Origin of the sequence: Vibrio sp. A1-1 (genome assembly GCF_021728175.1) — a bacterium.
Classification (GTDB): Bacteria; Pseudomonadota; Gammaproteobacteria; order Enterobacterales; family Vibrionaceae; genus Vibrio; species Vibrio diabolicus.
The window spans coordinates 51,700-96,568 of record NZ_JAKKCL010000019.1; the positions used below are offsets into that span (position 1 = coordinate 51,700).

Annotated in this window: 36 protein-coding genes and 2 pseudogenes (1 of these 38 cut by a window edge); 8 read left to right on the forward strand and 30 right to left on the reverse strand. The window is 46.8% G+C overall.

Translation table 11 applies throughout. The annotated features are described in order from the left end of the window. The 5 genes in view from L3V30_RS20980 to L3V30_RS21000 are tightly spaced (at most 55 nt apart) and all read right to left on the reverse strand, a layout consistent with a single transcriptional unit that may run on beyond the window. Positions 1-293, reverse strand: partial view of a hypothetical protein gene (locus tag L3V30_RS20980; RefSeq protein WP_237309778.1) — the 5' portion only. It extends 1,111 nt beyond the left edge of the window; the window shows 293 of its 1,404 coding nt (coding positions 1-293); its start codon is at positions 291-293; its stop codon lies off the left edge, out of view. A 55-nt stretch (positions 294-348) separates the two neighbouring features. Then, on the reverse strand, positions 349-648 hold the full coding sequence (locus tag L3V30_RS20985) for a hypothetical protein (protein ID WP_170897583.1): 300 nt from the start codon (positions 646-648) through the stop codon (positions 349-351). Positions 649-651: 3 nt separating this feature from the next. Then, the gene (locus L3V30_RS20990) at positions 652-1,191 is read right to left on the reverse strand and encodes a single-stranded DNA-binding protein (RefSeq protein ID WP_237309779.1); all 540 of its coding nucleotides are present in this window, start codon (positions 1,189-1,191) and stop codon (positions 652-654) included. Positions 1,192-1,194: 3 nt separating this feature from the next. Next, entirely contained in the window at positions 1,195-1,497 is a 303-nt protein-coding gene (locus L3V30_RS20995; RefSeq protein WP_017634072.1) for a helix-turn-helix transcriptional regulator, read from the reverse strand. Beyond that, positions 1,472-1,903, reverse strand: a complete 432-nt coding sequence (locus L3V30_RS21000) for a hypothetical protein (protein ID WP_176311790.1) — start codon at positions 1,901-1,903, stop codon at positions 1,472-1,474. Before L3V30_RS21000 ends, L3V30_RS20995 begins: the two co-directional genes overlap by 26 nt. A 139-nt stretch (positions 1,904-2,042) precedes the next feature. Between L3V30_RS21000 and L3V30_RS21005 the strand changes: the two genes are divergently transcribed. After that, a complete protein-coding gene (locus L3V30_RS21005; RefSeq protein ID WP_237309780.1) occupies positions 2,043-2,276 on the forward strand; it encodes a hypothetical protein in 234 nt (77 codons plus the stop codon). A 1,733-nt stretch (positions 2,277-4,009) separates the two neighbouring features. Here L3V30_RS21005 and L3V30_RS21010 read toward each other — a convergent pair. Both L3V30_RS21010 and L3V30_RS21015 read right to left on the reverse strand, forming a co-directional pair. Further along, positions 4,010-5,086: a replication initiation protein gene (locus L3V30_RS21010; protein WP_140203117.1), complete on the reverse strand. Its 1,077-nt coding sequence runs from the start codon at positions 5,084-5,086 to the stop codon at positions 4,010-4,012. 89 nt (positions 5,087-5,175) lie between these two features. After that, complete coding sequence (locus tag L3V30_RS21015) at positions 5,176-6,093, reverse strand: hypothetical protein (protein WP_213967948.1); 918 nt, start codon at positions 6,091-6,093, stop codon at positions 5,176-5,178. 568 nt (positions 6,094-6,661) lie between these two features. Here L3V30_RS21015 and L3V30_RS21020 point away from each other — a divergent pair. Continuing rightward, positions 6,662-7,015, forward strand: a complete 354-nt coding sequence (locus tag L3V30_RS21020; RefSeq protein WP_064369748.1) for a hypothetical protein — start codon at positions 6,662-6,664, stop codon at positions 7,013-7,015. Positions 7,016-7,106: 91 nt separating this feature from the next. Here the strand turns inward: L3V30_RS21020 and L3V30_RS21025 are convergent, their stop codons facing one another. Together L3V30_RS21025 and L3V30_RS21030 are read right to left on the reverse strand one after the other, a co-directional pair. Continuing rightward, entirely contained in the window at positions 7,107-8,060 is a 954-nt protein-coding gene (locus L3V30_RS21025; RefSeq protein ID WP_237309781.1) for a hypothetical protein, read from the reverse strand. A gap of 13 nt (positions 8,061-8,073) precedes the next feature. Continuing rightward, complete coding sequence (locus tag L3V30_RS21030) at positions 8,074-9,747, reverse strand: portal protein (RefSeq protein ID WP_237309782.1); 1,674 nt, start codon at positions 9,745-9,747, stop codon at positions 8,074-8,076. 380 nt (positions 9,748-10,127) lie between these two features. On the opposite strand from L3V30_RS21030, the gene L3V30_RS21035 reads away from it, so the two are divergent. From L3V30_RS21035 to L3V30_RS21055, 5 genes are all read left to right on the forward strand, one after another. Then, entirely contained in the window at positions 10,128-16,847 is a 6,720-nt protein-coding gene (locus L3V30_RS21035; protein WP_237309783.1) for an SNF2-related protein, read from the forward strand. Between the two features lie 56 nt (positions 16,848-16,903). Next, entirely contained in the window at positions 16,904-17,329 is a 426-nt protein-coding gene (locus L3V30_RS21040) for a hypothetical protein (RefSeq protein WP_029860222.1), read from the forward strand. A 458-nt stretch (positions 17,330-17,787) separates the two neighbouring features. Beyond that, complete coding sequence (locus tag L3V30_RS21045) at positions 17,788-18,030, forward strand: hypothetical protein (RefSeq protein WP_069497778.1); 243 nt, start codon at positions 17,788-17,790, stop codon at positions 18,028-18,030. Then, a complete protein-coding gene (locus tag L3V30_RS21050) occupies positions 18,030-18,803 on the forward strand; it encodes a ParA family protein (RefSeq protein WP_213896420.1) in 774 nt (257 codons plus the stop codon). The genes L3V30_RS21045 and L3V30_RS21050 overlap by 1 nt, the downstream gene beginning before the upstream one ends. Next, positions 18,800-19,717, forward strand: coding sequence for a ParB/RepB/Spo0J family partition protein (locus L3V30_RS21055; RefSeq protein ID WP_237309785.1), 918 nt, complete (start codon positions 18,800-18,802; stop codon positions 19,715-19,717). The genes L3V30_RS21050 and L3V30_RS21055 overlap by 4 nt, the downstream gene beginning before the upstream one ends. 21 nt (positions 19,718-19,738) lie before the next feature. Here L3V30_RS21055 and L3V30_RS21060 read toward each other — a convergent pair whose 3' ends face one another. From L3V30_RS21060 to L3V30_RS21150, 20 genes are all read right to left on the reverse strand, one after another. Continuing rightward, complete coding sequence (locus L3V30_RS21060) at positions 19,739-20,071, reverse strand: hypothetical protein (protein ID WP_213986476.1); 333 nt, start codon at positions 20,069-20,071, stop codon at positions 19,739-19,741. Positions 20,072-20,167: 96 nt separating this feature from the next. Continuing rightward, positions 20,168-21,577 carry a hypothetical protein gene (locus L3V30_RS21065; protein WP_237309787.1) on the reverse strand — a complete coding sequence of 470 codons (1,410 nt, stop codon included), beginning with the start codon at positions 21,575-21,577 and terminating at the stop codon, positions 20,168-20,170. Between the two features lie 65 nt (positions 21,578-21,642). Beyond that, positions 21,643-21,765 (reverse strand): hypothetical protein, encoded by a 123-nt coding sequence (locus L3V30_RS23990; protein ID WP_256011401.1) that lies wholly within the window; start codon positions 21,763-21,765, stop codon positions 21,643-21,645. 85 nt (positions 21,766-21,850) lie between these two features. Further along, positions 21,851-22,555 carry a hypothetical protein gene (locus L3V30_RS21070; RefSeq protein WP_237309789.1) on the reverse strand — a complete coding sequence of 235 codons (705 nt, stop codon included), beginning with the start codon at positions 22,553-22,555 and terminating at the stop codon, positions 21,851-21,853. Positions 22,556-22,602: 47 nt separating this feature from the next. Next, the gene (locus L3V30_RS21075) at positions 22,603-27,396 is read right to left on the reverse strand and encodes a hypothetical protein (RefSeq protein WP_237309791.1); all 4,794 of its coding nucleotides are present in this window, start codon (positions 27,394-27,396) and stop codon (positions 22,603-22,605) included. Continuing rightward, complete coding sequence (locus tag L3V30_RS21080; RefSeq protein WP_237309793.1) at positions 27,393-28,019, reverse strand: hypothetical protein; 627 nt, start codon at positions 28,017-28,019, stop codon at positions 27,393-27,395. The genes L3V30_RS21075 and L3V30_RS21080 overlap by 4 nt, the downstream gene beginning before the upstream one ends. Continuing rightward, the gene (locus tag L3V30_RS21085; protein ID WP_069497785.1) at positions 28,012-28,425 is read right to left on the reverse strand and encodes a hypothetical protein; all 414 of its coding nucleotides are present in this window, start codon (positions 28,423-28,425) and stop codon (positions 28,012-28,014) included. Before L3V30_RS21085 ends, L3V30_RS21080 begins: the two co-directional genes overlap by 8 nt. After that, on the reverse strand, positions 28,422-28,745 hold the full coding sequence (locus L3V30_RS21090) for a hypothetical protein (RefSeq protein WP_140051868.1): 324 nt from the start codon (positions 28,743-28,745) through the stop codon (positions 28,422-28,424). Before L3V30_RS21090 ends, L3V30_RS21085 begins: the two co-directional genes overlap by 4 nt. 393 nt (positions 28,746-29,138) lie before the next feature. Next, a complete protein-coding gene (locus L3V30_RS21095) occupies positions 29,139-31,784 on the reverse strand; it encodes a hypothetical protein (RefSeq protein WP_237309795.1) in 2,646 nt (881 codons plus the stop codon). Between the two features lie 97 nt (positions 31,785-31,881). After that, positions 31,882-33,000, reverse strand: a complete 1,119-nt coding sequence (locus L3V30_RS21100) for a hypothetical protein (protein ID WP_237309797.1) — start codon at positions 32,998-33,000, stop codon at positions 31,882-31,884. A gap of 72 nt (positions 33,001-33,072) precedes the next feature. Then, on the reverse strand, positions 33,073-34,332 hold the full coding sequence (locus L3V30_RS21105) for a hypothetical protein (protein WP_237309799.1): 1,260 nt from the start codon (positions 34,330-34,332) through the stop codon (positions 33,073-33,075). Then, on the reverse strand, positions 34,332-34,793 hold the full coding sequence (locus L3V30_RS21110; RefSeq protein WP_158157462.1) for a hypothetical protein: 462 nt from the start codon (positions 34,791-34,793) through the stop codon (positions 34,332-34,334). Before L3V30_RS21110 ends, L3V30_RS21105 begins: the two co-directional genes overlap by 1 nt. Positions 34,794-34,850: 57 nt before the next feature. Then, on the reverse strand, positions 34,851-35,690 hold the full coding sequence (locus L3V30_RS21115) for a hypothetical protein (RefSeq protein WP_237309800.1): 840 nt from the start codon (positions 35,688-35,690) through the stop codon (positions 34,851-34,853). A 133-nt stretch (positions 35,691-35,823) separates the two neighbouring features. After that, the gene (locus tag L3V30_RS21120) at positions 35,824-37,224 is read right to left on the reverse strand and encodes a hypothetical protein (RefSeq protein WP_237309803.1); all 1,401 of its coding nucleotides are present in this window, start codon (positions 37,222-37,224) and stop codon (positions 35,824-35,826) included. Continuing rightward, entirely contained in the window at positions 37,221-37,568 is a 348-nt protein-coding gene (locus tag L3V30_RS21125; RefSeq protein WP_025505259.1) for a hypothetical protein, read from the reverse strand. The genes L3V30_RS21120 and L3V30_RS21125 overlap by 4 nt, the downstream gene beginning before the upstream one ends. A 4-nt stretch (positions 37,569-37,572) precedes the next feature. Continuing rightward, positions 37,573-40,281, reverse strand: a complete 2,709-nt coding sequence (locus tag L3V30_RS21130; protein WP_237309805.1) for a hypothetical protein — start codon at positions 40,279-40,281, stop codon at positions 37,573-37,575. After that, positions 40,238-40,471 carry a hypothetical protein gene (locus L3V30_RS21135; protein ID WP_029831672.1) on the reverse strand — a complete coding sequence of 78 codons (234 nt, stop codon included), beginning with the start codon at positions 40,469-40,471 and terminating at the stop codon, positions 40,238-40,240. Before L3V30_RS21135 ends, L3V30_RS21130 begins: the two co-directional genes overlap by 44 nt. Beyond that, positions 40,410-41,222 carry a hypothetical protein gene (locus L3V30_RS21140; RefSeq protein ID WP_086485217.1) on the reverse strand — a complete coding sequence of 271 codons (813 nt, stop codon included), beginning with the start codon at positions 41,220-41,222 and terminating at the stop codon, positions 40,410-40,412. Before L3V30_RS21140 ends, L3V30_RS21135 begins: the two co-directional genes overlap by 62 nt. Beyond that, entirely contained in the window at positions 41,222-41,737 is a 516-nt protein-coding gene (locus L3V30_RS21145) for a hypothetical protein (RefSeq protein ID WP_237309807.1), read from the reverse strand. Before L3V30_RS21145 ends, L3V30_RS21140 begins: the two co-directional genes overlap by 1 nt. An 11-nt stretch (positions 41,738-41,748) precedes the next feature. Continuing rightward, complete coding sequence (locus L3V30_RS21150; RefSeq protein ID WP_237309809.1) at positions 41,749-42,309, reverse strand: hypothetical protein; 561 nt, start codon at positions 42,307-42,309, stop codon at positions 41,749-41,751. Positions 42,310-42,530: 221 nt separating this feature from the next. Between L3V30_RS21150 and L3V30_RS21155 the strand changes: the two are divergent. After that, positions 42,531-43,956, forward strand: a pseudogene (locus tag L3V30_RS21155) (IS66 family transposase). A gap of 50 nt (positions 43,957-44,006) precedes the next feature. Here the strand turns inward: L3V30_RS21155 and L3V30_RS21160 are convergent. Further along, a pseudogene (locus L3V30_RS21160) lies at positions 44,007-44,660 on the reverse strand (IS3 family transposase); the annotation flags it as partial. Positions 44,661-44,869: the final 209 nt, after the last annotated feature.

Sequence of the window (44,869 nt, forward strand, 5' to 3'; positions counted from 1 at the left end):
TCGCGTAGCTCGGTTGCAATCAGCTCGGCCTCGTTACGCTTTTTACGCATAACCTCAGTGCCAGCCATTGCGCGGTCACGCGCTGCAAGGATTTCGGTACGTTCATCAAGCATTGCCTGATATTTTTGCTTTAGCGCCTCGTCGGCCTTGGCCGTGCGTTGGGATAGTTTGAATTGCAAGTCATCAATGATGTGCTGCATCAAACCAACAAGCGGGATCTCAAATTCTTTGATTTCAATTGGCGAATTTTCAGGAAGTCCCCAAGGAAGCTCTACAGTAAAAACATCGCTCATCGGAAAATTTCTCTACTACTCAAAAATTGGGATAAGGGAATAGGGTTAAAGTGTCTTATTCTTGGTTAGCAAAGCGCTCTAGGCGTTCTTCTAGGTCATCCAGCCAAACCAGTATTTCGCTACCTTTGTGAACGTAGTCGAGGTCGCTGTCTTGGATTAGTTCGGCCACATGACGCGAACACCCGTTTACTTCTGCCGCGATCGCACGGTTACTGAAATAAAAAGCACTTGGTGTGTCAGTAAAATCCGTTTCGCCTGTCGCCTCGCGCATTTCCATAAGCGCTTTAATGGTCATTCGACGCAATACAATCAGTAAGTCGCCTTGAGTTGCTAACGCTAAATTTTGTTTACTCATCGCTTAAGCCGCCACGTAACTCAGCATCTTGTAATGACGGAACTCGTTCTGGAACGGTATGTCATCGTCAAAGTCCATTGGTGGCTCGCCGTATTGCTGTTGAGATTGCTCCCAACCACCCTGTTGCTGTGGTGAATGCTGTGGTTGTTGAGGTTGACCCCAACCGCCTTGTTGTTGCTGGCCACCAGCTCGGTTATTGCCAAGCATTTGCATCACGCCATTAAAGCCTTGAACTACTACCTCTGTGCTGTAACGGTCTTGGCCTTGCTGGTCTTTCCATTTGCGAGTCTGCAATTGACCCTCGATGTAAACTTGTGACCCTTTGCGTAGGAACTCCCCCGCCACTTCGGCCAACTTGCCGAACAACACCACTCGATGCCACTCGGTTTTTTCTCGGTTCTCGCCTGACGCTTTATCGCGCCAAGTTTCGGATGTAGCGACCGTGATATTCGCTACTGCGCCGCCATTTGGTAGGTATCGGATTTCGGGATCTGACCCCAAGTTACCAACCAGAATGACCTTGTTAATGCCTCTTGAAGCCATTCGTTATTCTCCGGTATCTCTCTTTACCGCTTCGTCTCTGTTAGAAATCGCATCACCAAAGAACAAATAACCCACGTCTGTACTTGTGTAGACCGCTATCAGTTCTAGGTTTTGCACCCTTGGGTTCACCTCGCCATTCTCGATTTTTCGATAAGTGTCTGGTGATAACCCGATTAACCTGCTCATTTCGAGTATGGTTAAATCTGCATGCCGTCTCGCTCGCTTGATTCGCGCTGCACGTTGCTGTCGATACTCAAGCGATTGGATTCGAGCGGCCTGTTTAGTCTTTGCGTCTCGCATTTTCATAGAAGCTCTCCACTTCACTTGCTAGTCGTTCTTCCTCGGTTGTAGTCGCCTTAATCAATGCAACGCGATATTCATGTAACCGATTCTTTGACCAATCGAGGCAGAGCTTTTGCCACTTGATAACGGCAACCGGATCGGAAAGGTCGTAACCAGTCCCAAAACAGCTACAGCACTCCCACTTGCTAAATAACGACTTGGTGTAACCTGTGCCATTGCAAGTCGGGCAGCGATCCGGTTTGTCGTCCAATGTCACATCGGCATCTTGTAACCGGTTCGCCAGAGCTTCGCGTTCGTCCGTAAGCTCTATGCCCTCGAATGTATCCAGGATTGATGGTGAGCTTTCGTCTCGCTCTCTTTGCCGTTGTTCCAGTTGAGATCGCTTAATTTCAGAAATTTCCTCACTCATCTTTCATTCCGAACACATCAATTTTATGCGGAGTATAAACCCACTTAAAAAACAATGCAAAAAGTATTGATACAAAAACCGAAACGATGTATTTTTGTCTCAGCAAACAGGCAAACAGACTCATATGAGGAATCAGCAAATGTCAGAGAACAACAGCAAAAAAGTTCACGACCAAATCCAAGCAGACGTTAAAGAGTACATGACCAACACCTCGAACAGCGTCTTAGACTTCGCTTTGGCCAATGCAATTAAGAGCGGTCAGAACAACCTATATGACTTGTGTAAAAAGTGGAAAATCCCTGTAGATAAGCTACTTATCAAGATAAACACTTCTCTTTTCAAAGTGGATGATGATAAAATCCACCTCGCATAGACGGATACGTTTAGCTATCGGGATAAGAGTAATGAAAAGCTTCGGGGAAACTCGAAGCTTTTTTTCGCTTCAATAATTAATCCGAACGTTCAAGAATTTAAGGCACAAAAAAAGCGCCTACTCATAGAGCAAGCGCTTACCATTCGGAAACCCATCAAAACATCCACCAGCAACAAAAACAAACAAAAACCAACCAAACTAAACAACAACACTGTCGCTTTACAAAAGCAAAATAGAAATTAGAAAGCATCAATCGCGAAAGATAGTTTGAACTGATTCATCAAGAAACCTCGTCCGTAAGGTTCTGTTAGCACGCATTCCATTTAAAATAGCGGTATAGTGAAAAACAGATGCCTTACGTGACCATGACGCCAGATCGTTTAGCATCTTATCGACGTCAAATAGTTGAGTTTAATGCTGCTAACGGATAACTTGATGAGAGCCCAAGTTGAGTAATTGAATAGATAATGACCAAATTTGTCTTATGGGACGAGATGATTTCCGGTTTAAATTTAAGGTGTTATATAATCGGCCTAGTTTGAGTATGACGGAGCTATATACACAACGTCGAATCTTTATAGACAAACACAAAGACGTTCATTAACCTCGGTGATGTACAGAAAGCAAACAAACACAAAGCCATCTCAGGGCTATTTTTTACGAGATGCAATAGAATGAATCCATTCGCGGCAAAGAAGGTTTTATACCATTTCGCCGTTTGCAAAATGGGCTAAGAGTCTGAAATACTTGGTTCAGCAAGGATTGGAACAAAACGTTCCCCCATAACCATTGCTGGTGTGAAGAATATAAAAAAAGGCTGGATTCGAAGAACCCAACCTTTAATTAATTAGGAGGTAATTATGTAATCACCAACCAAGCTCGAAGCAGCTAGAAAGCTTCACTTCGTGCATACGGGCAATCAATGGTGGCCGCCATTAAAAAACCCTTGTGCGTTGTCTTTAACCATAAGCCTTTGGAGAGGTAGATATGGTCAAGTTAGTTGATCTCTTGATTGCTTTAATCAAGTTAGTCACAGCCATAGTGCAAGCACTATTTGGCTAGACAACGTTGTCGCTCTAGAAGTACATTGTTGCTTCTAGAGCACACTTACAACTATCCAATAATTAATATTTCCTGTCAATTCGTGTTTTTGTCAAGAACTCACACAAATGCGGTCGTTATTCGTTGTAGCATGCCGTTGTCTATAGCTAGGATCATTAACTCATCCAAACAACAAAAACTTGTTGTGTATGTGGGAAACTGTGTAAATCTTTGATTTTCCAGTTATCCACATACGCTATAAAGATCTATATTTAACTATATCAATCTATGAGAACTATAGAACTATAAGATCTATAGAAACCGTAACGTATTGATTTTAATTGATTTTAACTCGTTTAAAGATCTTTTTTTAGGTCTTTAAGTAACAAGATCTAGGTTTAATTGATCATTTATTAGGTGTTTGTGATCTTCTTACAGGCTTTAGTGCTACATAATCTAGGTGAAAGTGATCATATATCAGGTGATTGGATAACAGATTTTAGGTGTTTCTGTTCTTAAATGACATATTTTAGGTGTGTGAGATGGTTGTATAGGAGTCTTGTCCGGTTTTTTCTACTTTCGAGTCAATGATCACGTCGAATTCCCTCCCATATACCTAAAATGTGTCACATAGCTCATTTCAACCTAGAAAATGTCATCTATCGAGCCCATGACCTAAAACTTGTTAGCTATCAGTAATCGTGTGTATCGGTTAGTTCTGAAAGGGTATCTATCTTTTCCATTAACGACTCTAATTCATGCATTCCATCATCATGCTTTTGTTGCTCTTTTTCTAAGTGTCGCTTTGACAAGCTAGCTTCAACTTTAAGAGCGTGGTCTTCTTTACCCACATAGCGGTACGCGATGGCAAGTGATTCTAGTTCAGACTCGGTGAGTCTGACTTGGTTTTGAAGCCTTTTCAATTCAAGTTGTCGAATTGTCTTAAGAGCATCGTGTTGATTTAGTTCATCAATTGAACCTAGTTTAACCCACCGGAAGAGAAACTTGATTCCAGTAATGGTTCTACCTTTCTTTACAACCTCAAAACCCTTATCACCTTGGCTGCTTTCTAAAAATAGAAGCTCTTTGCTAATCTGAGGGTGTTCAGAAAGTTCTTTAATGCTTTCCCTGATACAACGTTTCATAAATACGCTGTTGTTTTTGAAGGAACTTTTATCTTTTTTCAGCTTCCCTGATTCGTCCAAAAGCCCAAATATTCCTTTCAGTTCACTAAGCTTTTGCGCATGCATTTCAAAGCCCTTGTCTTTGAAGCGACTAAGCAGTTCGTACAAGCGCTTAGAATACTCCTTTTTCACCTCAAAGAAATTGCGAGTATTAATCAGAGCAAATCCTTGATTATATTCAATATACTCAGGTTTGAGCATATCGTTAGGAACCATCGTAAGTATGCCGTGTTTATAAGCGATATGTTTAAAAAGAGGTCTATAGTCGAATTCAATATCACCTTTCGGGGTTTCCACCTTTATCCCGATTTTTCGACTAGCTAGGCGGTTCGCTACTGGACTTAAGTTGCTACCGATATGTTTAGACTCAACACCTAACCACTCTGATAATTGATGTGAAGTAAACTCATAGTGTGGTGTTTTCTGTTCCCAATCACTTGGTTTCATATGTGCAATCATCAACGCAAACATATCTGCTTCCCTAGCGGATAGATCTTGACGACTAAAGACCAGTTGGTGGCCTTTTTTGATATGTTTCGGGAGGTTATCGCTTACCGCAGGGTAGAAATATTCTTCATCACTCATGCAAATGCACATCCATAAATAACAAGATTTAGGTAATTATGACACATTTTAGGTCACGCATGTATAGAAATACTCACATCAAGCAGTGATTACAGATACCTGACTTGTACTCGCCCGACTGCGTCACGATAGTATTCAACTAAGCCTTGAGACTCTTTCTCGGAAATGGTGTTCATGTACTCTGCTAACATGGTGGCTGTATCACGAACCTTGCTCACGCTAGCTTTCACGGCGCTTGCAGCCTTGTTGTGCCAGCTAGCAATCACAAACTTAAGGTATGACACGAACTTAGGCGCTAAAGGCTGTTGGTGCTTGTTGTACAGCTTGATAACACGACGAGCTCCACTCGCTGATAGGCGGCCTTGCTTAGCAGCTAGTTGAAGTTGTTTTACTTCGTCAGCGTCACGTTTGAAGATCTTCAAAAACCAAGAATCAGACGGGATACCGTTATTAATTTTATTTTTACTCTCTGTAGAGAGATCCTTTGTATTTATAGTGCAATTTTCGTTTTTGTCTGATTGTTCGCAAGCCTTGTCAGCACTGGCCTCAAGAGGTTTTTCCACAGAAGACCCCCCTAAATGCAATTTTTGTCTATTACAAAACTTCTCTGCCGCTTGTAGAGCGTATTTGTAGACACCAGCGAACATGTTTTTGATGCCATCAACGCATAGAGTGATGTGACGTTGATTCTGACCTGTTTCACGGTTCTGGAACGATTTGCGGTCGATTAAGTGCAAATCAACTGCATCTGAAATGTAAGTATCAACAGTACGCTTTGTGATTGGCTGACAACCGTAACGGTGACAGTTCTCATTGTAGGTACGCATTAAGGTATCGCTTGATGCAAAGCAAGTGTGACCATGCTTAAGGATAAAGCTTGAGATAGTTTCTAGTAGGCAAGCAAGCTTACGTTGTGCCAATGGTTTATTGGCTTTGATATTGGAAGCTTGTGTTCTGAATCCTGACTTCCAGTAACGAGGATTCAGCAAAAGAGGTGTAATTTGCATAAAATTCGCTCAAAAAAAGACGCAAAAATTTGCCACCGATCTCTTTGAACGTTATACTTACACCTGATTCAGTGTTGTGTAAGTTTTACGGTAACGCAAAGTTACGTAAGTTACGTTCGCTGAGATTGATGTTCTAAATCGCTTAAAAACATTCAATCTAAATGAGACTTCTTGGCTGCCAACCTCGTTGTCTCACCTGATTAGGCTTCGGTCTAATTCATTACGGCATACTGACTTTCCTTAAGTTCGTTTGTCGTGACGCTTTAAGTTTGCCGCTTAAAGCTCGATTTCAGTAAGAAAGCCCGCTCGCCAAAGCGGGCTTTTTTATTTTCTGTTGCCCGAAATCGAATCACTTTCTCTCTATCACGGCATCGCCATGATCTAATTACAGAAAAACTCCCCTATTATTGATCGTAAATGGTTGATCAAACAAGTCCCTATATCAAAGTGATTCCGAACAAGGGGCGTTACCATCTGGCGCTAGAGTTTACCAAAAATTTTATCTATTTAAACTCCTTTTGGACGTGTTAATATTCCGAACACGCCAAATTTTGTGGATAACTCTGTGATGAAATTTACTCCCCCACCAAGTGCTGAACAGCAATTAGAAACTCAAGTTAACCAATTAAAACAACAATTTAAGCGCCGACAATTCCCGAAAAAGAACGCACCAGCGCTACCGTTGGATTTGTTAGTAACAATCTCAGGTTGCACCTTTGGTTTGCATAGCCAAAAAGACGGTAGACTCGTTCTAAAGGCCGATAAGGCGATTAACTTTGATAAGGGTGTCAATGTGTTGCGCTCAGTGTCGTATATTGCTGGCGCGCGAGATAGCGTATCTATCGCTGGTTGGGACTGGCGACCAACGCACTTCAAGAAAGATAAACTCTATTTGCGTCCTGTCGCGCCTAGTGATTTATAAAATTCCGAATTGGCCACCAGCATTTTCGATTTAATTGAGTGTTTTTTGTACTTAATTACTAAGCGCTGGTGGCGCTTTTTAATTGATCAACTTATTGGAATTTTCGTAATGAAGATCCGAAGTTGACGAATTGCTGTTTAATTTGAGGCGCAACACTCACTTTTTGCTCTACTGGAACGTAGCTATTTGTCGGTAAAGTCGCCATTTTTCGGGAACCTAGCGACTCAAACATAGCTCGCACCACTTGATGATCTTCCTTGCTGGCCATGTTGGCGATCGCTTTGCGCTGCGCATCGGTCACATAGATAGGTAAAGAGTCCACAACATCAAGCAGCATCGAGGTTGCCTTAGCGTTTTGCTCTACCTTTTCACGCAACTCTGCGTTCACGCTTTCTAGGTACATAAGCTGGTTAGTAAGATCACCGACAAGCTCAACATTGCTCTGTTGAGTCATGTTCGCGTAGATATTACGCGCGGATTCCTCATCAAAACCTTGTTCCTGTAGCGATTCGAGGATCATTTGCTCGCTGTTCGCGCTTTCCATCATCATGGCCGGATGGTCTAGGCTGATATAGTTCGGCTGCAATACGTAGTCCATACCGTGATATGAAGTAGTGATCGATGCCTCGCGTGTATCTTGGCCACCAGTCGCCCAACTCCAACCACCAGCACGGCTATTGTGCAAACCTAAAGCGATACGGCCTGTATCGGTATCTAAAAACTCTTGAGTGTGTTCAACAATACCGTCATCTGAACAGGTGATAGAGATTGTGCGGTTAGATGGCACGTTTTCTACCACAACCGGACGACCATTAATCATGATCACCTCAGTTTCACCAATTGAGAGCTTATTAGCGCGTTGGCGGGATTGATGGCCATAGTAACCATACGCCTCGCCTAGTCGTAGTAGCTCTTGAGTTCGTGGGCTGTTGATCATCGCTTGCACGGCTTTGATGATGTAGTTGCGCTTGTTGGCGCTAAGCTTGCGACCGTCATTGAATAGGCTGAAACGGTCGGATACTTGTTTAAGTGCTTTTGCTGTCACTTTCGTTTCTCCATTAATGGCTTTGGATTTCAGTTAGTAAGTCGAGAACTACGTCTCTAACGAATCGTTCCGCTTCGCTTTGGTCTGTCATGCCAATGGATTCCATCATCTTGTCGTTTTTAGAGACTTGAGCGGCCAGCTCGGAAATGACTTCCTTGGCCAACTCGGAATCGAGGCCAATAACAGACGTGTAAAGGTGATTTTTGAGTTTTTCGGATTTGCCGATTGGGGATTGCTCGATAAGGTCAAGCACGGTGGCCAGCATGGTTGCGTAGTTCGCTTGAGATTCCATTGCATCGGCTTTCTCTTGCTCAATAGCGGTATTGAGAGAGTTAAAGCGGATCTCGAATGGCATATCGTTATCGCTCCACACCTTGCCGTCTCGGTAGATGGTGTGAATATCGATGGCGCGTTTAACGAACTTCACCACGGCTGCGCGGATTTGGTTGGCGCGTAGTGCAGATTGAATGGAAGCGCGGAAGAAACCACCCTCACCTAGTCCACCAGATAGCAGATCACCAAAACCAAGCATGGACGGGTCTACGCCAAGCGTTCCCGCCAAGCGTTTAAGGTGAAACATAATATCTTCGATGTGAGAGATATTCGGGTCAGTGGTAAAGGTATCGATCTGCAAGCCACCTTTAGCGCCGCCCATAAATGGCAATAGCGTGTTGATGACGGTTGGGATGAAACCTAGCTTGCGGGAACGGTCTACCACCTCTTGACGGTCTTGTTTCATCTGGTCAGCGACCATGTTGATGTATTCCGCAGCTCCCGCCGCATCCAAGCCGTCAGTGTTTACCGCCACCATGCGATCGATAAGCGAAGCGTTCACACGACTCGCGCCTAGTGCTGCAATGGACTGGCGAAGCATCGACCAAGCCTCAAAACAGGTAAGCAGAATCGATGTGCCGTAGTTCTGCGTCTCGATTGGCATGCGTGAATACGCATCGTCATAGAGTGAGTAGCGCTGGCCAGTGTAGTTCACTGGTGGCACGTCCATATCTGGTCGCCAGATTGGCATTTTGAGCGGGATAAGCGCCCAAGGTTCGGCAAGGCGTACCTGTTCGCCGTTCGCTCGGGTTTGGAGATATTCCGCAGTAAAGCCAGCCAGCTCGCCCGAACGTTCGTACTCACGTATTTGGTTAGGCAAGGTGTAATAGTTGGCCTCAAAGTGAGTGATACCAACACCCTCTTGCGTGTACGGACGAACGTAGTTAACCCCATAAACCAGCGTTGAATACGTCCAGTTCATTAGGTTGTCGTTGATTGGCGCTAGTAATTCTCGATTAAGACGGCCTACATACTCTGCGTATTTCTCATCGGTGGGATGAAGATACACGGCCATGCCATGATCGTTTGATACCGAAAGAGCGTGACCAAGGTGCAGATTGAGCGCGGCATCAATCGTGCTGTCCTCGGCCATCTCCTTGAGTATCGGATATAGCATGAAGCGATCTTTTGGCAGCTTATGAAGAAAAAAACGGTCTGAGCTCTTTCGACCGTCATTGGTCAGAGCGCCGTTGCTTTCATCTAATTGGTTATCGCGATCGTGGAATGGCGATCCCGTGTATCCAGCGCCAGATTCAAAACTAATCCCACTCTCTTTATCGTCATTCTCGTTAAAGAAAGGGAACGCTTGTTTTAAAGCTGCCGCCAGTCCAATTGATGCCTTATTTTGCGACATGTGCGACCTCAGTTAGTTGAGGCGCTTTTTACAGAGATGGGGATGATCTTGGATGATAGCGCATTGCGTCAATGTGACCAATACGAGAATAAATCATTGATTTTTGTTGGAATAAATTTTTTTAGTCAAAGTTCAATTGCTTGCCTTTTAATGATGGTTACTCACTAAAAACACTAATTTTTCGCCTTGATAGCGCTCAGTGTGTTCGGAATAATTGCCTCGTCCCTAAAAATCTACTTCCTTAGATATTTTAGATTATTCATTAACTTAAATTGATATTGATAGTGGCGTTTTTTTGGGATGGGGAATAGGAAAGGAAAAAGTCGGGCGAAAGCTCGACTTTTTTTTTGGCTTTTATCCAATGAATAAAAGGCAAGTTCATGAACACTGATTTAACCCGCAGTATTGAACAGGCGACAACAATCGATGAACTGGTACGCCAGTTTGAAGCCTTGCTCGCTGTCGATATTAGCGATACTCCAAAAGGCCACCAGCGCCTTAAGGCTAACCAACTAGCCAAAGACATTCTCGCCAAGTACAACGGCGACTACTCCAACGTTTCACCCGAAGATAAAGCAGCTCTGCGCGACTACACAGGTTTTGGCGGTATCGGTGGCTCCACCAACGAATACTACACGCCTAAATGGCTGGCGAGCGCGACTTGGGATGCAGTTCGTTCCTATGGCTTTACTGGCGGCAGCGTACTTGAACCAAGTTCGGGCGTGGGCGTATTTAGCGAAACCAAACCTAAAGGCACCCTGACTACATCCGTAGAAATGGATCAGACCTCGGCGGCCATTAACCAGATTCTTCACCCCGAAGATCATGTAATTCAATCGGCATTCGAAGCCGTGGCCAGCAATCCCGATATTGGCGATTTCGACCTAGTGATCGGCAACCCGCCTTATGGTGTTCGTGATGCTAGTGCGATGAAAGACAAAGCGTACAAAGACATTAAGTACGCCGATCAGTATTTCGTTTCTCGTTCTATCGATAAAGCGAAAGCTGGTGGCTTGATTGCCCTAGTGCTTCCAACTCGTATTTGTGATGCGAAAAACCTTGAGAAGTGGCGTACACAACTCGCACTTAAAGCGGAGTTCTTGGGCGCGCACCGACTACCAACGGGCACGTTCGCTGATACTGGCGTAGTGACTGACCTCGTTATCTGGCGCAAACACAGCGACCAAGCGAAAGCACTGATTGATAGTGCCGACCGTGACACGCTGATTGAATCTAACGTGCTTTGGGATACTTGGCTTAAAGGTAAGTGGTTCGAGCGCGAGGGTAAGAAATTCATCAACGGCGAACAGACTGTTGAGGGCGTAGGTAAGTTTGCGCGCAAAGTCGTGAAGCGTGGCAACCGTTCTAACGAGGACATTAAACAGTCCCTAATGCGCCGCTTTAACAGCCGTATCGACTGGATGTTGCTTGATGAATCGGTAAGCGAGCCAGTGAGCGCGAAATACTCCGAGGGCGACACGATTTTCCGCAATGGCCAGCAATACGAAATGATTGATGGCGAATGGGAAGTGTCCGAAAGCAACGCGAAAACAGGCGTTATCAGCAAGGCGACCTATGGCGTAGATAACACCGATGAGATCGGTTCTATCACCTACTCTACTGAATCGATGCTTAAGCTATCGGCCAGCCAAGCGCTACAGATTTTCGAAGATTACGGCTACTTGTGTCATGACGACTTTAAAGCCCTAATGCGCGAGATTGCCAAGCTGCCAAAAGCGAGCCAAGAACACGCTTACAAAGGCATTCTACTTGGCATGAAAGTTCAAACACTTGCAACGCTGGTTGCTGGTGGCCGAACCACATCCAATAGCGACTTGGCCAACATGGCAATGGGCGCGGAGGACTTCCAGACCGAACAATATCGCGTGAAGTTAAGCGGCGAAGTGTTAGAGCTGAACGCACTAATGGGCGGCTCTAAGGTATCGAAGAAAGCGCTAAGCAACTTAAGCGAGAAGTACGTCTCTGCATGGAATTACTACCACTCATCGATCGATTCTAAGGGCAAACTGTCTGACCTACTCAAAGGCGACCTTAAGCGTGAACTTACTGTTCAATACAGTTCGTCTCGCATTGGTGACGTGTTCCATCTATGCGACCGTGAACTAGGCATAACCACACTGACACTGAATGACGTTCGCACGTATTACACCGCCAGCGGTATCGATGCGATGAGCGATGAGCAGTTGCTTGATTACCTAGCGAACATGGATGAGGTAGCCGTAAACCCTGACGGCACGGTGACGGCATTCCACAAAGCGACGACTGGCCTAGTCGGTAAACGCATGGATCAGCTGACCGCACAATTAGTATCGGCCACCAGCGATACCGTGAAAGCTAACATCATGCGCCAAATCCAAGCCATCGAATCTAAGCGAAACAAGATCTCGATTGCCGATGTGAAGATGAAGCTTACCGATAAGTGGATTCCTAAAAACATCATGCTTGAGTTCCTGCATGACCGTGGCTACACGGAATTTATCTTGGGCGACTTTACCGAGGATAAGGACGGCTTTGAGGATTTCGTACAAAGCGAATCCGGCCAATACCTCACTGGCTACCGTTGGCGTGATGGCGAATGGATTGATGGCCTAACTCGTAATGGCGTGAAAGGTAAAGCAGCGAACAGCGATGAGCGATTTGAGCGTCAAATTGAATCGTACATCAACTATGGTGCGGTTCGTGGCGGTAGTAAGAACGAAGATAAATCACTTATCCGTGAGCAAATGCGCCGCCTCGATGATGAGTTTTCTACATGGATTGCATCATCTGACCATTCAGAATACTTGGAACAGGTTTACAACAATACGTTTAACGGTTGGATTAAACCGGAGTTCGATGACACTCCATTATCGCTAGCTGGCGTATCTGGTGCGATTGAGTTCCTACCTTACCAAAACTCAACGATTCGCCGTCACAGTGCAGACGGTAACGGCATTATTGCCTTTGGTACTGGCTTGGGTAAAACGCTCACTGGCCTTGGTCTAGTGCAGTACAACCTAGAAACCAAACGCGCAAACCGTGTGGCCATCGTTGTTCCTAAATCAGTGCTAGAAAACTGGTTCTATGAGTCCGACCTGTTCTTTGGTGAAAGCAATCTATCTGACAAGGTATTTATCGGCCTTGAGGTTCACAAAGACGATGACGGCAACATCATTCGGGAGCCAGTATTGGATGAAACGGGCGAACCTAAGCTAGACAAGAAAGGCGATCCTATCTTGCGCGCCAAACTGACCGTAGACACCAACGGCAAGCGCGTAGCAGAACAGCTCCACCAGCTTACACAGTCAACCGCTCGCATCGTGGTAATGACAAAAGACGTGTACAACCGCATTCCATTGAAGCCGGACACGATTACGGCCAACGTGCTTGAAATGCGCGATGCTGGTTTGATTGCTGGTTCAAGCAAGCTAGTTAAGGAAGCGGAAAGCCACACAGAGAAAGCAAAGAACGCGCGCTTTGAAGCGAAATATGCTGACGATGGCACGGCCAAAAACGAAGAACTACCGTACTTTGAGGACTTGCTATTCGACTCGGTTATGGTCGATGAGGCGCATGATTTCCGCAACTCGTACAAGGGCGGCTCATACCGCAACAACTTGGCATTCTTGCCTAGCCAAGCTCAAGCCGAGCGCGCTATCGATATGCAGCTTAAGAACAACGTCATTAAGGCGCGCAATGACGGTCGAGGCGTTTACTTCCTAACAGCTACGCCAACCGTAAACAGCCCTGTTGATATGTTCAATATGCTGTCCCACATCATTCCGGCAGACACGTTTGCCAAGATGGGTATCTTTGACAGCGACGACTTTATCCGCATGTTTGGTAAGACTGGCGAAGCGCTGGTTACTAAGATTTCGGGCGAAGTTGAACAGCGTGAAGCCCTACTCGGATTCCAAAACCTAGACGCACTTCGAAACATCGTTAACCGCTACATGACGATCGAGGATGCCAAATCCGTTGGTGCCAACGTTCACATTCCTGACCTGATTAGTCAGCAAAGCTTTGTCCAAATGAATAGCGAACAGGAAGCGCTATATGAGGAACTACGCCAACGCGCTGACGCTATCAGTAATCCAGACAAAGACGAAAACCAAGAGATTGTCGAGCAATACCCTAACGACACGGTTTTCGGCCTAATCCGTAAAATGGACAAGGTAAGTACAGACCTTGATTTGTACTATGAGCGTGTTACCTACCGATTCGCTAAGGACAACAAGAAAGAGGTTGAGGCGGCAGTCGCTAAGCTACCAAATACCGTCACAGTCACTTTTGAGGATGTGGCACCAGACGGCACGGTTAAGTTAAGCAAAATCCAAGTTAAGGTTGATAAGAGCGTTAAGGTCGAGGGCGATCACTGCGTGGTTCAGCTCCACCAGCAACTTGATGACAAGTTCACAAGTATTTGTGACAAAGCTAAGTTGAAATTTACGCACCCTGTCTCTCCTAAGTACGCCAAGTTCCTTGAGAACGCGCGCGAGATTTATCTGGCTGGCGGTAAGCAGCTTGTCTTTACCGAAGAAAAAACACAGCACAAAAAACTAGCTCGCATCATTGCGGATTTCGTTGGTTGTAAGCTGTCTGAAATTGGTATTTTGAACAGCGATACCGTTGCGGGTAAGAAAGGCTCTAAGGCCACTGAGGACGATGAAGAAGCGGGTTTGGAAGCGATCGCTAATGCTTACAACACCTCGAAATACAAATTCATGATCCTCAATAAAAAAGGCGAAGTCGGTATCAACTTGCATCATGGCACAACCGATATTCACCACTTAACGCTACCGTGGACTCCAATGAGTATCACACAGCGTAATGGCCGTGGCGCGCGTGTTGGCTCTAAACAAAACAGCGTGAACGTTCACTACTACACGTCTAAAGGCTCATTCGATGATTTCCGCTTGGCCACAATCCAACGTAAAGCCACTTGGATTGAGACAATGTTCAAAGGTAATGACAAGTACATTGCGAACGCCGATGCAGACGCAGCCGACGAAACTGCAATCATGCTGGCAGCGAATCCAGAAGAAGCGAAAGCCCGTATCGAAGCGGCCAAACGTGAAGCGGAGCGCAAGCGCAAATTAGAGGAACGCCGACTAGCAAGTATCAACGTTAGCAAGTACATCAAAGCTACCCAAATGCTTGCTTTGGATGTGACCGAAGTTGAAAGCGAGCTGGCCGAACTACGCGAGAAGTTAGAACCGCTACGCAATGAAGTGGAAGAAGATCGCCTACGCGCAGAGGGCGAGAAGCGAGGCAGTTGGCAGCACCAAAACTACCAACGCACTAAAGGCAAATTGTTTGCCCTAGAAAGCAAAATCAAAACCTTTGAGGCAGCGATCAAAAACCGCGATAAAGCGAGCGATACCATCAAGAAATTGAAACCAGCAATGGAGCTGGCCATCAATGACGGTGTGTTAAAGGATTACCCTGACTTCCTAACTCATCCAGAGTTATACATTGTTCGCAACGGTGTGATTGTTCGTAATGGCTACACCTACAAAGCCGAAGTTAAGAGCCGTTCTTGGAGCGCTGAGTACGACTCAAAAGCAACAATCATGATCACCAACTTCGACCGTAAATCTGGCACGGTGGACGGCTTTATTACTGAAATGGACGGCGAACCAGCGTCACGCAACTACGTCGATCTACCTGTTGAGCGCATCATTGAAATTGCGCCAGTGAATCAGGATAGAGCAGCACTAGAAGCAAAAGCGATCCAAGGTGTGCCACTAAGTGAAGTCGCTCATACGTTTGACCGTGAGACGTTCTTTGAACTGGTCGCAGAGAAGAAAATGAAAGCCTACGGTAACAGCCGCCGTTGTTTGGTGCGCAATGCTGACGGCACATTCTCTACGCCGTGGGGGTTGGATGTTGAACCAGACCAAACGCTGATTTATCCAGATGCGAGCGATAAAGCGATCGTGAAAGCCCTACTCGACCAAGTAACCAAGCAATTGGAAGATAAAGGTCGCGTGATGCTGGAACACGACATTCTAAGTTTCTTTATCGGTAGCGATTGGGACAAACAAGCGATGGAAAACGGCAACCAAGTGACCGAACAGGAAGTCGTAGAACTGGTGACACTTGAGATCAAAGCATTCGAGGAAAAATACCCTGAGCTTTATCAAGAGGCACTACTGAAAGCGGAGACGACTTACAAAACGTCTATCACTTTCCTTAAAGACCTAGATAACCATCTAAGCAATTTGAAATGGACAGGTTACACCAACGCACACGAAGCGCGCCGCCTATCGGCTCGTGAGTTCACTCGTTACACCGATATTCTGACCGAACGCTCTAGCGAATACCGCACAGAGCTGGAAGATAAGCTATTCGCTGACTTCACTAAGCTGGTGGCCAACGACCCTGACCGTGCGAAACGTCTATCACAGATCGCGTACTGGATGACGCAATACAAACCAACGACCGATACTCACTTGCTGAAAAAGGTCGATGCGATTTACGGCGAAAACTCACAAGAAACCATGCTTAAGGTATGTGCCGACCTACACGCTATTGGCGAACGTGAGTTTCTATCCGGTGATGGCCTAATCTTCTCGGATGACTGGTCATTGAATCGTATGAAAGGTGCGTATGGTTCGCTATTCACTTACCGCAGCACACAGCGCGAAGAATTTATCGAGAAGTACCTAAATGCGGATAAGCCGGAAAAGGCCGAGGTTCAAGTGACCGAAACGCAGAAAGTGAAAATCGATAATATCTCTGCCATTAACGTAGAGAGCATCGAGAAGTTTAGCGAACTAATGTCAGGCATTGGCATCGACGTTAAAATGGTGACTTCACCAATTAGCTGGAAGCCTAAGCGCGGTCGCAACCGAAAAGAGATTGTTGTAGAGCCATACGAACGCATTGGTTTGATGGACAACAACGGCCTTAAAGGTTCGCTGAAAGTGATGTTCGCTGGTGACAAGGAAGCCAAGGCCGAGTACGGCGCTGACTTCGCTTCGAACGCAAGCAGTGAGTTTAATGGTGGCTGGTGGTTTATCTCTGCGAAAGCGGATTTAGAACTGCTGGCGAAATCACTATTAACCATTCACAACACGTTGGCCGAAGCTGCCTAACTTAAATTTTCGCATGCGAAAAAGTTCTCGCATGCGAAAACTTTTTGGAGACAAAAATGATTACCCAAGTGAAATTGCCTACCGTTGAAGATCTACAGCCCCTACTCGATGAGGCATTAGAAACAGCGCAAAGCAAAGAGGCATTTATCCAAGCTCAAGTCGATGGCATTTACAAAACACTTCAAGCCAATCCGCTCATGTACCGTCACTATGGCGCTTATTGGTGGGCGGTTAAATCACTCATGGCCAAGCATGGTTATGACCTTGGCAGCGATTCAGAAGTGATCACAGAGCAACACTTCAATTTCGAAGACCCTGCGATTTTGTTGTGTGCTGCGTGGGCGTACCAGCAAGAGCAAATTGATAAAGGCTACTGGCAAGCAAACCTACATACCTACTACGCCGATGATGAAGAATTTGAATATTCTATCGAGGATGTGAACCTTGAAGCGTGGAGCGTGAACGCCAAATCGATGCGTTAAGTTTTCGCATGCGAAAACTTTTGCTAGAAAAAAATAAACCCCGCCACTGAGAAAATGGCGGGGATTGCACGTTGAATCGATAAGCATAAACACAAGCACTACTACCCCTAATAGTTTTCGGCATCGCTTATCTGGTGTGTAATTTATATGAGATAAATTTCATATTCAACAAGTTTTTTCAGTCTTTTTTATTAAAAACAATTGGTTATGCAACCGCTCACACTTGCTGATTACGCGCTGGCAATTCTGTCACTTTGCCGGATTGAGTAAGTAATAATTCTGTCAAAAAGTTTTCGCATGCGAAAACTCTCGGAATCAATCTCACATTTTTCTCAAAGTTCTCGCATGCGAAAACTTGTGCAATCGGTTCTGTTTGTTCACTTTTTCGCTTGTGCTGTTGCTTCTGGCAACGTATAGTGTAACCCCGTTGCCAGTGACAACAATTAAGAGGCGTTGATATGGCATCCAAGGAACGATGCGAAAGACTAATTCAATTAGTCGAGAAAGCAGGAAGTACCAGAAAAGCCAAGCTGCTTATTGATGGCGTTAAGGGAGTAAGCCCTTGTCACACTGCCATCTACAAAGCCATGAATGGCGGCGGTACGACCGACTATGTGGTTCAGTGCTATATCGATGATCTTGAAACAGCACTGAGCAAACCAAAACAGCAAACAAACTCCACCAGCAAAGGAAATCATTAATGAGCACTATCATGGCGATTGCCAACCAAAAAGGCGGCGTAGGTAAAACAACTTGTACTTACAACTTTGGCATTAGCATCGCTAACCAAGGCAAGAAATGTCTATTCCTGGACTTTGACCCGCAAAACAACTTGGGCGGCTCTATTGCACCAGAAATGGTCGAGAATTCAGAGTACACATCTGCGAGCTGCCTACACAACGCTTACAACCTTTTCGAAAATCCAGTAAAGGCTAAGCCTTTTGTAGTAAGCGAAAACGTACACGTTATTGGCGGCGATAAGCGCATGGGTAACATTACTCAATCACAAATCTTAAACGTGGCTGAGTCTATCGACCTTATCAAAGACGACTACGACTATATCTTTATCGACTGTCCACCAGCGGCGAACGCGCTACAGCATGCAGCGCTACTTGTGGCCAGTAAGCTACTTATCATTAGCCAAGCACAAAAAATGTCGATCAAAGGCGTTAATGAGCTGGTTAAGACCTCGCGCCAAATCCGTCGAATGAACCCTGACTTGGAAGTGTTAGGCATTGTCCTAAACCTTATCGAAGCCAATATCACAAACGACCAGCGCGAACAGGAAGCGGAACTTCGTAAAGAGTACGGCAACCTAGTTTTTGAAAACAAACTGATTAAAACAACGCGCGTAAGTGAAGCTCTAAACCAAGGCAAAGCACTGATTGAAACCAACCCTAAAGCGGCTGAGAAATTCGGCTTTACAGCGGTTTGTGATGAACTTTGCAAGCGCATGGTAGAGGTGACAGCATGACCAAAAGCTTAAGAGATCGAATCAAGCTTAGCGACCTAGATAATCTCTTGGATGAATCAGCGGTAGAAATCCGCGATGCAGCGAAAGTGCTGGCTATCCCTAAAGACTCTTTGTATTCAGTTGAGCAAGTTCGTGAAGAATTTAACGATGAATCACTACTTGAATTGTGCGAAAGCCTAGAAGAAAACGGCCAAATTCAACCTGTCGTTGTTTACCCGTTCGATGGCAAGGGATACAAAATCCAAGAGGGTGAACGCCGTTGGCGCGCCGCTATGTTGAGCGACAAGCTGACTCACGTTGAATGTATTGTCCGTGAAAAGGGCGATATTTTTGGCCAGCTCATTGAAAACATCCAACGTGAAGATTTAACGCCAATCGAATTGGGTAAGGCGTTTGACCAAGCTAAGAAAAAGCACAGTCTGGATAACCGTGGCTTGGCTAAGCGCCTTGGCAAATCAGACGGCTACATTTCGAAATACCTAAATGTGCTTAAAGCCCCTGACTTTGTTTTGGAAGCATTCCAAAAAGGGATTATTGGTGATGTGGAGTCCATCAACGAACTACGCAAAGCAACCATCGATAACTCTGAGCGCGTTCGTGAAGCGCTGGAAAGCGGCGAGAAGCTAACACGCCAAGATTGTGTAAAACTGCGTACTGGCGAGCTAGATAGCGAGGTGGAAGTTACCCCTAAACCTAGCGAACCCGAGAAAGCAGAAAAGACCGATAAGACACCAGTAAGCAAAAAGCCTACGGCCAACCAAAAGCCTACCAGCATTTGTGTCATGGTTAATGGTCGTCATGGTTTGGTGTTCGCATCTGGTAAGCATAGCGACAAGCTAACGGTACTGTTTGATGATGGCGAACTTGAGCAAGTGCCAGTTGGTGAAGCTCAATTAGTTGGGTATCGTGTGTAAAGTTCTCGCATGCGAAAACTTTTAAAGCGGGTGGCTGATAGGCTGCCCGTTTTTCGTTAAGACGTAGTACCCGCCGTCACGGTACACGCCAACCAAATAGTGATCGAGCGGCACGTCTTGCCAGCCAAACAGCCCTAGTTCGTCATCGCAGTAAGCGACGATATTCACCAGCTTCACCTTTTGGACATGCAGTAGATAGATATTATCTAGCGCCCCTTTAAATGGTCTGTAGATATACTCGCCATCTTTCCTTAAAGCGGGGATCTCATTCCCTGCGACTGAATGGCCATCGGCAACGCCGTCTTCGTTTATGTCGATTAGCCCGTAGTGATAACGATGCCTGATAGTAAACATCCCCTACTCCCTTAAATGCAAAAACGCCAGATTTGACAATTAAATCTGGCGTTTTTGTCGTGTCTTCTAGCTTGTCACAGGCTTGGAAGCCTAGACCTATTTTATAGCGGCATAATGAATTCTTGCAAGTTCGTCCGGTCGCAGAACAGACTCGAACATAAAGCCTGTTTGTACGCCCTCGTTTTCCAGCTCTTGATTCACTCGCCCAAGAATATCGATAAGTGATGCACTACCGCCGCCGAACATATCCCCTAGCGCTTGGCCTTGGTGAAGCAGCTCACTATTGATTGCCTCGGCCATTGTCTTAAAGGCCAGTGTCATGCGTTTTGCGCTTCGGTTATTGGCAGCAATGAATCTCGCCAGCGCTTCGGCCTCGGGATCGTTGTCGCCAAACAAACCGGACTGAGCTAATAGTTCGTCAATGTGCTGGCCGGATTCTTTTGCCTGTCTTACCAGCTCGGTTGCTTGCACCAATGAGTCAAGTGCTGACTTAGCGAGGTCAGGTTGTGAAGCGTTAATTTCCACGGCCTCTGCCAGCGTTCCAGACGTGTTTTTGTGTACTTCCCCGCTAAGGTATTGCATCTCAACAAACGCGCTTGCTGCGCCGTTTAGCGCGCTCAAAATGTTGCGAATTTCGGGATCGGCTTCCTCGGCTACCAGCTTCACCAACTTCTCGTTTTTGTACGCCTTGGCAAACACGGCATTTTGCATACGCTCAATCAGTTGCTTGGTTGGTCGGCCATCTTCGGTCAGTAGTCCGGCGGTTGAGTTATCCCCAATTTCGGTTAGGAAGCTGTTTATAAATCCTTGGTTGGATTTGGCCAAAAGGTTGCCTGTTTCGCTCGGTTGGAACAGGGCAATCATGCGGTCATCGATGCGCTCTGCGTCAACCCAAGCTGTCTCGGCTGCGCTCATTTGTTGCAAGTCAGAGAGGTTGGAATCTCGGGCAAACTTAGCGCGGTTAACTTGGGTAACACGTTCTCGAACCAACACTGGTTCGCGCATGCTCTCAACTTTCTCCGGTGATAGGTCGAAGCGCTCCGCATTGTCGATTAGGAACTGGCGGTACTTTTCAGCCTTGCCCTCTCTATACGCTTTGATGATAGCGATGGTTCGACCGTTCCCCGACTCCACCACATTATCTGCACCAACAATCGGTGCGCCGTGGCTAGATAGTCCAGAATCCGTTAATTGTTGTGGGCGCAAATCGTTGGCCATTTTTGAGATCTGCAATTTTGAGGATACGCGAGTACGGTCGCGCGGTTGCAGCTCTTGTGGGAAATTCGGATTGATTCGACCGTCCAAATCGTTCGATGGAATAAGGTCGCTGGCTTCTACTACTTTAAAGCCTGTTTCTACTTCGTCGCCTTTTGCTGTCACCACGTAGCTGGTGCGACCTAGCTTGGGTTTTGGATTGTCTGTTGCGTACAGTTGAACAATCTCGGCTAGGTCATTGATGTTTTTTGCCTCTTTGATTTCGGCGTTAATTGATGTGAGTTGATTCAATTTGACCGCTCCGGTTTGGAGTGGCGAGTTCTCGCATGCGAAAACTTTTGGGACAGGGAAAAGGATTAAAGGCTCTTAAGCAATGCGAAAAGCGCCTTAGCGTAGTTGTGGCGCTCACTGGCTGCCAGTGCAAGGTTTAAAGATTGCTTGTAGTAATAATCTGCTCGGATTTTAGTTAAAACATTCATTGTCGTTTTCTCAAGTTCTCTGAAAAGTTTTCGCATGCGAAAACTATATCGAACGGGATTCTTTAAAGTTCTCGCATGCGAAAACTTAAGCGGCCAGTTTGTCAGGATTGTGCTCGAACCATTCAATCGCTTTTTGCTTGATGCTATCTAGCTCCAAGCCCTCTGAGTGAACGTCTCGCATTACATCAACAAACACCGATGGTTTGGCGTTATTAAACTCGCCAGCAAGGAATCTCGCAACTAGATCGCTTTGCTCAACTGGACGTTCGCCATTGTCGCGCTCATTCTGCTCGATGTGCTTCGTAAGAGTCTTGATAGCCTTGTTACGGTCAGCGCGCGACCAGCTACCAAAGCCACCATTTTTCTTAGCTGAACCCGCATCGTTTTTCCAGTAGTCCAAACCTCGCGCGATATGCCCCTTGTAGCCAAACTGGAAGCTTTCGCCATCTTTGTACACAACGTAGTTATCGCCCTTTTCAACCACTTGGTAGTTAGGGAAAAACGCCATTTCGTATTCGTACCAGTTAGGCAGAAATAGCACTTCATTGAGCTTTTCAATCTTATCGGAGCGGCCTAACTTGGAAAATTCTTCTACCGATATTGGCTCATCTGAACTTGATACCGGTTCCTGCTCAACCTTTTGGTTAGCGCCAGTCAGTTTATTAAGAATTTCCACCAGCTCACGGTTCTTTTTGATGCGTTCACCAATCGATAGCTGGCCACTCTTAAGCTCTTTCAACAAACCCGCAGCATCGCGGTTGAGCGTCATTTTTTCTCTTAAGCTTAACACTTGATTCTCTCCGGTTTAGGCCGCCGATGTGGCGGCCTTGGTTGTGATTAGATTTGCGCTTGGATCATGCTGGTGATGTTGCTTAGAGCGGCATCCATCAACGCTTCATTCTCTGCCACTTGGTCGTTAGCTTCGAAGTAGGCGTAAGCTTGTTCTAGTGCGGTTTGGAGCTCATCAACCAATTCCGGCGTAGGTTCACCAGTGAAATCTCGGATTTCTTTTAGTTTCTCTACATGTTCCATTTCTTCGTTATTACCCTCTGTTTCAGATTGAGGCGCTTCACTACTTAGATTGAACGCTTTCACTAATAACGCTTCCATTTCCGCTGTATCGTCAAATTCACCGATCAAGTCATTGCCTTGGTATAGCGCGAACTTGTACTCGCCATCTTTAGCGATTGGGTAAATATCAACGTAGCGTTCGTTTAGCCATGAACGCACGGTTAGCGGAGCGTACACGTTCGCTGGTACAGAGCCATTTACTGAATGGATACCAGCCGCAACGCTTGGTTGTGCCAATGCGCCTTTTTCGTTGTAGTAGGTATCCGCAGATTGCCAGCCCTTAATCGTCTCAAGCTGAGCTTTCGCTTTTTCGCTTAAGTCGGTCGCTAGAATGTCGAATAGAACGTCTAGGCTGTAAGTTAGTCCGTCCTCATCTTTCGCATTAATCGACTTCACTCGGCCTGTTGGGAATATCACTTCCTGTTTACCAAGTTTTAGCTCTAGGTTGGTAAAGGCTTCTAGCTGCTCAAGTGCTTTCGCTTCTTCTTCGTCTAGGCTTTCACGGAATGAGTTAACGTCTAGTACGTCATCCTCTGCCTGTTCGCCTTGCTGGTGAATTTCAGTTAGAGACGCGAGCTCTACCACTTTGCGCTCTTTACCAAAATCAAAGTCCACGGTTAGGCGGCCACCAAAGAAATTGCGATCGTGGTAATCGGTCATCGTGTCGCTGTTGTTGTAGTCGTATTGGCCTACATAAGCGTTAACGAACTCGATCAGCTGATCTACTGCTTCGGTATAACGGCTCATACCGTGTGGCGTTGGCGAGTTAGGGTTATCAATCTCGAACTGTAGGTAAGCTGGATTGTAGAGCATGACGTTTCTTGGCAAGTCAGTCAGCGTTAGATCTAGTGTGCCGTAGCGAGGCTTGCGCACTGAGATTTTAACGTCATTGCTGATTTTGCCAGCTTTCTTAAGTTGAGCGATAAAGGCGCGGATTCGCTTAGCGATTTCACCCGTATCTCGAATGCCCTCGCTCTCATAGATTGAGCCAAATGAATATTGAGTTGGGTCTAGTGCGAGAAGTTGTTTTTCTTCCTCGGATGCACCCTTGCTCACTTCATCTGCTGTGTCAGATTCTACGGCGTTCTTAGCACCCAATAGCTCAAGCAGTTTGTTAGCACCGTCAACCGTTAGGTAGCTGCGAGAATTGGTGTTAGCGACAAAGCGTAGCTCTTTGCCCTTGCTCGATTTCGCAGAGAAGAAACTGTAGCCAAATGTGTTTTCCATTTGGTTCTCTTGTTCTTCGGTTAGCGCAATGCCGTTAATCTTGCCGTCATCGTCCACCTTGGCCAGTAGCTTGTCGGCGTTCTCGCGTAGTGTTGGGCGCGAGTGAAGCGAACCTGAGCCGTTAATGGCCAGCGTTGAATACAATGATTCAAAGCCGTTGATTGTGGTGAACATAGCCGGACTGACAGGCTCAAGTGGTGCGCTGTATTCCGTCTCTGCAATTTGCTCAAGCGTTTTGCCGTCCTTAAGCATGTTAAAGATTGCAATAGTGCTTTCTTTCACTGCTTGGTCGTTTAGTTGAGTCGCTTTTTGCTGTGCTGCTGCGCCCTCTAGGCCAGTTTCTAGCACCTTGCCTGTGTACGTATCGATAACGCTAAAGTCAGCTTGGCCAATAGTGCCTACTGGTGCGTAGCGCTTCTCGCGTGTCGCCTTGAATTGGCCTTTGTGGTTCAAGTCAGGCAATGCAGCAAGGCTAGGGAAGCCACGGCTTTCGTATTCCGCTTCGATAGCTTTTGTGTACCACAATGGCATGACTGAGTTATGGATAGCGCGCGCCATCTGTTCGTTGTCGATCTGCTCATCGTTATCCAAGTATCTAAAGCCATGAACAGCTAGGATGTCTTGGTTGGTTACACTCGCCATTGCGTAGTGCTGAGCAAAGAGCTCATCTGAACTTAGTTCGGATAGGTCAGGGTAGCTACCGTCATCGATCGCCTTAATGAAGCGCTCAACTTTTTGGTAGTCCTCGCCTTGGTCTGCCATTGCCGGAATGACGGTTTCACCTTTTGCCTTGGTGTAAGCTACGTCACCCTCATGGTAAACCGTAGTCGCGCTAAACGCTTTTTCTACGTCATCCAGTGCCAACGCTTCGCCGTTCTCAAACTTCTCGTATAGGTCGCCACGTAGCGCGCGTAGGTCGAACATTTTCGCCGTTGCGCTAAAGAATCCGTCACGGTAGTTCAAGATAGCTTGCAGTAGGTCAGCACGTTTCGCACGGCGGTTAAATGGGATGCGATGAGCCGTTAGGAAATCAGTGATCTCTTTACGGTTCTTAAACTGCGCTTCCAATGACGCTAGGGTTTCACCTTGTAGTGATTCCACTAGGTGCGCTTGTTCTGAAATGCGCTTAGCTTGGTCATCCACTTTCTCGCCACGTTTTAGCGTTTTGCCAGTGCCTAGCGTTAGGTCAGCCAGCATAACGAGACGTTTGCGATCGCTTGGGCTCACTGACTGCATATCCTTAAGTTTGGATAGGGCAGTTTCTTGGAAGCGCATGCGGCCTTGCGTGTGTTCTGCTTGGCGTTGCAATTCAGCATCGCTTTGAACCAGCATTAGGTCTTCGGCAATCTCTTGAATCATTTCCGGTGTCACAAGGTCAATCGATGCGCTCCATAGCTTGTACGCTTTTGGATTTTCCTTGCGGTTCTTCATTTCCGGTTGCTGGCGTAGCTGCTTAGCGAACGCTGCTTTGAAGCCCACTTGTTTTAGGGTATCGAGCGTAGACTGAGGAATTTCATCAACGCCTTTGTCCTCAACCCATTGGTCTAGCGCTTCGGTTGCGATGCGCTCCGCTTCCTCTAGGTCGCCCTCAACCATGCCAAATAGCGGCTCTAGGTCAAAGTTGCTTACTAGCTCTGGTGGCAGTTTTTGGTCATAAGCGATCGCGCCGTGGCGAATGCCATTACCAGCGTCAGCGAATTGCTCTTGAGCCGATTCTGGATCGAGGTACTTAACCACTTGATGTTGTGGCGGCGTTGTACCCAAGCCATAAGGGCGTAGACGTAGGCCATACCAGAATAGGTTAGCTGTGGTTTCGTCTTTGTCTTGGTCGTTCGCGTTTGGCTCGTCGTTCTCAATTGGTTGCGGTTCTTCGTTGCTGTCATCGGTATCTTGAAGCAACTTAGATTCACGGTCGTAGTCAGCCAGAATAAGCGATTTAGCTGCTTCCCAACCTTGTAGATCGTCACCACCAGCAAGCGGTGAACCCTCGCCGTAAGTGACAGCTAAGGTTTGGTTATCGCGCGCGTGGATCATGTACTGGCCAAAGCTATCATCGTCGTTCGCGTCAGGCGATTCGAAGTAGACAAACGGCTCGCTATCTTCGCCTTTATCCATCTTCCAGCCCTTAGCAATGGTCTTGCGGCCAATAAGAGCCAATAGCCATTCTTTGCGCTCGATATTCGCTTTTCGCTCGCGTTCTTCGTCTGACAACTGAGGAAAATCGTTTTCAATTGAATCACGGATGTATTCTTTAGCTTCGGCAAGCTCTGATACCGTCATAGCGCCTTTATCGAGCTCATAAATCGCATCATTGATGTACGACTCTGAATACGTGCTAGGAACGTTTTGATTTGCTGCACCTGCAAACTCTAATGAGTCTTTAAACTCTTGGCTTAGCTGCTTAACAAAGGCATCGAGATCGCCATTGAAAGCGCGTTCAATGATGAAGTCGCGTTTCTCTTGCTTAGTCCATGAAGCGTCCCATTGCTCGATCACTTGAGACGGACTGCCACCAGCGTCCACATTGGTCGCTGCTGTATTTGCTGCTGGCTTGATAGCAGCAAGCTGTTTGCGTAGTTCTTCTTGGATTTCGTTTTGGGTAGCAATCTGAGTTTTTAGGCGTTTCTCTTTCTTGGCCAGCTCATCAAGTTTCTGTTCCAAGTCTGTTGTTTCTTCGCCTAGCTGAGCGGCTTGCTCATCGAGCTCTTGTGCTTTTTGTTGCGCTTCTTCCAGTGCTTTTGCGTCAGCGTCTTTCTTGGCCTTAGCGGCGACAAATTTCTCGCTGTTGTTCTCAAGCAATTGCGCTAGCTTGTCGGTCACTTCCTTAAGAGACAAATCCATGTTGCCCTTTGGCGCGACTACGTGAGTAATATCGCGCGAGTTCATTAGGAAGCGGAACGCGATTAGCGTGTCATCTGGATTGATTTTTAGCGGATCGTTATCCGGCGCATGGAACGCAATAGAAATGCTCTGGCCATCCGAAAATGGGATTTTCACCATTTGGACAGCGACCGCACCTGATTTGCGCGGTTTACCCACTTCTACAGCTTCTACCGATAGAGTAGGGGTTTTACGTTCCAAGTGCTTACCAAATTGCTGAGCACGAAACTCAAGCTTTGACGCTTTTGATTTGAACGCCTCTAGCATCATTTGAGGCACTGGTTTGCACTGGTATAGGTAAGTGTTTTCCAAATCCTCAAGCGATAGTGCTTCTAGGATTTGGTCGGCGTTTTCACCTTGCAGTACCGCTTCGATTTGCTCCGGTGTTAGCGTTTTAGCTAGATGGTCGATGCGATCCACAATCTTGATTTGATTTTGACTGGTAAACATCATGCTTTGGCCGCCTCTAATTGCGCTTCAAGTTCCTTGGTTTCTTGCTTCTCTTGCTCTAATGCAGCTTCAAGATCGGCTACACGGCGTTGGTCTTCTTCCAACTTCGTGCGAACACTGTCCCGAGCGGCTAGGGCGTTGGTGTAATTGGATTGTGCAACCTGCTCGGCTGCCTTGGCTTCTTCCAATCGCTTAGCAATAGAACGTGTGGCTGGTTGAATGTCTGAGGTGTCTTTAACGGCCTGTGCCGCTTTGCGAGCTACTTGCTTGTCAAACTTGCTTTGGTTGCGCTCCATTAGGCGAACCATTTCACGCGCAAGCTCGCGCTCGTTCTTCACGCTTGGGATAGGCTGTTTCGTGTTGTTCAGTGTCATTTGGTAAATGTCACCCTCATCACCCACAAACAGCGTCATGGACTGGCCATTATCAAAGAACAGTTTGGCGCGTTTTACTGTCTCGCCGTCTCGTCTCGTTTTCTTGTTCGAGGCTTCTACGTCTGTAACAGTCGCACCCGCTTGTTTTAACGCAGTGATCAGACTCTTAAGGCCGCGTTCGGTCACGTTGTCAAAATCGACCACCACATAGTTGTGCGACTGGTCTAGTGCAAACTTGCTGTTGTTACGCAATTTCAAATTCCTCTGAATATGTCGTACAGGTAGGGAAGATTTTGTATAGCGGATTGATTAGGGAACAGGAGCGCTCAATCTTCACGTCCAGAATCCACTCGCCGTGTAGCTTTTCCCCTGCTTCACGTTCAAGCAATTTGCGGTCGAACGTTAGGTATTCGCTGTTATTTCCGGCGTGTGAAAAGTCGAGTTTACGTGTGCGAGTAATGACGGCTTTTGGTCGTTTCTTACTTCGCAACGAATAGGTTAATGTCCCATTCGTAATAGCTCGGTTAGATTGATAACCAAGAACGAATCGAATCACTTCGGGATCGTCCATCTGGTTTGCATGCAGTATTTTTACTGCGTTTCGTTTAAGCAAAAATCGGTCAGCAATGGCTAGGCCAATCACTGCAAATTCCATCATTTGCTTTGCCCTCCGGTATTAAAGAATCTCGCTAACGTGTGGCTAGCTAGTTTGCGGATAAAGTTAATTGAGTCTGCTCCGTTGTTAGACGCGATGAGGACAAGCGCGCTGGTGTAACCAGACTCCACACCCTCACTGTCACACAAGTAAGCGACTATCAAACCGACCACCAACGCCAGCGTTAGCTCGGTTAAAAAGTCAAGGAATCCACCAGCCAAACGTTGCTCGCGTATGCCTTGGAGATATGACCCAACACCACTGAGGACGGATAGAGCCAGAACGCTAATAGCAAAGCTCTCACCAACAACTGATACTGGCATTAAATCCCCCTTTTATATGTGTCCTGCAAAGTGTATTCGGAATGACGGCGATTGCTCAATAGACGGGCGTTACTTACTTTTTAAAGGCTATAAAATAGGGCTCGTTTAGGGGAAAAAGAGATTTATCAACGGTCTACATAAAGAAAAACCTCTCACCCAACGAGTGAGTGAGAGGTCAATCCAACCGTTTTGTCGCGCGGCAACGCGAGCAAAACATTCCATGAGGAAACAATGAGGTGAAATCTATATTTGAGAGATTTGGATTATATCCAATTTCGTTTTCGCATCAATATGCGCCAATGTTCTCGCATGCGAAAACTATATAGAACGGGATTCTTTAAAGTTCTCGCATGCGAAAACTCCCCAAAAGAAAGCCTTAAGGGGAGTGAGTTTCTATTTAGTACGTCTCCACATAGCCACATCGAAGCGTTTACCACGAACATCAAGCGTTGCACCACTTGTACCAGTCGAGTTAACGGTCACAGTACCGCTAGGTGTACCTGCTGAAACAGCGTTCGTCTTCTTAGTCAAGTTCTTATAGTCAGCACCACCATAGCGCAAATCCCCGTAACCCGATGAAGCGTTAGTAAACAACATTTCATGTTCGTGTGCAGGAAGTGCGTTACCTTTGAACGAAGCACTATGGGAGTGAGCCGGAACTGGCACGGTTGGAGTGTTAGTGCCTTTAGGTGTTGTACTTGGCGTTCCAGTTGTTGAGTACAGCGTAGCATCGTTGTCCATACGAACCCACGTACCCGGATAGCCGTATGTACTTGGGTTTGCCGTATTAAAGGTAATGATTACGTGTCCAACAGGGAACAAGTGATCCAAGATAAGCTTGGTCTTGCTAATTTCACTATCAACGTAGTCTTTACGTGTTAATGAGTGACCCGATGAGCTTTGAGGCGAACCCGCATACACATTACCGCCATATACTTCTACGTAGTTGCTTCTACGGTTTGTGTAGAGTCTAATTCGACCATCAGAGTTAGAAAGAATCTGAATACCAGCACGAATGTTAGTTGCATCATAGTAAGAGGCAAAAGCCCAATGAGCGCCTGAGCTATCACTACAACGGAGGCTATAAGCAGCTGCACCATTACCACCCCATGTAGCGTCATAAAAGTCCTTGGTTACTTTTGATGTTTTGTTTTGGTTAGTCCAATCGCCAACAGTAAAGTAACCATCGGTACGAACTACACCAACGTTACCAAAGTAAATACCAGAACTAAATTGACCACTAGGATTCAAGCGCAACCAAGTATCACCCTTAATTGCTTCTTTACCAGCTACCTTAATACCTACATCACTATGTACGTTAATACCCTTAACAAACTCAAAATGACTGTAAGAGTAAAAACCGCTTGAGGCTTCTGTCTCCATGTGACAGTAGGATGTGTTGCGTGAACCAATCCAAGTTTTCTTTGTAGAGTAATTGAGTTCTAAACCCTTTCCATCAACAGAGTTAATTGCCCCTAAGTCTTTATTGTAAGAGGTATAGCTAGTAACCATTTGCCCTTTGACAATACCCGCTGGCTCAGTCGCACCTTTGTTGCTAACGGATGGCGTAATGGCGTGACTACACATATATCGAATTAGGATGTTCACGCTGTAAGCACTGCGTGTTTTCACATAAATTGCGTAATTGTCACCGCTAGTATTCACCCAGCCAAACTCACTAAATGGCAAGCCGCTAGGATGGTCTGTGATCACTTGGCCATTTAGACCTTTAGGGTTGTCATTACTGGCTCGCAGAATCATTTGATGTCTTGACGATTGGTAGTGCAAGTTGACGTTAAAGCCAGCGCCACCAAAGAACTCAATAACCGCAGTAGAGCTTGATTGAGGCAATGTTACGTTGGCAACCAAACACCAAGAGTTGTCACTACCTAAAGAAGCGCTCACAACCTCAGTACGGTTAAATGATTCGGTAATCACCTTATGCCCTTGGACTTCCATAGGCACATTACTGGTCACTTTGCTCTTACTTACGATCAGGTTTGTAGCCGTTGAGTTGTGCGCACCACCTACACCAATTTTCACCTCGGCTTTGTCATCGGTTGAGCCGTTAGTGACATACATAATTTGGCGATTACCAATCAAACCGTAACCATCCATTTTTGTATGGTCGGTTGATGGAACAGTATTGCCAGCTCTTGTACCTTGCACTTCAACACTACGGTTGGAAGATACCGATTCTGTTGTGCTTAGTGAGCCGTATAGCGTTGTTTCACCACCTTTGCGGATCTTCAATCGACTTGAAACGTCACTCTCCACAATGTCAAATGAGCCATCGGTTTTCGTTTCCATATGGAATCGCTTACCTGCATGGCCTAAGTGAAGTTGTGAAACGTCACTTGCGCCCTCGTCGATGATTAGGCCACCAGTTAATGTACCGCCTGTCTGTTTGAGGTAGCGGCCATCGGCTTGCGCTTGTGTCATCTTCGAAGCTGCAAGGTCATACGCTTTCTTAACTGCACCTGCCGCCGCAAATTTCACGTCACTGGCATCGTTAACCGCCGCCGTGAATGCGTAGTTAGGTACGTTAGATAAGCCAACTTGAGCTTTTGTTACCTTGTGTGGGTTTGATGTGTCGGATTTGTGTTGAGCGATATTGGTTGTAATGGCCGCTACCGCATCACCTTGATCCATTAACGCATCACCTAGCTCTTTGATTGTGTCGAGCGCTTCTGCTGGCGCACCACCAATCAAAGTGCTGATACGGTCGTCGGTGTGCTTGTTCGCGTTTGTCTCTGCTTGCTCCGCTCGGTCATAAGCAGCGTTACCGCGATTTAAACCCTCAACGCCTTTGTCGTATGCCTGTTTAACAGCACCAGCGGTCGCAAGTTTGCTATTGGACGTGTCCGATACCGAGCTGGTGGCCGGATAGTTCGGTACGTTACCTAAGCCTACTTGTGCCTTTGTGACTCCGTGCGGGTTTGTTTTCTTGCTAGCATGCTCATCAACTTTCGTAGCGATTTCTTCACGAATTTTGCGAGCCGGACTACCACCAACTTGAGTCAATTTTTTTAATGCCATTCAGAAATATGCCTTTCTCAATTCATTGACTAGCAACTCCGACAAAGCGCCGGAGCCACGTTGTTAGTGGGGAAAGTAGGAAAGGAAAGGGCATGGCTTATTTGAAGCCGATAACAGTCACAATGTCGCCAGCTTGTAGCTGTTCACCGAACGTAATTGTGTTGCCAGATAGGCTCCATACACCTGCGTTTTGCATTACACCGCATACGCTTAGAACAAGAACGGCAGAGATAGTACCTGCTGGTAGAGTGACGGTAGTTGATGCCGCCTCTAGCGTAATATCAACAGTGCGGATCGCGTCTTTGATTGTTGCGGCTACGCTTGATTTGGTTGCGTACTTGCCGTCAGATTCCGCTTTGGTGTATGACGTACCACTAGCAGCTAGGCCGTTACGTGCTTCGGAAATGATTTGCGCTTTTGTTGCGTTCTCAAGTTTCGCAGCATTAGCGGCAGTTGCGCCAGCTTCTAGCGCGCCCACGTCTTCTGCGGTTAGCTCGACGTTTGCGCTTAGCGCGTGACCGTTGATAGTGCGAGTTTTTGGCACTGCATTCACAACGCGAGAGTCATTACCCTGCATCACTGTGCCAGCGGCAGTACCAAAGTCTTTGTTGAATGCTGTTTTTTTGCTAAACGCTGGTTCAGCACCTACGTCTGTAGCTTCAAGCACTACGTTACCGCGCTGGCCGTTAACAGATGAAACCGCATCTGTTGGCGTTAACAGCTCTTGCCAGTTCGCTAGTGTGCTTGCTGGTTGGCGCATAAGAACGAATGATTTACGCAGATCCGAACGGATTGCCATATCACCCTCTTGTGCTGTCAAAGCAAGCATTTCCGCTTCTGACTTAACAGGGAACGTTTCTTTAATGGCGATAGCTGGCAATTGGCCTTGTGGGATCTTACCTGAGCTATCTAGCGTAGCCACGCCGTCTGCAACGCCTTTCTTGTTGTTTGGGATGTAGTCGTGCGTGTGGCTTGCTGCTGCTGCACCCACATCTGAGTGAGTCAGAGTCACATCACCTGTTAGTGGCTTGTTATTGATAGTGCGAGAAGTAGGAACAAGGTTCGCGCGCGCTTCACTAACAACTTGAGCCTTAGTTTTGCCCTCAAGTTTCGATGCGTCTGCCGCGCGAGCACCTACTGGCAATGCGCCAACGTCTTGCGCTGTTAAGTCAGAAACGAGGCGGTTAATGCGAGTTAATTTGTTTTGTGTAGCCATAAAAGATCCAATTTATTTGTTAGTTAAAAAGGGCATTTATGGGGAATAGGTTTTGGGGAATGTAGAAACTGATTAGCCGACCAAGGTGATCTCCGTTCCTGCTGCAATTTCGTCAACAAACTGGATAACACCAGTGTCCGGCACAATGGTGTAAGCAAAGTCTTTCGATTGCTGCACACCTTGTAGGAACACAAGCTTAATCGCGCGCTCTGCAAATGCTGGCGGGATAGCGAATGTGTTCGAGGTATTAGGGAAGTGGCTATGGAATACTTCCATAGGCGAGCCAGTAGCGCCGCTATTGATGATGGATTCAAGCTTATCGATGTACTCTTGAAGCTCGGCAATGATCGTGCTTGATGTTGCCGATGGCGAACCAAGCGTAATCACCACTTCATCACCTGCCTCAAGTGGCTCGGCCACTTCGACTTCGTTCGTGTCTTTGAGGAACTGCCAAGCGCTGCCTTTGGTCTGCACAATGCCTTGAATGGACATTGAATCCACTTCTGGCACTTCATAAGGCAATGTGATTTTTGTTTCGCCGCCAACCGCAATATATGGCCAATGCTCAACCGCTTTGTTGTAGGCCGCGACCGCTTTATCGTGGACTAACTTGATCGCTTTTGCTGTGGCATACAGCTGATCGCTATCTACGTTAATCTCACTGGTTGCCGCCCAGTTGTTTACCAAGCCAAGGCCAACTTGAGCTTTGGTTACGTGGTGCGGGTTTTCACGGTCTGCGTAGTGCGCTTTAGCCTCGGCGCGCATCGCATATTGCTTGTGCGGGTCTGGATGTGAAACGTGGCCTTGTAGGTCATAGCCGCCTTGCTCACGGTCATCAAAGTTGAGGTGTTCTTGTTCCAGTTGGCTAACGCCCTCTGGCACGGTTGCACGGCACAAAATCAAATGATGATCTTCGACCGCTTCAATTGGCAGCACCTTAACTTCGGACGCTTCAATCTCGGACGCTAAATCGACTTGCTTTGTCTTTACGCCGTACTTATAGAACGCCTCAAGCACTACGTATGACGTAGCACCCGCCGGAATTTCCACATCAATATCGTGCTGCTGGCGAACGGTTAGGATGTAGTCGTCACGCTCAACCAGCGCCACGCCAAATTGTTCACCACTGCTCACACGCAGTTTCATTCCACCAGCCGGAGCACATTCAAAACCACGGAAAATACCAGCGCGAACGATGCCGTAAAATTTGCGGTTTAAGCTGTTACTGGCCAGTGGCTCTAGGTACTGCGTATCGGTGATAAGCGGTAGCGCTTGCCAGTCCGTTAGCAGTGGTGGAATGATGATTGTTTCTTCGAAGTTTGGGCGACTCATTACGCACCAACCTGCGCCACTCTAGCGCTATCAGTGCGAGCCGTGTTGATCACGATTTCAATCGATAGGCCACGGTCTGAGTAAATCCAAACTGGTTGCGTGACAGCCACCAGAATTAGGCCGCCACTTGCATCTTTCACGCCCACGCAAGAGAACTGGTGTTGTTCATCTTCTGCTAGCGTACCCGCTGGCAAGTTTGCCGTGATCACGATGTTGCCATTCACATAAGCATAGTTGGCCTTAGAACGGTAAAACACGTTTTCAATGGTTTTCTTGTCCAGTGGAATAGGCATGCAGCTAGGCTTGCCCTCAATTTCTTGGATAAGGTCAAAACCCCATTCAAGATCGCCAAATTGGAAATAAGGCTCAGTACCATTGGTAGGCAACGACGACAAGGCGCGTTCGTCGTAATAACGGTTAAGCAGTTCACACTGCGATAGGACTACTTTTTGTGTAAGCACCTTTACGACCTCGTATAAGTCGTGGCGCTTTAATGGGACGGGGAATAGGAGTTGGGATTAATAGTACCGTCTATCAATGGAGATCGCATCCAAGGGGATAGCATCCATCCGAGGTGTACCATACATCGGGCTAACTGGACGTTCTTCCTGTGTCGTCGTTCCAGTCCGAACTAAGTCCTGTTTATAGCTTGGTGTAGATTCTATATCGGTCGTGGCCTGTTTTCCAACCGTAACATGGTCGGAATAGTGGGGAATTTCCACCATATCCATGACTTTGAACTCGATTGAGTACAATTGGCCGTCTAAAACGATGCGTAGCGGGATAAGTGGATGTACCACTCGTCTGATTTTCGCCTCGAACGCTCGAATGGCTTCCTCGGTGATACCGTCCTCTCCTGCAATGTCATTCAAAGGGATTCGAATCGCGCCTCGACTGGTCAGGAAAAAGTCACTCGGGTTTAGTCCGTTTTGCAGCTCTAACTCTGACTCGGGAACTAAGAACGTGCCGTATGGGAATCGCTCTTGGTCTACTGGTGCGTAGATTCGTTCCCACTTCACACGTAGCCCTTTAAACTCACGCGCGAGCGTAGAGATAAGCGGGTAGATGGTCTTTTTAAAGTGGATTTCGTCCTTACGCTGCATCACAACGTGCGGCAAGTCCTCATCGTCCACTTCACCTAGCGGGAAGATTTTTCGCAGCTCTCTAATATCTTCTAGCAGCGATTCTTTATCCATTTCGTACAGAGACGAACGTGCCTTAAGCTTTTCAATGTATGACTCTACGTGCGTCTCGATAGAGTCAGCGATCGCGCTTGCCAAATCCACCCAAGCCGTTTCTTTTTGACGCGCCTTGGTTAGCTGGCCAGATAGCCATTTTCTAAAGTCTCCAAATGCCATGTTTTTCGCCTTGTTGGTCTGAAAGTTTTCGCATGCGAAAACTATACAGGATAGTGTTTTCTAAAGTTCTCGCATGCGAAAACATCCGTGTTTTCCATGCTCCGTGCGAAAAAGTTCTCGCATGCGAAAACTTTTAAAGTGAGTAGTCGTAATTCAGTTGAATTGTTGACGTGCTCACATTCAAGTAGTGGTAAGTATCGATAGGGATGCGGTCAAGAATACCGACTACCTCAACCTCAAATTCCTTAATGCCTAGTGTTGTGTTGAGGTCTTGGATCACATCCCAAATCTGGTTTTTGGTAATGCGCTCATTGCGGCTCGCTTGCTTACCAAATTTCGCATCCAACGCATCGGCTAATACCTTTGTCGCCCATTCTGGATTTGAGTTTGGGTAAAGCTTACCTTTGACCGTCACGGTAAATGGCACGTCTTTGCGCTCCACCAGCTTATAGCGCTCGTTATAGCCCTCACGGCCAGCGAATAGATCTTGGATTTCCTTATTCAAAATCTCATCGGTTTTATCGGCAGAGTAAGCGCAAATAAAGATCGTATTGATGTTGCGAACGTCTGGTTTTCCAGTGAGTTTTTCCTGCTCCGCTTCGCCCCAAATAGACAACCAAGTAACACCCGAAACATTACGCTTAACAAAGGTCATGTAATCCGAGTCCCACGCAATCTGCTCGTCATAGATTGGCGAGTAAAGGGCGTTGTTTCGGATTGATTCAATGTCTTCTGGCTCTGCACCGCCGATAATGCTGGTGGACGTTTTGATTGAGAGCTGGTCTTTATAGGCGCTTTGAATACCCATATCGATAAGCTCTAAAGGCTGCGCATCGAGTAGGGTAGTCACACCATTAGTCAGCCATAGCTCAAACTCAATCACATCGCCCGTAGCTGGCGCGCGACCGTTATTGTTGTTACCAAAACGAACGCCTAGCTGGTCGGTTGGCTTGTAATATTCCATGTAGGCTTTGGATTTGCCGTCCGTATTACGAAACTTAAAAACGTGCGTCCATTGCTCGCCGTTCACGCGCACGATGATGTTATGAATGCGCTTAGTCAGCTCTTGTGGGAACGCAACGGCTAACCAGTTATGCCCCTCATCGACCGTGTAGGTCATCTTGGACACTTCGAACTGTTGAACCTCTACAGACGCGCTTTCCTGTGGCATGAGATCGATGGCTTCCATTAGCGTGTAGCGTAATTGGTTGCCAGCAACGCATTGGCTGTATTTCGGCAAAGTAACGCGATTAGTTCCGGTATTGGTCACTAGCGCACGGCCTTTTGATGGCGCTGCTTTTCGACCTACATAGCCCTCAGTTTCAGCACCCGCCAAAATGGAAGTGCGCTTAGTCGCTAACGTCAAATAAGACTCTTGTAATGCACGGCTGCTGATCGCTGCCACACGTTCAACAATCTTGGCCACAAACAAGCAAAGGTAGTCAACGAACTGCGAACCAATATGACGCGACCACCAGCTTGAGCCAGCAATCGCCTCGTTAAAGGTCTTTTTGACTTCTTCTAACTTACTCAAAACGTAATACCTCTTTCCAACGTTTGACCGTTCACAACGATCGTCAATTTGTAGGCATCGATACCGCTGACGTTTGGCTCTACGGCAATGCCGTGAACCACCGCGCCTTTCACGTCTATTGGGAGGGTTAATAGGATTGAGTTTTCGATAGCTGCTGCTGTGGTTTCGTTTACTGGTTCATGTTTGTATGCCCCTAATCTGTTGCCCCATTGCGGAGCGCCCCAAACTTGGCCTTGAGGTGTATCGAGCCATTCAGAGACGCGCGCAACGATCGCGTGTTTCTCATCGGCTACTTTTACACCGTCAATATCGACCCGTAGTAAGTAATCAATTTCTTGGCTCATCTATCTACTCCATATCAGCGCTTTGACGCTGTAACGAACGGTCATCAAAGTTGAGAGGAATAGAGCCGCTAGCCTTAGTGGCTGACGCTGGTTTGTCTTTGCTTGAGCCACCGCTAGGCGCTGCAAAGATAGTGGTTGGTTTGGTTGCATCGCTGCCGTTAACCGCGCGCCCAATGGCATCCAATGAATGCTTGCTAAGCTCCACGGTTTGAGGTTTACCGCTCTCTTTGAGGTCTTTCATTGCTGCCTGTGCTTGCAGCTCGCTAACTCGCTCATTGCGTTGGATGGATGATTGAGTTGCAACCGTCTTATTCGAGGTGTTTTCGGTATCCACTTTCACCACGGATTGAGTGTCCGTTTTCTGCTTACTTAGCTCGGTATTGATGGATGATTCATGGCTGGCTGTGGTCACGCTGTTGGTTTGCGTGTTGTTTGCTGCCTTGGTTAGAGCGGCTACGGCCTCGGCCTCTTTACGGCGCTTGATCTCCGCATCGACGGCGGCAACCTGCTCGGCTTTCTTCTCTGGCGAGTAGACTTGGCCAAGTTCGGGATGCTCGACCATACCGGACATATCCATGCCCGTTTCCTTGGCCACTTTCACACGTTTGTCCTGGCTATCTTGCTTTTCGCTTTTCACGGCAAGATAAGCCTCTTTGTAGCTAATGCCTTGCTCGCTGGCCTTTTGCGATACCTCTTGAGAGGTCACTTGAGTTGAGTTTTTCGCATCAAGTTCGCGTATGGTTTTCTCGTCGCCGGACACTTTAGCTGTGTGGTAGGCTTCGGCGCTCTTAAGGTGTTCCTCTTTCTCCGTTTGAGCTTTTTCAACCTTAGAGTCCTTAGTCTCTTTAGTCTCTTTGTCGCCCTCAATCTCGCCGCCAAATAGCTTGTAAATGCCCTTGGCCATATCGCCAGAATCAAAGGTCAACGCTTCCTTAGCACCATCAAAACCGAACGCTCCAAGCGCCGAACCAAGCAAACCAGCACCGCCACTGACTAGGCCACCCAAATCGAGTACGTTCGCCAATGCCATTGAGCTTTTCTGGCCAGTTGTCGCCTCTTGGCCATCTTTGAGGTTGAACGTCTCTTTCTGCTTGTCTTTGTCAGTGAATCCGCTAAACGCATCGTAGGCCATTAAGGCCGGAGCAAGGAAAGGGATCGCCTTGCCAGCAACAGAGCCGATTTTAGACATACCTTTAAAGGCAGCACCCGCCATCGATACGCCCTTGCTGGCCACGTTTGAGGCTTTGCTGCCAATGCCTGACATAACCGATTTGATTCGGCCACGTTTGCCACCCGCTTTACGGCCAGCACGTCCACCAGCACGGCCACGCCCACGGCGGCGTTCAAACATATCGCCAGCTAGGTCTAACAGACCGCCTTGGCCATCGTTCGCCGCTGCTTTGGTTGCCGAAATCAGATCATCAAGCTTATCTAGCACATCATCAAACTGGCGTTCACGGTCAGCGCTGGACTCGTGCAATACCTCAAGCATGTTTGCTCGGTAGGTTTGCTCTTTGGTGTTTTTGATCTCGCTAGCTGTACTTATCCGGCTAGAATCGACCCCACCACGATTGACAGACACGTTACCCCTAGCACCATCACGGTTAGGTCGATCACTAGGCGTAATTTGCGTTGAATGGCTTGTCTCGAACGAATCTTTTGTCGCTGATAGTTGTTCATGGCTAATTGTCTCTATGGCTGTAACGGCCTGACTGTCTGCCTCTGGCGCTTGTTTGCCTCGGGTAAAGAGTCGGCCTAGTTTCGATTCTTTTAGCTTGTCTTTGGTTGAGGTGGCTTTTTCGGTCACATCATCCAGTGCGGTTTTAGCGTCTTGGCCTAAGTGGTAAAGCTCTTTAGCGGAGTAGAAGAACGAACCACCAGCCGCAGCGCCAGCCGCATCGGTCGCGTCGTTTTCTTCCTGTAGGAACTCTTTCACGTTATTGATGGCCAGTTGCTTAAGGCTGGTGGCCACCTTGGCAAAAACGTTCTGGCTTTCCTTTTCCGTGTCGGTTTGCTTTTCAATCTGGCGCTCTAATGCCGTTTGCTGCGCGTTCTTATAGGCCGATTGCTCTTGCTTACTCGCATAGCAGCCATCGGAGCGTCGAAGTTTGCCGTTAGCGTCTTTCCAATAGCCCTCAAACTCTGCCAGCGCGTCAGAGACGGCCTTTTCTAGCTTCTCTGGCACATCATCAAGGATTGAGGTATCTAAACGCTCAGAATTGGATTCTGGCGCTTCTACATTCACGACAACAGGCGCTTGTTTAACTGGTTCGCGCGCGTCCTCGTTTTTCAGTGTGTCAGCAATAGGCGTAACGGCACTTACAGAGCTGCTTTGCTCGACTGCTTTATCATCCGGTTTGGCCTGTGTCTCTGCTGGCTGATTAGGCGCAAATGACAGCTCAATTTCACCTGTTCGCTTGGTCTTAGTTGAGCTGGATTTAGGCGTGTCACTGGCTTGTGATTTTAATCCTTTTTTTGGATTGCTGCTCGGAATGGTAGAAACGTTAAAAGAGGCATTAGAAACGCCCTTAGTCACCGCCTTTTCGATGCCTTTTGTATCTACTGCAAGGACAGCCTTTTTCTGGTTCGTTGGCAGCGTCTTGCCATCGAGTTTACGACTAATCTCAGATAGCACGGCCAGCTCTCTGTCACTGGCTCGCTTCACTGCATCAACAACCAGCGATAGAGCGACCTCTTGTTGATTTTTGTCCATTTTTCACCTTGTCTTGGAGCGCTTTATCTAGGCTTATGGCCATCGTTTGAGGTGTTTTGAATACCGCATCGATAGGTTGGCCGCCGTAGATCGTTAAGTTCTCAATCAGTACGTTCCAACCAACGTAATCAAAACGTTGTAATGAAGTCGTTATTCCGAAAGGGTAAGAGCAACGTTCGAGTTGCTTCACCTCCTTGCTCGATAACTTTCTGGCATTGCGCAATGGTGGCAACTAGGTAATAGCGACCCTCATCGTACTTAGTGAGCAAGCCGTGACGCGCATTGCGTAGGCACTTTTCAACCTTGGCAAAGGCCACGCGAAATTCCGTGTTGAGGTACATCGATTTCAATAGGTCGATTTTCCACACTAGGGCATCGTCTTGGTCTTTAGGTTGTTCTTCGAACGTTAGGCAGTAGGCCAGCTCAGTGAGCGCCATGCGGTTAGCTTGTTGCTTCCATTCAGCGCTGTCCGGTTCGTACTGGTCGCGCTCATTACGAATGTTCTCAAGTTGCTCCGCCTCGTAACCGGTTAGTGGCTTCACGTTCGCTAGGTATGACTTGCCTTTCACGCTTAAGGTGATCTCTTGTTTTGGCAATCCATTGAGCGCTTTGGCCGATTCCATTAGCTCGCCCATATTGAGATCGAGATAGTGAGTTTCTTTGCAGTGTTCGCATTCATAGCTAAATGGAATCGTGCCTAGTTCGCTGGTGGACATAAAAATCCACCACAACGCTGCACGGCGATCTTCACCAGTCCATAGGCCGCTATCACTCATAGGGCGCTTGCTGGTGTCTTGCATGTGGTTCAGATAGCGAGTTGTGTTGGCTTCCTCTTGGTACTCGTTGAGGTCGCAGAACAATAGAGCGTCTTCCACGGTTGGGACTCGAAACTCAATCACTTCTGAAATGTTACTTGGTAGTGGAAATGATGGAATGTGCATTACAGTACCTTGTTACCTACAGACATAAATTTTTGGAGAATGAGCGGGAATGACTGGATCTGGTTGCCGTTTTCGCGTGAAAACATCACGTTGCCAATCTTGGTAGGAAAGACTTGATAGCTCTTATAGAGTGACTTTTTGCCGTCCTCATTGAGCGTAAAAATGTTAACCTTAAACACGTACTCTTTAGGGATGTTGAGTGTGCCGTCTTGGTTTCTGACTTTCTTGATTCGGTTTTCAAACCACTTGGAGATAGTCGGGTTTTGGTCATCACGAACCGTTAGCGTGATTTCGCCAACGCTGCTGTATGTAGGCAGCGCAATAGAGCCCGAACCGACTTGGAATGAATCCGCATCGATAGAGCCAGCACCAAAATCAATATCCTTTACGTAAATATCAAAGTCCGTTGGCGCGTCCGGCGAGTCGATTTCTACCGCCCGTTGCCAGCCTTGTAGCCACGGTTTATTCATAAAGTTATTGGTCGCGCGTTTGGCGAGCTGCATGTATGGATTCATGGCCGCCTCGCTTAGAGCAACGATACTGGTGGAACAATGGCACGGTTCGCGCGCATTGAGTTTTCAATCTCGGCTTTACGTGCGGCTAGGTCTGGTTCGGCAGCAATATCGGTCACATCCAACTTGCCAGCGATGGCAATACGGCGTTGACGCTCTGCGTTCGGGATAGTGATCAGCAATTCCAGATAGTCGCCAAGCAAGCTAATGCATGGCGTTGGAAGCTGGAACGAATCAAACGGCTCATTTAGTACGTTTTGCATGTACATCAATGTCAGTGGGAATGTTTCTGCGCCCGTTAATTTCAGTTCAAGAACGTTGCCCCAAACCTCGCTACGCACATAACGGCCACGGTCATCTTTGACCACCAGCCTTGCAGCAAAGTCGGACGGTAATTCAAACTGATTGCTATCGGCTAAGTCGCTTTGTTGGATGCGGGTTTTAGTGGTAAATCCGGCAATCTCTTGGTACTTGGCCAGCGCTTTACGCAATAGGCTTAACAGCGCCTTTTCGTCGTCGTGCAGCAAGACAGGGAATCTCGCTTTCACGTCTTCGAGTAGTTCAATCGGTGTCATGGCCGCTCCGGTATTGGCGGCGCATTTTGAGATAGAGGATAGGCTTGGTGAATCTTAACTCAAACCAATCAGGTACGCGATTTAAACTTTGTTATTGTCGATGGATAACAAAGACCGAAAGTAAGTGTTCACCAAGCCCTATTGACACAAAAAGTGTGACCTTACGCACTTGATCCCACTTTTAGGATTGAGTGATCCTTTTAGGAAGCCATCATGGTTTCATGACTAGAAAAAAAGCACCTAAATACCAAGAAGCACCACCTGAAGTCTCGGATTTAAATGAGGCTAAAGTGCTTATTGATGAGCTGTGGGAACAGCTCCGACATTATGAAGATAAGCTAACCACTAGCTCCAAAAACTCTTCAAAATCGCCCTCATCAGACAGTCCTAAAGAACGCTATGAGAGAAAAAAGCTGAAAGCTCTGGTGGTCGCAATTCGAGAGGAGCTAAACAAGGCCACACAGGGCATCAACGAAAACTCTCACCGTTGGAGAAAACGGATGTCATTATTGACTGTTTCCCTGAAACTTGTCCTTGTTGTGCTCAATCTGACATTGAGAACCAAGATGGGCCGTACTATCGCCATCAGGTTTTCGATATTCCAAAACCCACTGTCGATATCACCGAATACCGTTTATTTTCAGGCCAATGTCGGCACTGCAAAGAAACCGTAAAAGCTCAAAAAACTAACGATGCATCGCAAGGGATTATAGGGCCGAACTTATTAAGTTACATTGGGGTTCTTGCGGGGCAATATCACCTCAGTGTTCGGAAAATCCAATCACGGCTTAAAGAGCAGCTTGGCACAACTTTTTCGGTCGGGGCGATTAGCGAAGCGCAAACCAAAGTCGCTTCAATGTTGACTCCATTGCATCAAGCGATAAAACAAGCGTTAAAGAAAGCGCTTTTGATTCATGCTGACGAGACCTCCCATCACCGAAATGATGAAACGAGCCTGCGCTGGTGTTGGTTAGTAGCCAGTGATGACCTTGTCTATGAACAAATACTCTATTCGCGCTCGACCTCCTCAGCGAAAAAGGTCATTGATGAAGACTATGCAGGCATTGTGGTAAGCGACCAGTGCCCAAGTTATAACTGGATAGCTGCAGACCGTCATCAGTTATGTTGGGCACATGTGAAGCGTAACCTTCAGCAAATGGCGGATTATAGTGGTGGTGGGCACACCGCTTATATTGGTAAACATCTTTGTTTGCTAACGAACGTTATTTTCCATACTCGACATCGTTATGAGCAAGGTGATTTGGATTATTCACTGTATTTGAGGCGAATGCGTAGGCTGCAAAAATCATTCGATCATTGGTTAAACAAAGGAACGGACGTGATGGTCAAGCGATATCGCGGCGATGCAAGTTACTGCTCAAACATAGGGAAAGCTTGTGGGTTTTCCTCAAGAAAACATCAATCCCCTTAACCAATAATGAAGCTGAGCGATGTAGTAGAGGTTTTGTCATTCAAAGGAAAATCAGCTTCGGAACGACCTCGGATGCAGGCGATAAATTCCGTAGCCGCATTCATACACTTATCGAAACCTGTAAAAAGCGCGGTCCATCAGCAATGTCAGTTCTGAGTGAAATCATCACTTCTGTTGTTGAGAAGAAATCGTACCCGAACGTTTTTAATCTGTAGTATCGATCCTCTCAGTCATGAGAAGTCAATCTGCTTTGGTGAACGGTTACACCACGGTCACTATGAACGATGACTCGCCCAGGAAAGCCACGATGGAATAAGGTAATTGAAAGAATATCGCTGACTAATGTTGCTATCATCCTCTTAGTCAACGACTTGCTGTGAATAAAGATCAATGATTACCACTAAGTATAGCCAACCTTCACTGATAGCCAAATACGTAAAAGTCTTGTTCCAACAAGTTCGGAGTGATTGGCAACTTATGAATGCTATCCGTCGTACATTTAAACTTACGAGCAGCTTTAGCTAATAGATTTTGACGTTTCATGCTACTGGCAATGGTCTTCACATTATGCCTGCTACCGTAATCAGTTAACTCTATCTGGATACGTCTAGCACTGTCCCTGCCTTTGCGGCTATCAACCGCCCCTTTGACTTTGTCGTCTAATACCTGACGGGCTTGTTCTCGCAGGCAGTCTCTATGACGATGCTTGATCCAGTGGTAAAACCCGCTTCGCGATATGCCAAACACCTCAGCCATGTGAGACACACGGAAATACTGCAGCTGTTCAAACATAAATTCGTAACACAAGCTACTTTATATTCTTCGCAAAGTAGGTGGCGGCCTTTTTTACTATTTCTAGCTCTTTTTCTCGCTCAGCAGTACTGGAGTTTTTATTTGCGGTTTTACGCCAGCCATAGATTTGAGAGTCATGGAGAGATAGTTATCTAGCGGTAACAACAACACCGACTTTCTCCGCAAACTCAAGTGTTAAATTCGGAAGAACGGGAGCGCCACGAGGTGCTCAACACAGGTTTAGACTAGAGACGCAGCCAAGCGATTAAATGGCATAACAAGTCTAAAACGTTAATCGAAACATAAGGTTAAGTCCAGTAGGGTGAAAGGTCCCTA

What these genes read in the sequence shown, in the direction of transcription:
- L3V30_RS20985 (WP_170897583.1), bottom strand. Translation starts at nt 648, where the DNA reads ATGAGTAAACAAAATTTAGCGTTAGCAACTCAAGGCGACTTACTGATT.
- L3V30_RS20990 (WP_237309779.1), bottom strand. Translation starts at nt 1,191, where the DNA reads ATGGCTTCAAGAGGCATTAACAAGGTCATTCTGGTTGGTAACTTGGGG.
- L3V30_RS20995 (WP_017634072.1), bottom strand. Translation starts at nt 1,497, where the DNA reads ATGAAAATGCGAGACGCAAAGACTAAACAGGCCGCTCGAATCCAATCG.
- L3V30_RS21000 (WP_176311790.1), bottom strand. Translation starts at nt 1,903, where the DNA reads ATGAGTGAGGAAATTTCTGAAATTAAGCGATCTCAACTGGAACAACGG.
- L3V30_RS21005 (WP_237309780.1), top strand. Translation starts at nt 2,043, where the DNA reads ATGTCAGAGAACAACAGCAAAAAAGTTCACGACCAAATCCAAGCAGAC.
- L3V30_RS21010 (WP_140203117.1), bottom strand. Translation starts at nt 5,086, where the DNA reads ATGAGTGATGAAGAATATTTCTACCCTGCGGTAAGCGATAACCTCCCG.
- L3V30_RS21015 (WP_213967948.1), bottom strand. Translation starts at nt 6,093, where the DNA reads ATGCAAATTACACCTCTTTTGCTGAATCCTCGTTACTGGAAGTCAGGA.
- L3V30_RS21020 (WP_064369748.1), top strand. Translation starts at nt 6,662, where the DNA reads ATGAAATTTACTCCCCCACCAAGTGCTGAACAGCAATTAGAAACTCAA.
- L3V30_RS21030 (WP_237309782.1), bottom strand. Translation starts at nt 9,747, where the DNA reads ATGTCGCAAAATAAGGCATCAATTGGACTGGCGGCAGCTTTAAAACAA.
- L3V30_RS21035 (WP_237309783.1), top strand. Translation starts at nt 10,128, where the DNA reads ATGAACACTGATTTAACCCGCAGTATTGAACAGGCGACAACAATCGAT.
- L3V30_RS21040 (WP_029860222.1), top strand. Translation starts at nt 16,904, where the DNA reads ATGATTACCCAAGTGAAATTGCCTACCGTTGAAGATCTACAGCCCCTA.
- L3V30_RS21045 (WP_069497778.1), top strand. Translation starts at nt 17,788, where the DNA reads ATGGCATCCAAGGAACGATGCGAAAGACTAATTCAATTAGTCGAGAAA.
- L3V30_RS21050 (WP_213896420.1), top strand. Translation starts at nt 18,030, where the DNA reads ATGAGCACTATCATGGCGATTGCCAACCAAAAAGGCGGCGTAGGTAAA.
- L3V30_RS21055 (WP_237309785.1), top strand. Translation starts at nt 18,800, where the DNA reads ATGACCAAAAGCTTAAGAGATCGAATCAAGCTTAGCGACCTAGATAAT.
- L3V30_RS21060 (WP_213986476.1), bottom strand. Translation starts at nt 20,071, where the DNA reads ATGTTTACTATCAGGCATCGTTATCACTACGGGCTAATCGACATAAAC.
- L3V30_RS23990 (WP_256011401.1), bottom strand. Translation starts at nt 21,765, where the DNA reads ATGAATGTTTTAACTAAAATCCGAGCAGATTATTACTACAAGCAATCT.
- L3V30_RS21075 (WP_237309791.1), bottom strand. Translation starts at nt 27,396, where the DNA reads ATGATGTTTACCAGTCAAAATCAAATCAAGATTGTGGATCGCATCGAC.
- L3V30_RS21085 (WP_069497785.1), bottom strand. Translation starts at nt 28,425, where the DNA reads ATGATGGAATTTGCAGTGATTGGCCTAGCCATTGCTGACCGATTTTTG.
- L3V30_RS21090 (WP_140051868.1), bottom strand. Translation starts at nt 28,745, where the DNA reads ATGCCAGTATCAGTTGTTGGTGAGAGCTTTGCTATTAGCGTTCTGGCT.
- L3V30_RS21095 (WP_237309795.1), bottom strand. Translation starts at nt 31,784, where the DNA reads ATGGCATTAAAAAAATTGACTCAAGTTGGTGGTAGTCCGGCTCGCAAA.
- L3V30_RS21100 (WP_237309797.1), bottom strand. Translation starts at nt 33,000, where the DNA reads ATGGCTACACAAAACAAATTAACTCGCATTAACCGCCTCGTTTCTGAC.
- L3V30_RS21105 (WP_237309799.1), bottom strand. Translation starts at nt 34,332, where the DNA reads ATGAGTCGCCCAAACTTCGAAGAAACAATCATCATTCCACCACTGCTA.
- L3V30_RS21115 (WP_237309800.1), bottom strand. Translation starts at nt 35,690, where the DNA reads ATGGCATTTGGAGACTTTAGAAAATGGCTATCTGGCCAGCTAACCAAG.
- L3V30_RS21125 (WP_025505259.1), bottom strand. Translation starts at nt 37,568, where the DNA reads ATGAGCCAAGAAATTGATTACTTACTACGGGTCGATATTGACGGTGTA.
- L3V30_RS21130 (WP_237309805.1), bottom strand. Translation starts at nt 40,281, where the DNA reads ATGGACAAAAATCAACAAGAGGTCGCTCTATCGCTGGTTGTTGATGCA.
- L3V30_RS21140 (WP_086485217.1), bottom strand. Translation starts at nt 41,222, where the DNA reads ATGCACATTCCATCATTTCCACTACCAAGTAACATTTCAGAAGTGATT.
- L3V30_RS21145 (WP_237309807.1), bottom strand. Translation starts at nt 41,737, where the DNA reads ATGAATCCATACATGCAGCTCGCCAAACGCGCGACCAATAACTTTATG.
- L3V30_RS21150 (WP_237309809.1), bottom strand. Translation starts at nt 42,309, where the DNA reads ATGACACCGATTGAACTACTCGAAGACGTGAAAGCGAGATTCCCTGTC.